We start from the raw sequence: 57,671 nt of genomic DNA, 5'->3' as shown, positions 1-57,671 counted from the left end.
TTTTAGCTTGTCTAGTATAAAAACTGCACCATCAGCTGGAGCAAGTAATTTAGGAGTTTCAGATGGTGAAATTACTGTTAATTCGTTGTCAGAAGTTGGTACACATGATACGGCTGACATTAAAAGCATCGCTATTGCGCTTAATTTAAATATATTTTTCATTGTTCTTTAGTGTTAAATTAAAAACCTGGGTTTTGAGTTAAGTTTGAATTTGCTTGTAAAGCAGATGTAGGAATTGGATATAATTTATAGGTATCAGGAATAGAAGTACCTCCTTTAGTACCACCTTTCCATGGCCATAAATATGAACCGCCTGTGAATTTACCAAAACGAATCAAATCCGTTCTTCTTTGTCCTTCAAAATTCAATTCTCTTGCTCTTTCGTCGATTAAAAAATTCAAGTTTAATTGTGAAGCAGTTATTGCATCTCCTTTAGACCTAGTGATTATTGCATTAACATAAGTTAATGCTTGTGAAGCATTTCCAGCAGTTGCACCTCTTAATACACATTCTGCATACATTAAATAAGCATCAGCCAATCTAAATAAAGGGAAATCTGTACCCGAGAAGCTTGTAGAAATAGAAGTTCCGCTAAAGTTTGAATTTCTAAATTTAACACTTGGATATCCATCTGTCCATGTTTTATAATTATTCATTTCATAAGAATGACCTGTAGTCCAGAATAATTTTGATCTTACATCATTTGAGCCCAATAAATCACCACCATTAAATAAACCATACCATGCTTTAGTAGCTCTATGACCTCCCCATCCATCTTTTGCTCCAAATAAGTTTGGATCTACTGTTTCGTTACTTAAACTTCCGTTTACAATATAAGTAGTATTACCATAACTTTGACTAACTACAGCATCAGCAATTAATGTATAAATAATTTCAGGACTAGTATTGTTATCTCCTGAAAATATGCTTACATAATTCGGCGCTAATGAATATTGACTATCTGCTAGTACTTTATTTACATAAGTAAGGGCATCATTATATCTTGCAGTTCCAGTATAAACTTCCGCATTAAGATATAGTTTTGCAAGTAACATTTGAACTGCTGCTTTATTTGCTTTACCATACGATTTTGTAGACGTGATAGTTTGTTCTGCTTCCAACAAATCTTTTTCAACAAAATCAAATAATTCTTTTCTTGTTGATTCTTTTTTAGGTGTTGTTGAATTGATATCAGCGTCAGTTACTAGAGGACCTTTTCCAAAGCAATCAATCACATAATAATAAGCTAAACATCTTAGAAAACGTAATTCAGCAATATGATTTTCTTTATCTGGAATTGCAGTCTTAGTTTCTTTTAGGATTTTTATCAAATTATTACTTTGGGGAATAGTATAATAAGCTCTATCGAATAAGTATCTAAAGAATTTATTACCTGGATTCCATCCAGTTGTTGTAGTAAGTTGATCTAGTCCATCATCACCCCAGCGGTTTTTTACTCCGTCTGCAGAAAAATCTTCAAGATTAATAATTCCTCTTAAAAATGCTGCTTCACCAGCATCTTTGGTCACAACATCTGTAGAACCTGGCCCATCAGGCCCTGAAAGTGCAAATGTTCCATAAATTTTAGAAACCATCCCCTCAACAGCTTGCGGGTCTTTTGCTAACAATTTATCTAATGTTAGTTCTACTTTTGGCTCAGTATTCAAATCATCAACGCATGAAGCGAAAAAGACAAGCATAACGGCTGCTCCTATAATTTTAAATTTGTTCATTTTTCTTTTTTTTTGTATTAAAAATCTAGATTCATACCGAAACTAAATACTCTTGGTCTAGGATAGAAATTATTGTCAATTGCATTGAAATTTTCTGGATCGGTTCCAGTATAATCAGATACAAGAAATAAGTTATTTACAGATGTATATAATCTTAAAGAAGCACCTTTTATAGCATTATCCATTTTAAAACCAATTGTTACATTTTGACAACGTAGGAAACTCGCATCTTCTAAGTAATAATCTGAGAAAGGAACGTTACCATTAATAGTTGTAAATACATATTCTGTATCTAACATATTTGTTAATGCATTTGAATTTACAGGTAAAGAATGGTCAATAAAACCAGATTGTAATTTTCTAGCATTGTAAACTTTACCGCCTATTTGACCATTGAATGTAGTAGATAGATCAAATTGTTTATAGGAAGCCGTTAGACCAAAACCATATGTCCAATTTGGTCTCAATGCTACATAATGACGATCTAAGTCTGTAATTTGACCATCTCCGTTTTTATCAACAAAAGCATTTTGAATAGGTTTTAAATTTGAATCGTAAATTTGTTCAAAAACCCAAGCAGAATAAGGTTGCTCACCCACAGTATTGTATGCGATTTTTTGTCCTGTTCCTACTGGGATACCAGAATTATTATCAACATTTGTAGTTCTATTGTTTAAGTCTGTAATTTTACCAAGGTTAAAAGCCATATTACCATTAACAGATAAATTGAAATCTTGACTATTAATAACTTTAACATTTAAACTAGCTTCCATACCTTTGTTTTCCATTTTACCTACATTTGAAACAAATTCATTAGTTAAAGCTTGACCAGGAGCAGCAGATACCATAGATAGTAAATCAGTTGTAAAACGTTTATAAGCATCAAAACTACCTGTTACAATTCCATTTGTAAATAAACTAAAATCTATACCTACGTTGTAAGTAGCTGTTTGTTCCCATGTTAAATCTGGATTATAAGGTAATGCATAATAGCCGTTTACACCCGGAATATAGGTACTTGAAGCACTTGTTGGTGCAAAAAGAGGAATGTATGGATACGAATTAGATACACCAGAAATGTCTTGTTGTCCAGTAATACCGTATCCTAATCTTAGTTTTAAATCGTTAAATGTGCTTGAATCTTTTAAGAAAGATTCATCTTTCATTTTCCAAGCAAAACCTACAGCAGGAAAATAACCCCATCTTTTACTTTCTTCAAATAGTGAAGAACCATCTGCTCTTAAAGTAAATGTAAATAGATATTTATTTAATAAATCAACATTTGCTCTTCCAAAAAATGATTGTAAGTTTCTTTCGTTGTAGTATCTGTTATTACCATTTGATGGGTTTGGAGTTTCTTCTCTTAAACCAGTGTCAGTATTGTATCTATAAATCTCTTTATTACCGTCAACTTTAAAGTTTTGATAGTTATATCCTGCTTGAGCATCAAATTTAGTTACAAAGCCAGTCAAGTCTTTGGTATACTGTAAATAAGCATCAAAAGTTTGATTGTTTATTGTTTGGTTCTCACCATAATTTTTACCTGGGTTGAATACATATGTAGGAGGATTTGTTCCTGCAGAGTTGTTTAACTGATAAGTTGATAAAGAATTATTAGAGTAAAACTCTTCAATTTTAGACTTTGAAGATTCTATACCAAAATTTGTTACAGCTCTTAACTCTTCTAAAAATGGCATTTTATAATCCAATTGAATATTTGCTAAAACTTTTTGTACTTCTTCTGGACGAGTTCTTTGATTCAAAAGAGCTAATGGATTGTATTGACCATTTATAGAATTATTCGCATTTAAAGATTGATAATAACCGCCAAATATATTTTTTGATGAGTTGTCATAAACTGGTTTAGTAGGATCCATTCCTAATGCTCCACCAATTACACCACCCTCGTCAATTGCATTTTTCTTAGAAGAAATTCCTTTAGCATTAATGTCAATTTTCAAATGATTATCAAGTAATACTGGTGTAAATTTAACAGAAGCTGTATATCTGTCTAAATCATTAGTTCTTACAACACCCTCACTTTTTGTGTATCCAACTGAAGCTCTAAAAGGAACTTTTCCAAATAAGTTAGCTCTGGCACTAAATGAGTTGTCAGTTGAGAATGATTCTCTGTAAATTAAATCTTGCCAGTTAGTGTCTGATAGAATTCTACCTTCAATTTGAGGTGTAGTTAAATCATCTACTTTTCCAGAACCATCACTTACACCTAAAAGATTTGTGTATCCTGGGTGGTATTTCTGAATAAAAGAAGCAAATTCTTTACCGCTTAACATGTCAACTGGATTATTAACCGTACCAACAGAAATGTTAGATGAAAAATTAAATTGAGGTTTTCCAGAAGACCCTTTTTTAGTTGTAATAATTATAACACCATTTGATGCTCTAGAACCATAGATAGCTGTTGCTGATGCATCCTTTAAAATTGTAAAGGAATCGATATCATTTGGATTTATTAAAGTTAATGGATTGGCAACTCCTGCAGGATTTACATTATCCAATGGTACACCATCTACTATTATTAAAGGACTATTACTGCCTGATAATGAAGCACCACCTCTAATTCTAATATTAGGGTTAGAATCTGGTTGACCTCCATCAGAAGTGATTCTTACTCCAGGAGCTCTACCAACTAATAATTGATCAGCAGAAGCAATTGGGCCTTTGTTGAAATCTTTTGTCGATATGACCGTTACAGCTCCAGTCGCATCTTTTTTCTTAACTGAACCGTATCCCACTTGTACTACAACTTCTTTCAATTGATTAGAATCTTCTTGAAGTTTAATAATTAAGGAGGTTTGGTTTCCAACTATAACTGTCCTATTGGAATAACCCATATAGGAGATGTTAAGTACATCCGATGGCTTAACATTGGATAATTGAAATTTACCGTCAAAACCTGTTGAAGTACCTGATGCACTTCCTTCTATTCTTACATTTACTCCCGGAATGGGTTGGCCTGACGCATTATCAACCACCGTTCCTTCAACTTTGTTCTGGGCTATTGCGCAAAACGGAAGTAGGAGTAATAAAAATAACAACTTTCTATAAATTGTTTTCATACTTTTTGTTTAAATTAATTGTTTTTTTGGTTAAGTTTTGTTTAAGTTTTTTTACTTCGAATTTCAAAATTAAGAATTAATTAACACGCTCGACATGACAAAAATCAAACACGGTTACGAAAACGTGATAGTGTTGAAAACTTTGCTTTTTATATTTTTTTTTATGCGAATATTTACAATAAATAAAAAATTATGTTATCTTTATTAAGAATTGAATAGTTAGTATTAAGTAAACCCCCTATGAAGAAGAAAATTACACTTAAGCAAATCGCTAAAGAACTAGATGTTTCTATTTCCACAGTTTCTAAATCTCTAAGGAATAGCCCCGAAATCGGTGAAGAAACAAGGTTGAAAGTTCAAGCTTTTGCTAAATTTTATCATTATAAGCCAAATAATATAGCACTAAGCCTTAAGAATCGGAAAACCAAAACAATAGGGATTATCATTCCGGAAATTGTTCATCATTTTTTCTCTACAGTAATTAATGGTATTGAACAAGTTGCCAATGAAAAAGGGTATAGTGTCGTAATATGTTTGTCTGACGATTCATTTGATAAAGAAGTTTTAAACATGGAACTTTTGGCCAATGGAAGTATAGATGGTTTTATTATGTCTTTGTCTAAAGAAACACAATATAAAGGAGATTTTCATCATATCACTGAGGTCATAAGTCAAGGAATGCCCGTAGTAATGTTTGACCGTATTACTAATGAAGTTTTATGTGATAAAGTGATTATTGATGATAAACAAGCTGCTTATGAAGCGGTTCAATCATTAATAGACAAAGGTAGACGTAAAATTGCCTTGGTTACTACTGTGGATTATGTAAGTGTTGGTAAATTAAGAACGGACGGGTACATCAAAGCATTGTTGGATAATAATATCCCTTTTGATGAGCATTTGATTATTAAAATTGAAGACATAGATACTTGTGAAATTATTATTGGTAAATTATTAGAGGATGAAGCCATTGATGCTGTTTTTGCTGTAAATGAGATTTTTGCAGTAACCTGTATCAAAACGGCAAATAAAATTGGATTGAATGTACCAACAGACCTAGCAGTAATAGCATTTACCGATGGTATGATATCAAAATATTCTACTCCAACAATAACAACTGTTAGTCAAAGTGGACTTAAAATGGGTAATAGAGCTGCCAAAATAATAATAGACAGATTGGAAGCAGATGACGATTCTGAAGAAGTGAATTACATAACAGAAGTAATTGAAACATATTTGGTAGAAAGAGAGTCTACAGATTAAAGTTTAAAGCCTATTTTTATTAGACATATAAGTAAAGCGGAACTTTTTATAGAAATATAGTTCTTGGATTGTTTTAAAGGATTCTTAGGTATTTTTTGTCAGTGATTTAAAATTAATTGAAAGGTTGTGAAATCTATTTAGATAAATATAATTTCTAATATTAGATTTAGGTCTATGGGAAAGGCTTTTTTTGTAAATCAGAAAGTTTAACAGATATTAACTTAAAATTTTTTTTAGTTTTTTTAAAAATGAAAATCGAATGGAATAATATTCATTCGATTTTTTTATGCTGTATTGTCAATTCCGAAATTAATTGCAATTAAAACTCGTATTTTATTCAATACTATAACCTTGTAGTTGCGAAAAATGATTTTTTTTGAATTTAATTCAATTAAATCTGAAAAGAATTTTATACATTTACTCCACGTTTATAGCTTCTCTTTTACTTCGAAAAATAAGATGAGTTTTTTTAAAGCGAAGATTTTGTAGAATATTTTTTAATCTCTACGGTAAAAATCTTAAAAGAAAATCATAAATAGTTTAATGATTTAATGAATTTTTAAAAATGGTATAGTATTGGTTTTAAAGATTATCACCTTGAAAATAGGTTGAGTTTCTTCAATTTTATTCCTTAATTTCAATCAGAACACACTATTGTAGAATTAATTTAGTGCTTAAAAATGAATTTTCAATAAATTCATATTTAAGTTATTGAATGCTATATCTAAAAATAAGCGTGTTTTTTGAACACGAAAATAAGTTATGTGAATGAATTATAGGATTTGAAATTCAAATTTTGTGAAATAGTGATGTTACAAAATCAATAACTATAAGGTAGACATTGTGTTTGCCTATATAAATAAGTAAATTTTTAATTATGGAAAAACCGAAATTAAGTTTTTGGCAAATATGGAATTTAAGTTTTGGGTTCTTAGGAGTTCAGATTGGTTATTCTTTACAAAATGGGAATACAAGTAGAATTTTAGAAGCATTAGGCGCTGATGTGCATAGTATAGGCTATTTTTGGTTAGCAGCCCCTTTAGCAGGGTTAGTAGTTCAACCAATTATTGGTCTATCAAGTGATAAAACATGGACAAAATTAGGGAGACGTATTCCGTTTATATTTTTTGGAGCAATAGTATCTGCTTTAGCAATGTTTTTTATGCCTAATGCAGAATATTTTACCTTTTTATTACCGCCCTTGGTTTTTGGTGCAGTAATGTTGTTATTAATGGACACTTCCTTCAATGTAACTATGCAACCTTTTAGAGCATTAGTAGGGGATATGGTAAATGATGAACAGCGGAATTTAGGCTATTCTCTTCAAAGTGCGTTGATTAATTTTGGTGCTGTTTTTGGATCATTATTGCCTTGGATTCTTGTTAAAATAGGGATGTCAAATGTTCCTGCAGCTGGAGAGAAAGTAGCCGAATCTGTTATTTGGTCTTTTTATATTGGGGGAGGAATATTATTGGCAACTGTACTTTGGACCGTTTTTAGAACCAAAGAATATGCGCCAAAGGAGCATGCTGAGTATAATAAAATTGACCTAAATGCCCCTGAAAATAAGGAAAAGACAAGTATTTTTAAATTAATAGGAAATGCTCCAAAAATCTTTTGGCAACTAGGAATTGTTCAATTTTTCTCATGGTTTGCATTGTTTTTAATGTGGGTTTACACAACAAGAGCTATTGCTGATCAAGTTTGGGGACATGGAGAGGCATTAGATGCAAAGTCAATTGGTTTTAATGAAGCTGGAGATTGGACTGGTGTAATGTTTGCTTTCTATAGTGGAGTGGCGGCTTTATTTTCATTATTTATCCCTTCAATTGCAAAATCTATTGGAAGGAAAAAAACATATAGTTTTTCACTAGTATTAGGAGGTATAGGATTGATTTCTATGTTTTTTGTTGAAGATAAAAATATTTTGTTACTTTCTATATCTGGAGTAGGTCTTGCATGGGCTGCAATTTTGGCGATGCCTTATGCAATGTTATCAGGATCTTTACCGGCAGATAAAATGGGTGTATATATGGGGCTTTTTAATGCAACAATCACAATACCTCAAATAGCTGCTGGAGTTTTAGGTAGTACTTTGATAGCTCTTTTTGGAGGTAATCCAATGGCGATAATCGTAATTGCAGGAGCATCAATGTTAATTGCCGGTACAGCAGTATTTTTTGTAAAAGAAAAAGTAAAAACGAATTAATAAGAAGAGTATAATGGAAAAGAAAAAAGGATTTATTTTTGATTTGGATGGTGTGATTGTAGACACTGCCAAATACCATTTTTTAGCATGGAAAAAAATAGCCAATGGACTAGGAATTGACTTCACTTTAGAACATAATGAATTGTTAAAAGGAGTGAGTCGAGTTCGTTCTTTAGACATAATTTTAGAATTAGGAAATGTCAAAGCGTCACAAGAAGATAAAAACAAATGGTTAGTTCAGAAAAATGAAGATTATCTTTCGTATCTCGTGGATATGAATGAGACTGAGATTTTGCCAGGAGTAATGAAAGTTTTAAAGTTTTTAAAAGCTAATAATCAGCCAATTGCATTGGGTTCTGCAAGTAAAAATGCTAAGCCAATCCTTGAAAAAACAGGTACCTTGTCTTATTTTGATGTTATTGTTGACGGTAATGATGTTGCCAATGCAAAACCAGATCCAGAAGTTTTTCTTCAAGCAGCACGATTATTGAATGTAGCTAATGAAGATGCAATTGTTTTTGAGGATTCTGTTGCAGGTATACAAGCTGCCAATATTGCAAAAATGTTAAGCATCGGTATTGGGGAAGAAGAAACGCTTCATGAAGCAGAATATATTTTTAAAGATTTTACGCAAATAAGTTCCACTTTTTTGGAATTATTAATAAACAATTAAAACAAAAAGATAAGGTTAAAAGAGGAATGAAGCAAATAGGTGTTTTATTCTTAGACTTCAAACCCTACCCCTTAAATTGAAAATAAAAATGAATCAAGATTATATTAAACCAGACAATTGGTCTATCATTGAAGAAGGATTTGATAGAGAGAGTGTAAAATCATCAGAAAGTCTTTTTAGCATTGGTAATGGAGCTATGGGACAAAGAGCAAATTTTGAAGAAAATTATACAGGTGAAACGTTTCAAGGTAGTTACATCGCAGGAATTTATTATCCTGACAAAACTAAAGTAGGATGGTGGAAAAATGGATACCCAAAATATTTCGCCAAAGTATTAAATGCTCCAAATTGGATAGGTATCAATATCGAAATAAACGGAGAGGATTTTGATCTAAATACGTGTACTGAAGTTAAAGATTTTCGTCGTGAATTGAATATGAAAGAGGGGTGGTACCATCGTTCTTTTCAAGCTACTTTAAAAAATGGAACTGAAATAGCTGTTGATATTCGTCGTTTTTTATCTTTGAACTTAGATGAAGTAGGAGTTATTAATTATGAAATTACACCTTTAAATAAAGATGCTAAAATTATATACAAGCCTTACATTGATGCAGGGGTAACAAATGAAGATGCCAACTGGGAAGAAAAATTTTGGGAACCTTTGGATGTGAAAAAGTCTGGAAATGAAGCTTATGTAACGGCACAAACTTTTAAAACACATTTTAAAGTTACTACTTTTATGCAAAACACAATTTTTGCTAAAGGGGAAAAACAAAATCTATCACCAACTTCTGTTGATACAATTTCCGATAAGATTTTATTTTATTATGATGTTATTGTTGCTAAAGGAGAAAAATCAGCTATCCAAAAAATTGGAGGCTATACCGTTTCTTTAAATCATTCAGATACGATTTCCGCAGCAGAGAATGTTGTACAGGCAGCTTTAGCTAAAGGATATGATCAGTTATTGCAAGATCAAATTGATGCTTGGTCAAAAATTTGGGAAATGTCAGATATTACCATTGATGGTGATGTTAAAGCACAACAGGGAATCCGATTTAATATTTTTCAATTGAATCAAACTTATTTAGGTAAAGATTCACGTTTGAATATTGGACCAAAAGGTTTCACTGGAGAGAAATATGGTGGATCAACATATTGGGACACTGAAGCATATTGTATACCATTTTATATGGCAACAAAAGACCAACAAGTGGCCCGTAATTTATTGACCTACCGTTACAATCAATTGGATAAAGCCATTGAAAATGCCGAGCAAAATTTAGGTTTTAAAGACGGTGCAGCCTTGTATCCAATGGTTACGATGAATGGTGAGGAATGCCATAACGAATGGGAAATCACACATGAGGAAATTCATAGAAATGGAGCAATAGCATTTGCTATTTATAATTATTATCGTTTTACTGGTGATTACAGTTATATTCCAGAAAAAGGATTAGAAGTTTTAATCGGAATTGCTCGTTTTTGGCATCAAAGAGCTTCTTTTTCTAAAAACAAAAATCAATATATGATTTTGGGTGTAACAGGTCCAAATGAATATGAAAATAACATTAATAATAATTTCTATACCAATTATATTGCTAAATGGTGTATTGATTATGCATATGAGCAAATTCAAAAAGTTTCTTTAGAATATCCTTCAGACCATAAACGTATTATGGAAAAAGTAAAACTTTCTGATACAGAATTGAAGGAATGGAATAAAGTTGCTGGGAATATGTATTTTCCAAGATCTGAAGAAATAGGTATTTATTTGCAACAAGATGGTTTCTTAGACAAAGATTTAGTTCCAGTAAAAGATTTGGACCGTTCACAAAGACCAATCAATCAAAAATGGTCTTGGGATCGTGTTTTACGTTCTCCATATATCAAACAAGCTGACGTTTTGCAATGTTTTTACTTCTTTGAAGAACATTTTTCTAAAGAAGAATTGGAGCGAAATTTCGACTTCTACGAGTCATTCACAGTACACGAAAGTTCTCTTTCTCCTTGTGTTCACTCTATTCAAGCGGCATTGTTAGACAAAATGGATATGGCTTATGCTTTTTATTTAAGAACATCACGTTTGGATTTGGATGATTATAATAAAGAAGTAGAAGAAGGGTGTCATATTACTTCTATGGCAGGAACTTGGATGAGTATCGTTGAAGGATTTGGAGGAATGAGAGTAAAAAATGATGCACTTCATTTTTCACCAAAAATCCCTAAAGAATGGGGAGGTTATTCGTTTAAAATCAACTTTAGAAACCAGATCTTAAAAATTGCGGTAGATCACAATGAAACAAAACTATCCTTAGAGGGATCAAAAGAGCTCACTGTTTATGTAAACGGGGTTCCAGTTTTAGTTCAACCAAACAACTAGTATTAAATCTAATAATAAACCCTTTCTTAGTTTTACTTCGAAAGGGTTTTTAAATTTAAGACAAAATGAAAAAGTTTCTTTTTTTATTAATTTTCATTTCTACTTCTGTTTTTTCTCAAATTAACCGAGTGGAACCTCCATTTTGGTATGCAGGAATGAAGAATACGGAGTTGCAAATTATGTTCTATGGCAAAAATATTTCAGAAAATGAAGTTGCCGTATCAAATGGTATTTTTATAAAAGAAGTCAAAAAGACAGAGAATCCAAATTATGTATTTGTAACTATTGACACAAAAGATGTTACGGCACAAGATTTTGTTTTTTCATTTTCGAAAGATAAAAAGGTTGTATTCTCAAAAAAATATAGTTTAAAACAAAGAAGAGTAAATTCTGCAGACAGAAAGAGTTATGATGCATCCGATTTGATTTACCTTGTAATGTCAGATCGTTTTGCCAATGGTAACCCTAAAAACGACAGTGATAAATCAGTTTTTGAAAAAGGGAATAGAGCACTTCCAGGGGGCAGACATGGAGGCGATATTGCGGGGATGATTCAGCATTTGGATTATATTAAAGAATTAGGAGCAACAGCACTTTGGCCTACACCACTTTGTGAAGATAATGATAAAGCCTATTCTTATCATACTTATGGTCAATCGGATGTTTATAAAATAGATCCACGATTTGGAACCAATGATGAGTATGTACAACTTTCGGCAGAATTGCATAAACGCGACATGAAACTTATCATGGATTATGTAACCAATCATTGGGGAGCTGAACATTGGATGATGAATGATTTACCTACCTATGAATGGATACATCAATTCCCAAGTTATGCGCAAACAAATTACAGAATGACCACTCAGTTTGACACCAACGCGTCTCAAATTGACGCCAAAATGTGTATGGATGGATGGTTTGTAAAATCAATGCCCGATCTGAATCAATCGAATCCATTGGTGAATACCTATTTGAAACAAAACGCTATTTGGTGGATTGAATATGCTAATCTAGATGGTTTCCGTGTTGATACTTATTCTTATTGCGATAAGAAAGGAATTGCAGAATGGACAAAAGCAATCACTGATGAATACCCTAATTTTAATATCGTAGGGGAAGTTTGGATGCATGCCCAAGCCCAAATGGCTTATTGGCAAAAAGACAGTAAAATTGCTGCTATCGAAAATTATAATTCGTATTTGCCATCTGTTATGGACTTTACATTAACAGAGACTTTAGGAAAAGTATTCAATGAAGACAATGGTAAGTGGAATGAGGGTATGATTAATGTTTATGAAAATTTCGCCAACGATTTTTTATATCCGAATATCAATAGCATTATGACTTTTGTGGAGAATCATGATACAAATCGTTTCAATGAAATTTACCAAAAAGACTTTTCAAAATATAAAATGGCCATGACTTTGTTGGCAACAGTTCGAGGAATTCCTCAAATCTATTATGGTTCAGAGATTGGAATGGCTGGTAAAAAAGATAAAGAGGGGGATGCTGCTATCCGACAAGATTTTCCAGGCGGTTGGGAAGGTGATAAGAATAATGCTTTCGCTAAAGCAGGAAGAACTTCCGAACAACAGAAGTATTTCGATTTTTCATCTCAATTATTTACTTGGAGAAAATCAAATGATGCGGTACATTTTGGAAAAATGAAACATTATATACCAGAAAACAACGTGTATGTGTATTTCAGATATACAGACTCCAAATCTGTTATGGTGGTCATCAATAATAATAAAGATTCTAAAACTTTTCCAACGAATCGTTTTCAAGAAAGTATTTTAAATTATAAAACAGGAAACGACGTGCTTTCTGGGAAAACTATTGATTTGAAAAATGACATTACTATCGAAGGAAAATCGGTTCTACTTTTGGAATTGAAGTGAAAAAATAAAAAATTTAAACCATTAAGGAATTAAGTTTATTAAGAAAAATTGTAAATTGATAAACTTAATTTTTAATGATTTAATAAAAATAAAATGACCAAAAAAGAAGTGACTCAATTGTCTTATGAAATTACTGGGTATGCAATAAAAGTGCATAAAGAACTAGGACCAGGATTATTGGAAAGTGTTTATGAAAAATGCTTGAAATATGAGTTAGAAACTAATGGTTATTCTGTAAGACAGCAATTATCTGTTCCAATTCAGTATTATGATTTAGAAATTGATGCAGATTTAAGACTAGACTTGATGGTAAATGACACAATAATTGTAGAGTTGAAAGCAGTTGAAGCAATTTTACCAATTCACGAGGCGCAATTACTAACTTATATGAAGTTATTAGAGATTCCTCAAGGTTTATTAATCAATTTTTACACTTTAAATATTTCTAAATCATTAAAACCGTTTGTTAACGAATTTTTCGCCAGGCTAGATTAAAAATCAGCTATTGAATTTCAAAATAATTGAATAAACCTTTAAGTCATTAAGTTTAATTAAGAAAAACTTTGCCCTTTTATGTATCAAATTATAAACAAAGCTTAATAAACTTAATGCCTTAATGGTCCAAAAAATAAAATAGGTTTAAAAAAATTTACCATGATTAGTCATCAAATTACAAGCAAAGCTTAATAATCTTAATGTCTTAATGGTTCAAAAAAAAAAACAGTCATGAAAAAAATAATTCTATTTCTTTTAATTTCAAGTATTTCATTTGCACAAAATGCAAACAGAAAATTCGAAAGTTATAAAGTAGTCAAAAACACCTTGGAAATTAAAACTTCCGATGGAGTTTATTATATCAAACCTTATTCGAATAAAATAATTGAAACCACTTTTTTGCCAACTGGAGAAAACTTAATTTCCAATTCGCATGCAGTTATTTTAACTCCTGAAAAAGTAGCTTTTAAAATAAAGCAAACTCAAAACGAATTAGTATTTTCCTCTAATGGGATTTCGGTTTCTATTGTAAAAAGTCCTTTTCAAATTTCGTATTTGTATAAAAACAAGGAATTAATTTCGGAGAAAAACGGATATGTGCAACGAGAGAAAGCTACCATTAGCAAAGAACAGCCAAAAGAAACATTAGAGTTTAATTTGGATGCTTCCGAAGCCTTATATGGAGCTGGAGCACGAGCCTTGGGAATGAATCGTCGTGGAAACCGTTTGGAACTATACAACCAAGCCGATTATGGATATGGAACGCATTCGAAAAAAATGAATTTCTCGATTCCGTTAATAATGTCTTCCAAAATTTATGCCGTTCATTTTGATAACGGAGCCATAGGTTGGTTGGATTTGGACAGTAAAAAAGATAATACTTTGGTTTATGAAACCATCACAGGCAGAAAAACATATCAAGTAATTGCTGGTGATACTTGGGCTGATTTGACTTCGAATTATACTTCATTGACTGGTAAACAACCTCTTGTTCCTCGTTGGGCTTTGGGAAATTTCTCCAGTCGATTTGGATACCATTCTCAAGATGAAGTAACCAAAACAATTGACAAATACATCAAAGACGAAATACCTGTAGATGCCATAATTCTGGATTTGTATTGGTTTGGAAAAACAGTGCAGGGAACGATGGGGAATTTAGAATGGGACAAAGACAATTTCTCGGATCCTAAGAAAATGATAACCGATTTGAACAGCAAAGGAGTTAAAACCATTCTAATCACGGAACCTTTTATACTTACCACTTCAAGCAAATGGCAAGAAGCAGTGGACAAAAAAGTATTGGCTACAGATCAAGCAGGAAATCCGTTTAAATATGATTTTTATTTTGGAAATACAGGATTGGTAGATGTTTTTAAACCCGAAGGAAAAACCTGGTTTTGGAATATTTACAAAAACTTAATCAACCAAGGAGTTGGTGGATGGTGGGGCGATTTGGGTGAACCAGAAGTATTCCCTTCCGCCGCATTTACAGCCCAAGGACCAGCTGATGAAGTGCATAATATTTATGGTCATAATTGGGCCAAAATGATTCGTGATGGTTACAAAACTGATTTTCCAACGGTACGCCCATTTATTCTAATGCGTGCTGGATATTCAGGATCTCAAAACTACGGAATGATTCCGTGGTCTGGTGATGTGAGCCGTTCTTGGGAAGGATTACAATCACAACCCGAAATTGCATTGCAAATGGGAATGCAGGGAATGGCCTATATGCACTCCGATTTAGGGGGTTTTGCAGGCGATTATTTTGATAACGAATTGTATGTGCGTTGGCTGCAGTATGGAGTTTTTCAACCTGTTTATCGTCCGCATGCACAGGAAGATGTGCCTTCGGAGCCTGTTTATAAAGACATCGTGACTAAAGCTAAAGTAAAAAAACAAATCGAGTTGCGCTATCAAATGTTGCCATACAACTATACTTTGGCTTTTGAAAACAACAACAAAGGTTTACCATTAATGCGTCCCTTATTTTTTGAAGAACCAACCAACGAAAAGTTGTTGAATTCTTGTGATTCGTATTTGTGGGGGAATGATTTTCTCGTGACTCCAATTACAAAAGCAGGTGTTACGAGTACATCGATTTATTTTCCAAAAAATAGTAATTGGTATGATTTTTATACTGGAGCAAAACAAGAGGCAGGAACAACAGCAAACATAGCTGTTTCGGCAGACAATATTCCAGTTTTTGTGCGTGGTGGCGCTTTTATTCCGATGATAAAAACGATTCAGAATACAACAAAATATTCTTTGGCTAATTTTGATTTGCATTTTTATTACGACGAAAAAGCAACTTCAAGTACTGGAAAATTATACAATGACGATGGTGTTACTCCAAATGATTTTGAAAAAGGAGCTTATGAAATACTCAATTTTTCGTGTAATTCAACCAATAAATTGATTACGGTTAAAATTAATACGGTTACAGGTAAATCTTTTATAAGCGAAGATAAAAACATTACTTTTTTAGTTCATAATATCGCAGGAAAACCAAGTAAAGTGACTGTAAACGGTGTAAATGTAGATTTTAAAACAAATGGAAACATTCTTGAAATTCCCGTTGTATTGAAAAAAGGATTGGATAACGAAATTAAAATACAATTATAAAATGAAAAGTAGAAATATAGTATTAGCCCTATTTTTATTAGCAGTAACCACTTTTGTTAGTGCTCAAGATAAAAAAGAATCTAAAGCAAAAACCGAAAAAACACCTTTCATTTGGGAAGGTGCTAACTTGTATTTTTTGATGACCGATCGTTTTGCTAATGGCGATAAATCGAATGATTTAAATTATAACAGAACCAAAACTACTGGAAAATTAAGAGGTTTTGAAGGTGGAGACATCAAAGGGATCACTCAAAAAGTAGATGAAGGTTATTTTACCAAATTAGGAATCAATGTGATTTGGTTTACGCCTGTTGTCGAACAAATCCACGATGGTGTTGATGAAGGAACTGGATTGAGTTATGGATTTCACGGCTATTGGGCAAGAGATTGGACGGCATTGGATAAAAACTTTGGAACCAAAAAAGACTTGGCTGAGTTGGTAAAAAAAGCACATGCCAAAGGAATCCGAATTATGCTTGACGGTGTAATCAACCATACGGGACCAGTTACAGAGGTTGATACAGTTTGGCCAGAAGGTTGGGTTCGTACAGAGCCTAAATGCCAATACAGCAATTTCGAAAACACAACCGCTTGTACATTGGTGGCGAATTTGCCTGATGTAAAAACTGAAAGTAAAGTTGAAGTATCTTTACCTCCTTTTTTGATCGAAAAATGGAAAGCTGAAGGAAGATATGAAAAAGAAGTGGCTTCATTGGATGCTTTTTTTAAGAGAACTGGTTATCCAAGAACTCCAAAATATTACATCATAAAATGGCTAACAGATTATATCACAGAGTTTGGAATTGACGGTTATAGAGCCGATACCGTAAAACATACAGATGAAAGTGTTTGGGCCGATTTTAAAACACAATGTGATTATACTTTTGCAGATTGGAAAAAAAACAATCCAACCAAAGTATTAGACAACAATCCATTTTACACCATTGCCGAAGTCTACAATTACAACATCAGTAACGGACAGCTATTTGATTTTGGAGACAGAAAAGTAAATTATTACGAAAATGGTTTTACAGGAATGATCAATTTTGAATTCAAAAGTGATGCTCAAAAAGACTATGCTTTTATGTTTCAAAAATATTCGGATTTGTTGAATAATCAATTGAAAGGATATAGTGTTTTAAATTATTTATCATCGCATGATGATGGAGGTCCTTTTGATGCCAAGAGAGAAAAAAGCATCGAAAGTGGTACTAAACTACTTTTGACTCCAGGAATTGCACAAGTGTATTACGGAGATGAATCTGCACGATCATTGGTGGTTGAAGGAACTCAAGGTGATGCCACATTGCGTTCGTTTATGAATTGGGATGCTGTAAAAACCGATGCAAAGACTCAAAAAGTGCTTTTGCATTGGCAAAAATTAGGTCAATTTAGAAAAAACCATCCTGCAGTGGGAGCTGGTGTAAATGTAGCCATTTCGGCAAAACCGTATGTGTGTTCCAGAACTTTTACAAGAGGGAATTACACAGATACCGTTGTAATAGGCTTGGATTTAGCCAAAGGAAAAAAGGAAATTCCTGTAGGTACTGCATTCAAAAATGGAACCAAAGTAAAAGATACCTATTCTGGTAAAATGGCCACTGTTTTGAATGGTAAAGTTACCGTTGAAAGTGAATTTGATATTGTTTTGTTGGAATTAAAGAAATAATTTTTGAAGCAGAAAGACTAGGCTTATTTGGAAATATCGTCCCGCTTTCCGTTACAATCTTTTGTGCCGAACACCGGCACAAAAGGATTTTCACTTCAATCGGGGCTAAAGGGAAAGATTTTGCTTTTTTGCCTTCATACTAACAGGTTTTAAAAACCTTTTAGACTAATTAAAATAGCATCAATTTGCATTAGCAATTGACTTTTGAATAGAAACGCCTTCCGCAATGAAGGCGTTTTTTTATATTTGTAGCACTATGAACAAAATACTCAAAATAGGACATCGCGGAGCCAAAGGATACGAACCCGAAAACACCTTGGTTTCTTTTGAAAAAGCACTACAAATGGGTGCTGACGGAATCGAACTGGATGTGCATCTAAGTGTAGACGGTCATTTGATAGTAATTCACGATGAAACTGTAGACAGAACAACCAACGGTAAAGGTGTTGTGAACCAATTGACATTACAAGAATTAAAGGCATTTCGAATCAACGATACCTATGAAATTCCAACATTAGAGGAAGTTCTGGATTTGGTCAATCAAAGGTGTTTTGTCAATATTGAATTAAAAAATCAAGATGCAGCCGAGAAAGTGGTTCAATTGATTGAGCATTATATTACTGTCAAAAATTGGACTCACGCCCATTTTATAGTGTCTAGTTTTGATTGGAATGCGTTGCAACAAGTTCGATTTTTAAACGATGAAATTCAGATTGGAGTTCTAACCGAAACCGATTTGGACTTAGCCATTTCTTTTGCCCGGTTCATGAAAGCCGAAGCCTTGCATCCCGATTTTCAATTATTGACCAATGAATATACTGCTAAAATTCAAGAGAAAGGAATTCTGGTTTTCCCTTGGACAGTAAATGAAACGGATGATATTCAAAAAATGAAATCGTTCAAAGTTGATGGCATAATCACTGATTTTTTGGATAGGGTTTAATGTATTAAACTGAAATAGGTAGTAGAAAATTATTTCACGGAGATTCGCGAAGAAGGCTCCAAGATTCGCAAAGAAAATATTTATTTTTTAAATTTTAAAAAGACTTCGTGGCTCTTTGGGTTTTCTCTGCGTAGCTTTGCGAAACAAATCATTATTGCACATAATTCTGTTCTTTATCAAAATATAATCTGCAAATCTGCGGTTATCCCTTCAATAACTTACCTTTGCATTCCAATTTATTTCCTTTTCCAATCATGAATCAAAACTTTGACATAATAATAGTCGGCGGTGGTGCTGCAGGTTTTTTTACAGCCATCAATATTGTGGAGAAAAATCCAAAAATGAAAGTTGCCATACTCGAAAGAGGAGCCGAAGTGTTAGGGAAAGTTCGTGTTTCTGGAGGCGGACGCTGTAATGTAACCCATGCGTGTTTTGAACCCAATGAACTGGTAAAATTTTACCCTCGAGGAGAAAAAGAATTGCGAGGTCCTTTTCATCAATTTTGTTCGGGAGATACTATCGAATGGTTTGAGAAGCATGGCGTAGAACTCAAAATTGAAGAGGATGGACGAATGTTTCCTGTTTCAAATTCTTCGCAGACTATTATTGATTGTTTTTTAAAAGCCACTCAAAAACTTGGAATTGCAGTTCTAACTGGACAAAGTGTGCAATCGATATTCAAAAAAGACAATTTCTGGAAAGTGGAAACGCAAAACGAAAACTACATTGTAGAAAAATTAGTTCTTGCTACAGGAAGTAACCCCAAAATTTGGGAAATGCTGCAACAGCAAGGTCATGCGATTGTAAGTCCTGTACCGTCATTGTTTACCTTTAACATAAAAGATTCTCGAATCAAAGAATTGCCTGGCGTAGCGGCTCAAGTTACGGTAAAAGTCAAAGACACGAAGCTAACCTCAACAGGACCATTGTTAATCACGCATTGGGGAATGAGTGGTCCAGCCATTTTGAAATTATCGGCTTGGGGAGCGCGAACTTTATTTGATAAAAACTATCAGTTTACCATTTTTGTCAATTGGCTAAACGATATGGATACCGAAGATACTGAAAAAGTGCTAAAAACGGTAAAACAAGAACACGCCAAAAAAGGGGTTTCGAAAAAATCTCCTTTTGACTTTCCAAACCGATTATGGGAAAGTTTAGTTTTGGCTTCGAATATTACAGAGGAAACCAAATGGGCAGATTTGTCTAAAGTTCAATTGCAAAATTTAGTGAATCAATTGACTAATTGTACGTTTCAAGTCAATGGAAAAAGCACTTTCAAAGAAGAGTTTGTAACTGCTGGAGGTATTGATTTAAAAGAAATCAACTTCAAAACCATGGAAAGCAAACTGCATGAAAACCTCTATTTTGCTGGCGAAATCGTGAATATTGATGCTATTACAGGAGGTTTTAATTTCCAGAATGCTTGGACTAGCGGTTTTATTGTGGCGAATGCTGTTTAGTCAATGAATTAATTAACAAAAATTTACATCTATTCTAAGTTTTTATTAAGGACGATTAGAATAGATTTACTTTCAATAAATTCTTACTTATGAAGGTAAATTTACTTGTTGTATTATTCTTGTTTTTCTTTCAATTTAGTTTTTCACAAAAAGAAGAAATGCTAAAAGGAAAAGTTTTCAATCAAAATCTTCCCATTAAAGGCGTTGCTATTATTAATTTTAATACTAAAGCTCAAACAAGCACTGATCAGTTTGGTAATTTTTCTATTCCTGCAAAAACAGATGATTTACTCGTTTTTATTTCAAAAGAGTATCAATTGAAAAAGTTGCTTGTAAACGAAAAACTGTATGATGAAAAAGAATTGACTGTTTATTTGAACCTAAAACCAGAAGAGTTAGAAGAAGTAGTGATTACAAAAATGCCTTCGCTGAAATTGAGCGGAACTAAAGGCTACGAACAAGGGAAAGTGGACGAAATAACTTTGGATAAAGCTGCAAGTAAACCAAGAACTGGAGTTTACGATGGCTCTATAGAAAACGGTGCCGATATCAATCGAATATTTGGAATGGTTTTGGGACTGTTCATAAAAGACAAAGAACCGCCCAAAGAAAAAGGGCCAGAAATTGAATTTGCAGTATTGGCAAAAAACACCTGCAATCAAAAATTCTACCTTGAAACTTTAAAATTAAAACCCGAAGAAATAGATCTTTTTCTACAGTTTTGTGATACTGATCCCAAATCCAAAAAACTAATTAAAAACAGTAATGTTCTTAGCATGATGGATTTTCTATCGGCTAAAAACATTGAATTTCAAAAGATAAAAAATTAAAAAGAGAGGACAATGTAAACTGTCCTCTCTTTTAACTAACCAAATATAACGGAACTTAATACCCTGGATTTTGTTTCATTTTTGTTCCTTGCATTTCATTAAACGGAATTGGAAAAATTTCATCGACACCAGCGTCAAATCCTCTGTTTGCAAGTTTGGTTGCCGCATCTCCCCATCTTACTAAATCGAAAAAACGATGTCCTTCGCCAGCAAGTTCCATTCTTCTTTCATTTTTAATCGCCGAAAGTGATACGGGAATAGAAGGCATGCCTACTCTAGCTCTTACAGCATCCAAAAGTGCTTGTGCTCTTGTTCCTGTTCCACCCAAAGCTTCGGCTTCTAGTAGATACGTGTCAGCCAATCTGATAATATATGAGTTTTGTTGAAAATTCAAATCGACTTCTCCTGGTCCTTGATTGCGATCTTTGGATCTAGGCAGAAATTTATTTAAAAAATACCCTGTTCCTTGATATCCGGCATCATAGGTAACTGCACCGTTTTCTTTCAGTTCTTTCAGTTCTAATATAGTAGCATGGAAACGGTTGTCGTTTTGCATAGCATCATACAAATCTTGAGTCACGACATTAAATCCCCAACCTGGTGATAAATCCAATTCGGTATCTGTTGTGGTGCCTTTGTCATATTCTCTAACACCTATCATTTGATTAGCAAGATTACCTTCGGCGGCACCTCCATAAGACTCCGCATCCGATCCCCATTGCGTTTGTGAATTATTGGTGTGTGATACCTCAATTAAGGATTCTGCATTAAATTTATACTCATTTTCAAATTTCCATAAATCTTCAAAATGTTCCAACAGATGATTCCCATATTGATTGGTTCCTCCTGGCGTACCATTTACTTCGGCCAAAACAGTAGCCGCTTCTGTATTTTTGGCATCGTACAAATATACTTTTCCGAGCATTGCTTGGGCACCCACTTTGGTAATGCGTCCTAATTCATCATCTGGTAAAGAAGCTGGCAAAACAGCAATGGCTTCCACTAAATCTTTTTCGATTTGAGTATAAACCGCTTTGGGATCTGCTTGAACAACAGTTCTCATATTGTCAAGTGTCAATGGTTCAAGTAATAAAGGGATGTTCTTGAACATTCGCACCAAATTGAAATAATAAATAGCTCGTAAGGCTTTGGATTCGGCCGCATATCTGACTTTTAGATTGTTATCCATCGGAATGCTTGGGAGTTTTTGAAGCAACTTGTTGGCTCTGTAAATGCCTTGATAATGATCATTCCATAAACTGGCATAAATATAGGTTGGTGTCAATGCATGTTTCGAAAAATACTGATGTCCCAAACCATCCGAATCATTGGCGCCACCAGCATAAAAATCATCAGAACCTGAGTTCATTACGGTTAAAATATTTTCAAACCCACCTGTGTTTTTTCGTAAGATGTCATACACACCTACAAGCGCACTAGTAGCTTGCTTTTCATTGGTATAATAATCAGATTCTTGAAAAGCACCTTTTGGAGTTACAGTTACAAATTCTTCATCACAAGAACCTAAAGTAACTACTGCAATTGTAATAAATATATATTTGGATAATATAGTTTTCATAAGTTTAGATTTTATTAAAATTGTAAATTAGCACCAAACAAGAATGATCTTGCTTGCGGATAAGTTCCTTTGTCTATTCCAAAAACACCACCTCCAATTTCTGGGTCATATCCTGTATATTTTGTAAAAGTCATTAGATTTTCTCCTGAAACGTAAAAACGTAATTTAGTAGCACCAATTATTGAAATAGCATTTGTGGGTAATGAGTATCCTATTTGAATCAATTTTAATCGCAAATAAGCTCCGTCTTCCAAGAAAAAGTTTGACATTTTTGTAAAGTTCCCATTATCATCATTGTAAGTCAATCGAGCATAATCGTTCGACGTCCCTTCTCCAGTCCAACGATCCAAAACACTGGTTTGATAATTGGCGTCTTTGGCATCCAAATTGCGCAATCCTTGAAATATTTTATTCCCAGCTGCGCCTTGTGTAAAGACCATGAAGTCAAAATTTTTGTAGTCTAAATTTAAAGTTAAACCAAAGGTATATTTTGGGATACTGCTTCCTAAGAACTGTTTGTCATTAACATCTATCGTTCCATTTCCATCGGTGTCTGCCCAGCGGTAATCACCTGGTTTTGCATCTGGTTGGATAATTATTCCTTTGCTGTTTTTATAAGCCGCAATTTCGGCATCATTTTGAAAAACACCAGCGGTTTTAAAACCATAGAATTCATTATAAGAATGTCCAACTTGTGTTCTAGTTACCTCATCCATCGATTGAAATTTAACATCACCCGGAATGAAATTGGTATTCGAATCAATTTGAGTGATTTCATTTTTTAAATAGGCAAAATTTGCATTGGCCGAAAAATTGAAATCTTCAAATTGTTTTTTGTAACCCAACTCCACTTCAATTCCTTTATTGTCCATATTGGCAACATTGCCAGTTGGGTATTCCGGAACACCAACATATCCAGGAATACTCACTGGTCGCAATATTCCTTCGGTAGATTTTTTGTACAAATCAATAGTCAGACTAAGAGAATTGAAAAAACGAGTTTCAAAACCAAGAGTTGCTTGAGAGGTTTGTTCCCATCTTAGATCAGGATTATTTAGTGTTCCATTTCCGTAGCCTGTTTGAATGATTCCATCTTTCCCAAAAGCATAATTGTATCCACCAGAAACTAATGATAAATATCTAAAATCAGGTATCGCATCATTTCCTACAACACCATATCCTCCACGAATTTTCAATACATTAATTATATCATTGGTTGTCCAAAAATCTTCTTTGGAGGCAATCCATCCCAAATTGAATGAAGGGAATACACCGAATTTATTATTTTCCCCAAAACGAGAAGATCCATCGCGACGGATAATTCCAGTAAAAATATATTTCTCTTTGTAGTCGTAATTGACTCTGGAGAATAAGGAAGTCAATTTATGCTCCGTCATATCATAAGCCGTTACATATCGGTCTGAAGCTGGAACATCAAAGTTGAAAGAAGCATCTCGATAATTGGTAATTGGCAAATTAGAATACGTCACGGCAGATCCTCCGCCATTATTACTGGAATAGGATCCTTGTCCCAATAAAACAGTTAAGTTATGATCCCCAAATTTGTTCGAATAAGTCAAAATGTTTTCAATGTTCCAAGCAAAATCCTTGTACTCACTTTTGTTGTAACTGTTGATCGGATTGGTAACGTTTGGATTCAAATAAAATACGGGTATAAAAGCTACACTTCCTCCATTAGATTGCTTGGCACCAAAAGTGGATCTAATTTTAATGTTTTTAGAAATAGTTGCTTCCAAATAAACATTCCCTACCAAGTCATAAAACGACTGATTGTTTCCCAATCTAGTTTTGGCATAAGCAACAGGATTGGTAAAATCTTGCGAAAGATATTCGGATATACCATATGGATTGCCATTTGCATCACGCACTACGGGATTTGTACTATATGGTGGTGCATTTGCCAAAACAGGATCTGTTTCTACAATTGGGGTAATTGGATCAAGATGAATGGCTGACCCAAGAACTCCTCCATATTCTGTATTTGTTTCTCCAATTCCAACTGTTTTTTGAGTAGTAAATCCAAGAGTTTGCCCCAATGTAAATACTTTTGAAATTTTGTGAGTAGAATTTAAACGAAAATTCCTTTTACTATAATTTGAAATTTCGGTTGAGACAATTCCTTCTTGATCTAATAGTCCAAAAGAAGTATAAAAATTGGAAACATCATTTCCGCCACTGATGCTTAATTCGTGTGAGTAACGAAAAGCACCTGTATTGAAAATAGCTTTTTGCCAATCTGTCCCCGCTCCTAATGTGGCTGGATTAGAAAATTTTTCTGGCAGTCCTGATGCGCTATATTTTTCGTTCATTATTTCTCCATATTGACTGGCGTTTAATAAGTTTAATGTTTTTTCTGGTGCCGAAAACCCAGCAAATCCATTATAATTAACTGTAAATTTCCCTGATTTTCCTTTTTTGGTTGTCACCAAAATAACGCCTGTTGCTGCACGAGTTCCATAGATCGCCGCCGAAGCTGCATCTTTAAGAACTTCCATAGATTCTATATCAGATTGGTTCAGGAATCCTATTCCGCCGGCATCTACAACCACACCGTCAATTACCCAAAGTGGATCGTTTCCTCCTTCTCCAAAAGTAGTTATACCTCTAATTCTGATGGTAGAAGCAGAACCAGGTGAACCTGAATTGGAAGCAACTGTAACTCCCGAAACCCTTCCTTGTAAAGCTTGCTCAATACGTCCATTGGGTACTTTTTCTAGATCTTTGGCTTTGACACTCGAAATAGCTCCAGTAACAACACTTTTCTTTTGAGTGCCGTATCCAACAACCACAATTTCATTGAGTTGGTTTTGTTCTACTGTCATAATTACTTTGAGAGTATTTTTGCCGGCCACATTTATTTCTTGGGTTTTAAAACCAATATATTTGAAGATCAAAACAGTATTTTCTCCTGTGTTTTTTATAGTAAAGCTCCCGTCAAAATCAGTTTGAGCTTCTGTATTGCTGCCTTTTATTTGTATAGAAACACCAGGAAGAGGTCCATTAGAATCCGTCACTATTCCCGTTATATTTTGGGAATAGATCAAACTAGTGCAGATCAGAGTTATAAAAACTAAAAAGCCTTTTTGCAGACTATTTTTCATACGTGATAATTTAATTGGTTAGTAATAGGTTAGATAATATATAGGTGGTTTAATTTTAATTCGAGAATTTATGATTCTAAAATAGTTTCGGTTTTAAAATTATAAACCAATGCTGCAGCTCCTAAAACAGCACTATTTTTAAGTTTTGATTTTTCAATTTTTAGGGTTTTCAATGCTATTGGATACATATAATCTCCCAAACCTTTCCAAACCGCTTCAATAAAAAATTCAAAAGCATTGCTAATGGATCCTCCAAGAATGATTACTTCCGGATCATAAGCATATAAAATAATTTTTACCACTTCAGAAAAGTTTTTTCCGTACTCTGTAAAAACAGCTAAGGCTTTTGGGTCTCCATTTTTGGCGGCTGTATAAAGTTCTTCTCCATCCAAACCTTTAGAAGTAAAAAATTCACTTGCAGTATATTGTTCAATAATCCCATCTTTATAGGATATACTGCCAATTTCACCCGCGCCTGTGTTGGCTCCATGGTACAATTTGTTTTCTATGATGATGCCACTTCCCAATCCTGTTCCTATAGTTACACCAACAAAATTGGATGTTTCAATTCCTTTTCCAAAAAATTTCTCTCCTAAAGCAAAACAATTGGAATCATTATTTACATACACTGGTATTTTAAAATGGTTTTCGAGTATTTCTTTTAAGTGTACTTCTTTCCAAGAGGGTATGGCAACTACATCATAAACAATTCCTTTTTCTGAATCAACAACACTTGGAACACCAATTCCAATTCCTTCACAATCCGATTGAAATACTTGCTCAATGGCTTCAATTAATCGGTCTAATACTGCTTTTTCAGATTCTTTTGCAGGCGTGTCTAAAGTACATTCGGAAATTATTTCTTTACCTGAAATTAGACTTGCATGGATTTTTGTTCCTCCCATATCAACGCCTATAATTTTTCTTTCCAACATTTTATATTTTTATATAATGATTAATTTTCTTTTACTTTTTTTAAATTTATTGTAGCATTTGTAATTAAAGGTTTAGCCCAAAAACCCATACTTAGGATGTATCCAAGGGTTATAAAGAGTAGGGTCATCGCAAAACGCAACCCAATGATGTCTCCCAATTTTCCAATGATTAAAGACATTACCGCACCACCAACAATGCCTGTACATAAAATTCCGGAAAAAGCACCGTGATTGCTTTCAAGAGAATTCAAAGCGAGAGAAAATACAATAGACCACATTACCGATAGCGCAAAACCAGAAAGAGGAAAAGCATAAAGCGACATTTTTGCAGAACCAAATAATGCAATAGTTAAGCATACAATGGCGCCTGTAGTAAACAAAATAAGCACTTTACGGCTATCCATAAATTTAAGCAACAGTAAACCCAGCAAACATCCAGCGGTCAATAATCCCCAAAAATAAGCAACGGCTTCAGCTCCTATAGTCTGAGGATCGTAACCGTGATAATCACTTAGAAATTTGGACATCCAGTTGGCGATTCCTTGTTCGGTTCCCACATAAGCAAATGTTCCGAAGAAGAATAAAAGCACGGTTTTGTTCTTTAGTAAATTTTTGTAAACACTCCAGGTTCCTGCTTTTTCGGTTTCCTCTAATTCAAATTTTGGGAATTTAAAAAGTAGAATAATTACCACCATTGCAAGTGCCGTGATGGCAAAAATCCAATATAGTGAAACCCAGTTCAGGTTTTCTGGAACCAATTTTGAAAGGATTTCCAAAAAAGCATTTGAATTTGTACCGTCGTGTTTGATATTAGTAACCAAATAACTGTAAACCAAGGGACTTAAAAAAGAGGCCAATCCAAAAAACAATTGTGCCATTACAGAATTAAAAGCAAAATGTTTTTCGCCACCAGAAATTCGGAGCAAAGGATTAATTGCAACCTGTAAAGCAGCCATTCCAATTCCTATTAAAAATAAAGAAACCAGTGCCATGGAATAATAAGGGAATAATCCAAACAATAAAGAACCCAATGCTGCCATTAGAAACGAAAAAGCCATTACTTTTTTCTCTCTGTATTTTTCGAGCAAAACTCCTGCCGATGTTGACATCACTCCGTAAGCTGCAAAAAAAGAAAAGGGAAGAAACCCAACCATCCCGAGAGATAATTTGTAGCTGTTAATAATATCGGGGATTAACGGCCCCATAATATTGGTCAAAAAAGAGATGACAAAAAAGGTCAGGAATACTAATCCTACGGTTAAATTATTGTTTTTCATTGGTTTGTGATTTTTAAAGAGGTTCAGATTTTGGCATAGGTTTTCCCTTTCGGTTATGACGTCTTTATTTTTAGACTCATAACCACTCTGTTTTTGAATAATGAAAAGCCATTATTCAGTTGATATTGGAAGTGATTTTTTTATTCTACATTCCAGCCTTTGTATTTGAAAACAGGTTTCTCTCCTTTCAAAGCCGAGGCAGGAAAAGTGACTTTGATTGTCCTGCTTTCTTTTGGAACTAAAGAAATATAATTGTCGTCCCATAAAACTGGAACTATCGATTTTCCTGATGTTTCTCCCATTATACTCAACTCAATCAAAAAGGCAATTTTGTCTGATGGATTGCTAAGTTTTACAGTGACTTCATATTCCTCATTTTGCTTTTTAATACTATTTTCAGTTTCGATTTTAACTTTAGGTAATTTGTCTAAATCTTTAAAATCAGCATATTCTACCAATGGCGTATTGATCCAATCTGATTTTTTGAAATCGAAAACATCTTTTTTGGTCGACAGCCAATAAAAATTATCAGCAATTGCCTTTCCGTTCTCGTCTGTTAATTTTAGTTTCAAAAAATATACTTTGGAATAATTCTGGTCATTCGGCAAGTCAATTATTTTATGCGAAGCATTTCCGTTCACAGCAATTTTGTCGTTTTTTTCGAAAATCAATTTTCCATTAAAATCAAAAATTTGAATTTTTGCCTGTAGATTGTTGGCAGTCTGCGGATTCAAATTGCTTGCATAAACTGCATTATCTCCATAATTGTAAGCGATGTTTACAGGACGTGCACCAGACCTTGCCCCATAAAAAGCAGCATTGGGCAATAAATTATAATCCCAGAACTGCCAGATCAATTTGGGCCAAGGCGAATTGTACATCCATTGAATGATTCCTGTTGTTTTGCTTCTGTTGATCGCAAATGCTTCATACATAGCGCGCATGGATTCCAAGTTGGATGCTTGACTTTTAAAAGTGAAATCTTCCACATTATTTTGTTCGCCATATCTGTTGTTGAAAGCCTTCACATACCGATTAAGCGTGTTAAATTCATTTCTTCCACAGTGAAACTCCCAAGTTGCGTTTATGGGCCATAATTTATCTTCGGGAATCATACTTTTCAGTACTTCAAGCGAAGGAACTTGTGGTCCTGGTCCTGTTTCGGTATTAAATCCAAAAGCGCCTCCATTTTCTGTATCGATAAACCAATAGTTGGGTGCTACATATTCGTATGGGCCTCTCATTTTTACAGCCGTTTTACCCGAAATCTCACTATCCATTTCCTTGCAAGACATTAAAAGAGGTCTTGAAGAATCAATTTCATTAAATAATACATGGTATTTTTTCTCCAATTCCGGGCGAGGTAATTTATCACTTCCCATAACCCAAACAAAAATACTAGGGTGGTTTCGCAACCAATTGACATGATCTCTAGTATAGTTTACAATCAAATTCATATCTTCTGGCGTTTTGATAGACATATAATCATCCTCGGGTTTATCAAGATAGGCGTTCCATTCCCATTGACAACTCCAGCCGACCATCATTAAGAGACCCATTTCGTCGGCCATTTCATATATTCTTTCACTATTTCCCCAAAAACCTTCCATACGAACGGTGTTCATGTGGGTTTGTTTTACATATTGCAATTGTGCTTTTACTTTTTCTTCGGTGTCGTTTAAGAACATTCCGTCAACCCATCCGCCTCCTTTTATTAAAATTTCAACACCGTTTAGTTTGTATCCTCGATAACCTTCTGCAGTCATATAATCTTCGACTTCACGAATTCCAAAAGGGATTGTTTTTGAAAAAGAAACAGTATTATTTGTTTCTATCCTCATATTCAAATTGTACAAATTTGGTTTCCCCAATTCATACGTCCACCACAAACGTGGGTTTTTGATTTTTAATTGCGTAAAATCGGAAGCATTAAAAAGAACCAATTTTTTCTCGAAAGGCTGCAGCGTAACTTTCCTTTCGAAATTGATGTTCGCAATTCGGCCTTTTACAATGGCTTCGACCACTACTGAAGTATTATTCACCGCCTCGGCAGTTATTTGCAGTTCGGCACTTTTGTATTCTTTTTTGTCAATTTTTGAGGTTATAAAAATGTTGTTCAAGCTGGTTTTGTCCGAAATCTTAAGTTTTACAGGTCTCCACAATCCCAATTCTCGGTCTGGAGCCATAGGTGCCCAATCGACAAAACCAATCGAAGGTTCATTCTTTTTTTGGTTGAAAACTTCTACAGCAAGTGTGTTTTTACCTTTTACTACGCTTTTTGAAATGTTTAAAGAAAAAATTCTAAAACCACCAAAAAGACTATCTGCAGCTGCTATTTTTTTGCCATTCAACCAAATATTGGCGCGATAATTGATTCCTTCAAAAATCAGCTCTGTGTTTTTGGAAGAATCCTCGATAGTAAACTCGTTTCTGTACCACCACGGAGTTCTAAATCTAGTGGTGTCTACTTTGTCGAGATTGTCTCCCATAAAAATATCCCGATATTCATTATTGGCAATTAAAGACGCCATAACGGTTGATGGAACAGTAGTTTTATACCATTTTGAATCATCAAACCCTTTTTGTGAAATTTTATCTCCTGTAGTATTTACTTTCGTTGAAGATTCTATACTCCATCCTTCTTTTAGTTGATGTTCAAATTTTAAATTTTGAGCATTTAAAGTTTCCATTTTGCACAACAGCAATAAAAGGAATGCAATAAATAAACGAATTGTATGGTTTAGATTTTTCATAATTTATACTTCTATAAGGTATTCATTTCCAATTTTTCTAGCGCGTACCGGCTTATCCAAATCAATGTCTAAATGTAATCCGCATTCAACCAAAAGATTCCAACCAGCGGCCATTTGTAAATAGGTATCATAATACTCAATTTCATGAATTAAAATAGTAGGAAACAGTGTTTGACGATTTGAAATTGCAATAATATTAATACCAACTCCTTCTTCCAAATGAGTTTTGAATTTGTGTTCTTCCTCTTCAATAGGATCAATAATCACCATAACATCATTTGGAGTCATAACTTCTTCGGCTCCGTGAAGGGCGTATGTTCCTTCTAAATAAACCGCTTTTTTTCGAATAATTTCTTGCGTTTTGAGCGTCAATTCTTCGGCCACACCGTTGTTTCTACCAGCAAAATAAATGGTGTCAGCATTTAGTATTTTGATTATAATATCCTCGGGAACAGCAATGGACAACGCATTTAAAAATTTGAGTGACAATTCATCCAAACTAGGTGTTTTTACATCTTGTAATTTACAAAATAATGTGTCAAAAAACAAAGCTTGCTCAATTACACTGATAGTTGCTGCTACAGATTTTTCGAGGCCACATTTTAAGACGTTAGTCTGTTGGGCTAAATTTTCCAAGGGTGTTGCAGTATTAGCGGTAACGGCAAATAGTTGGGTGTGATTCGAATTTTGCAATTGGGTAAATAAACCAATAAGTTCACTTGTTTTGCCAGAATTGGAAGCACCAAATACAATAAAATGGGTTAAATCATATTCTTTTGCTTGACTTGCCCCTTCCGTTTTTATGTCAAAATCAGTTGCATAACGTAACGAATTGCTGATCATATTCTTTGCAGGAAATATTCGGCTGCTTCCTTCTCCAGTGATAAAAAACTTTTTATTATTTTCTATCCTATTTACAAATGGGATAACATCTTTTGAATTAAAATTCCGAATTAATTCGGCTGTATGCATCATATCAGTACACAATCCGAATTTTTTATATTTTGTATCTAATCTATTCATTGCTATTTGAAAATTATGTAATGTTGTTAAATCGCATTAGGCCGTTTAAAAGGGTATAATTATTTTTTTTAGTTTAAACCCTTAATTTAATTGATGAAATGAAATTTTTAATTTTGTGTAAAACAACCGAGAACGATTGAAATATTTTCTAAAAAAAGATTCCTGTATTTAAATTGAAAATCCTTTAAGGATATCTAGGAGACAAAAATAGGTTCGTAATTTGATTCTTAATGGTATATTTGCGGTAATTAATCTTCATTTTGCGAACAATTAATTTAAGAAATTTGATTAGCCAATAAAGCATTGTTTTAAATATCACATCAAAAATGACACCGAAAATTCTGTTGTTAGTTAATTTTTCTGAAGAATATGGACGAGGACTTCTCAATGGAATCGCCAAATATTCGAGATTATTTGGGCCTCTTAATTTTTGTCGCATTCCTTTGATAAATGGCAGTAAGAAAGATTTAAAGAATGTTATTGCATGGGCAAAAGCATGGGGAGCAGATGGAATTATTGCGCAAATTGAAACGGAACGATCGTTTGAAAAATTACTTCAACTTGAAATCCCTATAATTGCTCAAGATACTAAAGAACGGTTTTTAGAAATTCCGAATATTACCGGTTTGTATAAGGAAACAGGGCAAATGGCCGCCACTTATTTTGTAGAAAAAGGATTTACCAATTTTGCTTTTTATGGTTTCGACAATATGGTTTGGTCTAGAGAAAGGTGTGAAGGTTTTTCTAACAAAGTCAAAGAATATGGTTTTGATGTCTATGTATATCAACATCAAAAAGAGGAAATGCCTCCCATGTGGAGCTACAAAGAATCCAGTCTCTCGGATTGGCTGAAGGCTTTGCCAAAACCAATTGCAATAATGACTTGCGATGACAATCAAGGACAGCATGTGACCGAAGCGTGCAAAGCAGTTGGAATCAATGTACCTGAGCAAGTGTCGGTTCTTGGAGTGGACAATGATTTGAGTATTTGTAACTTATCCGATCCTCCTTTGTCGAGCATCTCTTTGAATACCGAAAAAGCTGGTTTTGAAACGGCACAACTGCTTAGTAAAATGATTGCAAATAAAGATTTTAAATTCACTGATATTTATGTTGAACCCCTTCATATTATTACCCGAAGGTCAACTGATTTTTTAGCAGTAGATGACAAAGAGGTGAGTAAGGCACTCCATTTTATTTATTATAATTTTAAAGAGTTAATTTCAGTTGACGATGTTGTTAATGCAACAGCCTTGTCCAGAAGAGTATTGGAAAAAAGATTTCAGTCCGTTTTAAAACGAAGTATTTTGGACGAAATTAATACATTGCGAATCAAGCAAGTAAAACAACTTTTGATAGAAACCGATTTGTCTGTAACTGAAATATCCTATTTTTGTGGCTATACCGATATCAAGAATCTTTCAAGGTATTTTCGAAGACACGAAGGTGTTAGTCCTTTAGAATATAGAAAACTGAAACAAACAAAATTGATATCGTTGTAAATCAAATCACTATCGATTCAACCACCAAATACTTCCATTCAAAACAGCGGCAAAACTAACCCAAAGCAAATAAGGAATAAACAAATAACCTGAAATTTTGTTGATTTTGGCAAATTGTACATAAGTTTCGTAAATCATAAGCCACAATATAATAATTTCAAGACCGGCCAACATTGGGTTTTTTAATCCAAAAAACAAATACGACCACAAGGCATTTAATGCCAATTGAATAGCAAAAAACAGCAAAGCTTTTTTTACGATTTCTTTCTCAAAATCAATTCTGTTCCAAACCAATCCTGCAGCAATTCCCATCATGATATAAAGAGTACTCCAAACTGGCGCAAAAATCCAATTGGGTGGATTGAAACTCGGTTTAATCAAAGTAGGATACCAAGTTGTTATTGCCGAACGGGTAACCATTCCAGAAAAATAACCAATAACTAGACAAGTTGCAACAATTGCTAAAATTCGAGTAATCTTATTCATTTCATATTTTTAAGAAGAGTCAAAAGTAATTAAAAAACTTTCTAAAGATTATACAAAATAGGAAAACCTCATTTTCGTTAAAAAAAGTATCTTTGCTCAAATTTTTCATTTATGATTGCAGCTACCGATTTTATACCTAAGCCTTATACAAATAGTTTAAACCAAGGAAGTTTTACTTGGAGTGCACCCAGTAACATTGCTTTGGTAAAATATTGGGGCAAAAAAAACAACCAAATTCCAGCCAATCCATCAGTTAGTTTTACGTTGAACAATTGCAAAACGATTACAACTTTGGCTTTCGCCAAAAAACAAAAGGATGGTAATTTATCTTTCGATTTGCTTTTTGAAGGAAAACCCAAAGAAGATTTTAAACCAAAAATTCAAAAATTCTTGGAAAGGATTGAAGTTTACTTGCCTTTTTTGAAAGAGTACCATTTTACGATTGATACGCAAAATACATTTCCACACAGCTCTGGAATAGCTTCTTCGGCATCGGGAATGGCAGCTTTGGCAATGAATTTTATGAGTTTGGAAAAAGCGTTACATCCTGAAATGACCGAAGAATATTTCTTTAACAAAGCTTCTTTTCTAGCCCGATTAGGTTCTGGGAGCGCTTGCAGAAGCGTAAAGGGACAAGCAGTAGTTTGGGGAAATCAAGCCAATATAAAAGGAAGCACAGATCTGTATGGAGTTGAATATCCGTATGCAATTCATGATACTTTCAGAAATTTTCAAGACACCATTTTGCTCGTTGACAAAGGAGAAAAACAGGTTTCGAGTACGGTGGGACACGATTTGATGCACGATCACCCTTTTGCCGAAAGGCGATTTGCTCAAGCTCATGAAAACTTAGACAAACTGATTCCTGTTTTTGAAAACGGAAATCTCGATGAATTTATAACCATTGTAGAAAGTGAAGCTTTGACTTTGCACGCGATGATGATGACTTCTTTACCTTATTTTATTTTGATGAAACCGAATACTTTACAAATTATTAATGCGATTTGGAAATTCAGAAATGAAACTAAAATACCGGTTTGTTTTACTTTAGATGCCGGTGCGAATGTGCATGTTTTGTATCCAAATGCGGTTAAAGAAAAAGTGTTGCAATTTATTAAAGCAGAATTAGTTGGCTATTGCCAAAATGGTCAGTACCTTTGCGACGAAATTGGAAATGGCGCATTGTTGAGTTAATTTATTTTTTTCTTATCTTTATTTTCTAAATGCTACAGTCATGGATTTGAATGCGGAGAAATTAAAATTAATTAAGAAGATTTTGAAAACCAAAGATGTTTTGATTTTGAAAAAAATACGCTTGGTTTTTGAAAATAATGACAGAGAGCTTTGGAAGGAATTAACTCCCGAACAGCAAGAAGAAATAAACATAGGAATACAAAATGAAAATCGGTCTGATGTAGTCGATTTTTAAAATAGAATCATCATGGACATACAATTTGAAAAATCGGAATTGATGAAAAAGTTGGAAGAAACCAATGATTTATCTATAATTGAAGCGATAAAAAAGATTTTTCAATCGGAGAAAAAAGATTTTTGGGAAGAATTGACTCCAGAACAAAAATTTGAAATCGAAGAAGGAAATAGACAAATTGAAAGAGGTGAGTTTGTGGATTTTGAAGAATTCATTAAGAAGTACATTGAGTAAAAATGAGAGAAATTAAAATTTCAATTAATGCTCAAAAAAAGACAAACATAATTTTAGAATATCTTGAGGCGAAATGGTCTGAAAGAGTTAGAATTAAATTTGCAAAGAAATTGTACGACTCACTAAAAATAATTAGAGCGAATCCTGAGATCTTTCCTAAATCAGTAACGAATAAAAAATTTCATAAATGCGTAGTTACAAAACAAACAACTTTGTTTTATACCTTCACAAGCGAACGAATATATGTGGTTGCGCTTTTTGACACAAGACAAAACCCATCGAAAATAAAAAAAATAGAATAATTACCAACCCCAAATTGATAATTTATAAAATATGAAAGGACCTTTATTTTACTCAAAAATATTACTTTTTGGAGAATACGGAATTATTCGTGACTCCAAAGGATTATCAATTCCTTATAACTTTTACAATGGCGCACTTAAGAAAGAATTAAATCCTTCTGAAGAAGCCATAAAATCCAACGGTCATTTGAAACGTTTTGTAGTCTATTTGGAAACCCTTCAAAAAGAACAACCTGATTTGGTAATGTTTGATTTAGAGACTTTAAAGAATGATGTTGAAACAGGGATGTATTTTGATTCCAGTATTCCTCAAGGATACGGAGTAGGCAGTAGCGGAGCATTGGTAGCTGCTATTTATGATAAATATGCGCAAAATAAAATCACCGTTTTAGAAAATCTAACCCGAGAAAAACTATTGACTTTAAAAACAATTTTTTCTCAAATGGAAAGTTTTTTTCACGGAAAAAGCTCAGGATTGGATCCCTTAAATAGTTATTTGAGCATCCCGATTTTAATTAATTCCAAAGACAATATTGAAGCAACTGGTATTCCTACTCAAAGTTTTGATGGAAAAGGAGCTGTATTTTTATTAGATTCAGGCATTGTGGGTGAAACCGCTCCAATGGTGAATATTTTTATGGAAAATTTGAAAGACAAAGGGTTTCGTACGATGTTGAAAACTCAATTTGTAAAATATACAGATGCTTGTGTAGAAAATTTCTTAGGAGGCGACATGAAGTCTTTGTTTGAAAACACGAAACACTTGTCAAAAGTAGTTTTGAATAACTTTAAACCAATGATTCCAGAACAATTTCATGGTATTTGGCAAGCAGGTTTAGATTCAAATGATTATTATTTAAAATTGTGTGGATCTGGTGGAGGTGGTTATATTTTAGGATTTACAGAAGATCTTGAAAAAGCCAAAGCATCTTTGAAAGATTTCAAACTTGAGGTGGTTTATCAATTTTAATTTACTTTTTTTAAATACAAAATCACAACTCATAAACCTTAAACCTACTCCATGTTAAGCAGGCAGAATAAACTTTTTCTATTAAAAATGTTCAGTTTGTTCTCTGTAGTAAGAGGTTATAATATTCCTATTATTGCTTTAGCGCAGTATCTTTCGGCAATATTTATTTTGGCTCCAGAAAAAAGGGCCTTGGCAGTGCTTTTAGACTTCCACCTTTTTATAATAGTCTTGGCCTCTAGTTTAACCATTGCGTCAGGATACATTATCAACAGCTTTTATGACAGTAAAAAAGACTTAATTAATCGACCGAATAAATCACATTTGGATCGTTTGGTAAGTCAGAGAACAAAACTTCGAGTCTATTTTAGTCTTAATTTTTTTGTAGCGGTGATTGCTTTTTTTGTCTCATTTAGGGCAGTTTTATTTTTTTCTGTTTATATTTTCTTGATTTGGTTTTATTCGCATAAAATAAAAAAATACCCTCTTATTGGAAATTTAATGGCTGCTTTTTTGGCTGTTTTACCTTTTTTTGGAATTCTACTTTACTATTATTTAAAAATGCCTTTGTATGAAATAGAAAACAATAGTGGTAAACTTGCCGTTATTCTTTCTCATGCTACATTCTTGTTCCTTTTGATTTTAATTCGGGAAATGATTAAAGATCTTGAGAATATAAAAGGTGATTTGGCCAATGATTACAAAACCATTCCTATTATTTATGGAGAAGAATTTTCAAAAAGAATAATAACGATTTTAACTATAATGACCATCTTCCCAGTATATTTCTTAATCGATGTATACGATGTTGGGTATATGGATATTTATTTTTACTGTTGTTTTATTGTTCTCATTTTCTTCTTACTCTATTTATGGAAATGGAACACCAAAGAACAATATGTTGTGCTTCACAACGTTTTGAAATTCATAATTGTAGCAGGTGTTTTTTGTATAGTCTTAATAAATCCAAGTGTTTTGTGGCATGGTAAAAAAGTATTGATGGCTATATAATAAGGATTCTTAAAAGCAAACCACCCTATTTTATTTTTACTCACTAAATTAAAACGCATTTAATTAGATAGTTAGCTTTTTCTAATTGCCAAAAATCGTTTCTCAATGATATAAATAGTATCTTTGCACAAATTATAGAATATTATGAACAATAAGGACGGCAATAATAGAGGAAGTGGACCAAGAGCAAACAGCTCTAGACCTAGTTCAAATAAGCCAAAACCTGCGATGCAAAAAAGGGCACAAGGGCCAAAAAAAGTAAAAACAATTGTTAAAGTTGCCGATACTACTGATAAAGTAGAGAAAAAACCGAATCAAGCGCCTAAAAGACCTAAAGCAAAAGACGAAATTCGTTTGAATAAATACATCTCAAATTCTGGGACTTGTTCAAGACGTGATGCCGATATTTACATTCAATCCGGAAATGTAAAAGTAAATGGAATTCCAGTTGTAGAAATGGGATATATGGTAAAACCTGGAGATGTTGTGAATTTTGACGGAGTGGTTTTGACTCCAGAGAAAAAAGTTTACATCTTATTAAACAAGCCCAAAAATTTTACTACTGCACTTGATGAAGGTCAAGAATACAGAAATGTTTTAGAACTTGTAAAAGGTTCTACCACTTCAAAAATTGCTCCAATAGGCAGAATGGACAAAAACACAACGGGACTTTTGTTGTTTACAAATGATACCGATATGATTCGTAAATTTACTTTGCCGAGTCAAAAATCATCCAAAATATATCAAGTTTCTTTAGACAAAAATTTGAAGTTTGAAGATTTAGAAAAAATAAACAAAGGACTTGTTCTTGATGGACATAGAGTTTATGTTGAAGATGTTAGCTATATTGATGGTGAAGCAAAAAGCGAAATCGGAATTCAATTAAGATCGGCAAACGTAAAAGTGGTTCGTGCTATTTTTGAAAATTTCAGTTATGACGTTTTAAGAATTGACCGTGTAGCTTTTGCAGGTTTAACCAAGAAGAATTTACCAAGAGGAAATTGGAGGCTGCTCACAGATCAAGAAATTATTAATCTGAAGAACGTATAAAACTTTTTTCTAATAAAAATCTCAAATCCCTTTCACTTCAAATGTAAAGGGATTTTTTAATTAAAAAATAACCAGAATGACACCAGAAAAATTACAATCTATCGCCTTTAAATGGTTTGACGCTTTTAACAATCATAACTTAGAACAGTTACTTTCATTATACGATGACGAGGCAGCCCATTTTAGTCCAAAATTAAAAATTCGTCAACCTGAAACCCAAGGATTGGTTACTGGCAAAGAAGCTTTACGGGCTTGGTGGCAAGATGCTTTTGATCGTTTGCCAACATTACATTATAAAGTAACTTCGCTTACGGCCAATGCAGATCGTGTTTTTATGGAATATGTTCGTACCGTCGAAAATGAAGAAGACATGCTGGTTGCCGAAGTGCTTGTTGTTAAAGAAAATAAGATCATGGCTTCCAGAGTCTATCACGGATAGTTTAAGATTTAATTAACACCCCAAAAAATCACTTTTAGTTAGATTTACAACCTATTAATAAAACCCAATTATGAGAAAAACCTACATTTTTTTGTTTGCAATTGTTGTGTCAATTGTATTGACAAATTGTAAATCGAATGAAAATAAGCAAGATTTCACGGCTTTGACTAAAAGTTATTTTGACGATAAAAACGCTTTGGATCCTTTGGGAGCTACTCAAAATGGCCAATCAGCATACAATGATCAGTTGCAATTTGAAATGACCGATTCTTATAGAAAAACACAAGCAACTTTTTTTAATAAGTACGAAACAGCATTGGACAAAATAGACCAAACGACTCTTTCAAAAGAAGAGAAAAATAGTTTCGAAATTATGAAATGGGAAATTCAAGTTGGGAAACTAGTATTGAAACAACCTTCAAACTTAATGCCTATCCATCAATTCTGGGGAACTCAAGTTACGATGGGGCAATACGCAGGAGGGACCTCTGCTCAACCTTTTAAAACTGAAAAAGATTATGCCAATTTCTTAAAAAGAATGGACAAGTATGCTGTTTGGATTGATTCGGCAATGGTGTATATGAAAAAAGGAATGAAAGAAGGTGCCGTTTTGCCAAAAGCTTTAACCCTAAAAGTAATTCCACTATTTGCAGACATGCCAACGGCAAAAATAGAAGACAATTTATTTTATTCTTCTATAAAATTAATGCCAACTTCTTTTAGTGACGCTGTGAAAAAAGATTTGACTGCAAAATATACTACAGCAATTAATGAAAAGTTAATTCCTCAGTATAAAAAAATGACTGACTTCTTAAAAAATGAATACCTTCCTGCTTCTAGATCAACCAGTGGAATAGGCAGTTTGTCTTTTGGAAAAGAACTTTATAAAGCATATGTAAAACAATGGACTACTACTGAAATGACCCCTGAAGAAATTCACGAACTTGGTCTGAAAGAAGTAGCGCGTTTGACAATAGAAATGGAAAAAGTCAAAAAGCAAGTTGGCTTTAAAGGGACTTTATTGGCCTTTTTTGATGAAGTAAGAAATAAAAAAGAGTTAAAACCATTTCATAAACCAGAAGAAGTAATTGCAAATTTTGAAAGGATTTATACCAAAATAAAACCAAACGTTGACAAGCTTTTTTCTTTGCAGCCACAATCCAAATTTGAAATTAGAAGAACAGAAGCTTTTAGAGAAAAAACAGCAAGTGCTGAATACAATCAAGGATCTGCAGATGGAACCCGACCAGGTATTTTTTATGTTCCTGTTCCAAATGTAACAGAGTATAATGTTTATGGCGACGAAGATTTATTCTTGCATGAAGCTATTCCTGGGCATCATTTTCAGATTTCCTTACAACAAGAAAATGCAGCTTTACCTGATTTTAGAAAGTTCGCTTGGTTTGGCGCCTATGGTGAAGGCTGGGCATTATATACAGAGAGTTTAGGAAAAGAATTAGGATTGTATCAAGATCCATATCAATATTTTGGAATGTTGGGCAATGAAATGCACAGAGCTGTTCGATTGGTGGTAGATACAGGAATGCACAACAAAGGATGGACTAGAGAACAAGCCATAGCGTATTCACTAGCTCATGAAGCTGAAAGTAGAGAAAGTATCACTACAGAAATTGAAAGATATATGGCAATTCCAGGTCAAGCTTTGTCATATAAAATTGGGCAATTGAAAATTATGGAATTGCGTAAAAAAGCAGAAACAAAAATGGGAGCTCAATTTGACATCAAAAAATTCCATGAAAAAGTATTAGAATCAGGTGTTTTGCCGTTGGCGTTATTAGAAAATAAAATTAATGAATGGATACAAGAAAAATAATTTTTAATTTGAATTAACCTCTTTTAAAAAAGCAAAAAGGTATAGTGTTTATTGAGATACTATACTTTTTTTTGTTTATAATAGTTTATCCAAAATCCACATTTGACTATATAACGAAACTGAATTATTCAATAAAAAAAAGAGCTCACGTACTGTTTTTGAAGAAGAATTCAGATGTAGTAGATTTTTAATTCGGATTCTAGGTTTAAGGAACTATAAGTTAAAAATTTTGCTTAAAAATTTGTTTTTATATTTAGATTGTAATAATGGATTTGTTGTGTTTAAAATTTCTTCCTCACATTTAAAATTCGAATAACCAAGCATAATTCGAATGCCTTCAGGTAAAGTACTTATTATACTTGTTTTTTCTGCGTGTAGAGAAAATTGAATGTTTTTTTCTTTTTGCTTTTCATTTTTAAAATGGCATAAAATAAGCATAACTGCAAAATTTAAAATAGAAATAGCAGTCTCGCTTTTAATTCCTATTTCGTTAGAAATCATTTCTGAGATTCTTCCTTTTTTGATTGAAAAAATTAAATTTAGAGGTATGTTACCTTCGTGTTCAAAGGAGTAATTTATGGATGATAGTTTGCCGTTTTCATATTCAATAGAATTATAGAATTCGGAGTTTGAAATGGAGTCAATAATTTTGAGAAACAAAGAATTGGTTTTAATGACGTTGTCAAGTCCTATTAACACAGTACATATACTAGTGTCAATCGATTTTCTAAGCAATGTTTCATTCTCTTCAAACTTTTTACAAAAAATTGAAATCAATGGTGAAGTGATAGAACTTCTAAGCTGATTAAGTAAAATGGGGGTCATATTTTATCTTTTATCAAGCAAATATCTTTATTTGCATTAATCACAAATAATCGTCAAAATGCTGCATTTTATCGATTATCGGATAAATATATAAAAATTTTAACAAATACCAATTAAATCAAACATTTTTTTGTAACTAAAATTTCAACAGAATTGATTCACTTATGTGAAAATTTGGATGGTGTAACAGACTAGTATGGTGATGCCTGAAAACAAAGTATTTTTTGTTTCGTTAATTAATGGAATTAATAAATAGTAATGTAAATAATTTTGAAATTACTAATTCCTTGTTAAAATGACAATGACTGTTTTTTAAATATTTTTTCAAAACAAAAGGATATGGTGTTTTTTGTCTTTTTGAATAGTTTCTTGGGTTGGAGTAATTTTAGGTAAAAAATCTTATTTTTTACCTGTCTTCCTTTTTGAAATCAACCCAATTAGAAGATGAATAATAATGTGTACAAAACAAAAAACCCACTCGTTTGAGTGGGTTTCGTGGTACCTCCAGGGATCGAACCAGGGACACATGGATTTTCAGTCCATTGCTCTACCATCTGAGCTAAGGTACCGTGCTTATTGCGGGTGCAAATATAATATCTTTTTTAAATTAAACAATACATTTTTTTAAAAAAATCTATTCGTACCTTAGCATTTTTAAAAAAATAACTATGATATTAACCATCGATGTTGGAAATACAAGAATAAAAGCAGCTGTTTTTGAGGACTATAAGGCTTTGGAGAGTTTTGTTTTTTCTAATAATGAAATACTTAAAAAAATTACATTTATTTTAGAAAAATACAAGGCAATTACACATTTGGTAGTAGCTTCTGTTGGAAAAATGGGAAAAGAAATGTTTTTAGACTTCGAAAAAGAACTAATTGTATGGTTCGTTACGCACGAAGATGTTTTTCCATTTGCAAATAATTATGCTACACCAAAAACTTTAGGGATAGACAGAATGGTTTTGGCAGCTGGAGCAACTTTACAGTTTCAAGGGAAAAATAGATTGATTATTGATGCAGGTACCTGTATTACTTATGATTTTGTAGATCAAAACGATGTATATCATGGTGGAGCGATCTCTCCTGGTTTGCGATTACGGTATGAATCATTACATAATTTTACTGAAAAACTCCCGTTGTTAACATTCGTAGAACCAAAAGATATGATTGGAAATTCTACAGCAGAATCTATTCATTCTGGAGTTGTAAATGGATTGGTCTATGAAATTAATGGTTTTGTCGATGAATATAGTGCTCGATACTCAAATTTTATAATAATTTTAACGGGTGGAGACACAGAATTTTTGGCTAAACGATTAAAAAATACCATATTTGCCAATTCAAATTTCCTATTAGAGAGTTTGAACCAAATTTTTCAATATAAAATCAAAAATGATTAAAAAAATTATAGTTGCAGCCTGTTTCTTTATCTCACTAGTATCTAACGCTCAAACTGGTTCTGCTTCTCCTTATTCTTTTTTCGGAATTGGAGAATCTAGATTTAAAGGAAATCTTGAGAATCGTTCTATGGCAGGGCTTAGTGTTGAGCAAGATAGTCTCCATATAAATATTTTGAATCCTGCGAGTTTTGCAAGTTTAAAATTTACAACTTTCACGATAGGTGGTAACTACACTTCTACGGGGTTAAAAACAGATACCAAAACGGAGAAAGCGCAAAGAACAGCTCTTGATTATATTGCAGTTTCAGTGCCTTTAGGTAAAATGGGAGTAGGATTTGGATTGTTACCATATACTTCAGTTGGTTATAATATTCAATCAATAAACTCAAGTCCTGATGGTGTTAATAACGTGCTAAAAGGAACTGGTGGTTTGAATAAGGCATTCTTTTCATTAGGATATACCGTTATTCCTAACTTAGTAGTGGGAGCGGATATTCAATATAATTTTGGAAGAATAAGTAATACTAATTTAGAATTCATAACAGGTGTATTTATTGGTACTCAAGAAAAAAATGAAGCGGATTTAAAAGGTTTTGCGTCAAATTTTGGTGTTATGTACAAACACAAAATTTATAAGAATATAAATTTACATAGTAGTTTTACTTTCTCCCCTCAAAGTAGATTGGCTTCAACAAATACTCAAACTAAGTCTACAGTAAATTTTAATTCAAATTTTGATGTAACTATTATTGATCCTGCCGATCCAAAAGAAATCAGAACTGATTTAACCATTCCTGAAAAAATATCTTTTGGTTTAGGTGTTGGTAAAACAAAAAAATGGTTGCTAGGCTCTCAAATAGTTTTTCAAAATGCAGGGAAACTTACAGATGAATTTAATTCTGCAAGTAATGTTACTTATGGTACATATTCTAGCTACAGTTTAGGAGGGTTTTATGTTCCAAATTACAACGTATTTTCTAAATATTATCAAAAGATTGTTTACAGAGCTGGATTAAAATATACAAAAACTGGATTGACTGTTAAATCTGAAGATATTGATGAAAAAGCAATGACTTTAGGTTTTGGCTTGCCAATATCGGGAGGTTTTTCTAATATCAATATTGGGTTAGAATACGGGAAAAGAGGAACTACAGCAAAAGGCTTAATTCAAGAAAATTATTTTGTTCTTGCTATGAGCTTCTCTCTAAGTGAAAAATGGTTTAGACAGGCTAAAATAGATTAATTTTTCCGCACAAAATAAGATTTCCTTTTTAATAGTATATGATGAATTTTTTCAATAAAAGTATTTTGCACTTTTTGCTGATGTCACTCTTTTTTAGTGTGCTTTTGAGTTGTGAAAGTAATTTTAAAGAAGTTCAAAAAAATGATTATTCAGAATTTGTACCTAGCGGAGATGCTGATTTTGTAAACTTAAAATATACAGATTCAGGAGTCATAAAATCGGTATTGATCAGTCCAAAAATGTTTGATTATGCTAATGTTGATTTTGCTTTTACTGAATTTCCAAAAGGTGTAGATGTTACAATTTATGATAACAAAGGAAAAAAAACATTTATCAGATCCAATTACGCAGTTTCTTATAAACAAACTAATATAATTGATTTACAGGGAAAAGTAAAAATTACTTCAGAAGCTGGTCAAATGCTCGAAACCGAACAGTTGTATTTTGATCAAAAAAATCAATGGTTTTATACCGAGAAAAAATTTAAATTGACAGATATTAAAGGCGGTTCGACAGGGCAAGGAATTGATTTTAGCAAAGATTTTAAAATAGTCAATTCGCAACGAATAGAAGGCGAAATCGAGTCTTCAGAATAATAAAAATAAAAAATAATACCATGAATTTCTTAAAATATACCTCTTACCTTTATTTAGCATTTGGAATCTATTTTCTATACGATGGATTTACAAAATGGAATACTACTGAAAACCCTTGGATGAGTTTTATAATTGCAGGACTCGCTATTTTTATGTTTTTCTTTAGAAGGAAGTTTGCCAAGAAATTTGAAGATCGAAATAAACAATCATAGATAATGGAAATTAGTATTATCATATTGTGTTTAATACTATGTGCTTTTTTTTCAGGAATGGAGATAGCATTCATATCTTCGAATAAAATATATTTAGAATTAGAAAAAAAACAAGACAACTTTCTTTCTAAAATTTTAATCAAACTTACTGAGAAGCCTTCAAAATTCATTGCAGCCATGCTTATTGGAAACAATATAGCGCTTGTGGTTTACGGGTTTTTTATGGGCAATTTGTTAATGAGTTGGTTGCTTCTTCTGCAATGGCATTTTTCTGATTTTACAAGTTTATTAATTCAGATTGTAATTTCTACATTTATTGTTTTAATAACTGCCGAATTTCTTCCCAAGGTTTTCTTTCAGATTTACGCCAATTCCTTGATGAAATTTTTTGCCATTCCGGCTTATTTTTTTTATAGGTTATTCTATTTTGTTTCCACTTTTTTGATTTGGATTTCAGATTTTTTATTGAAAAAATTTTTTAAAACAGAAGGAGATCAGGTACAACTTTATTTTAGTAAAATAGAACTCGGTAATTACATTACGGAACAAATGAGTACAGTGGAAGATCATGAAGAGGTAGATTCTGAAATACAAATATTTCGTAATGCACTAGATTTTTCTGGAGTAAAAGCAAGAGATGTAATGACGCCTAGGACTGAGATTTCTGCTATAGATGTTTCGGAATCCTTAAATGAACTTAGAGAATTATTTATAGAGACAGGTTATTCAAAAATGCTTGTTTATCAAAATTCACTCGACGATATTATAGGATATGTGCATTCTTTTGATTTATTTAAAAAACCATCCAGCATCAAAGAGATCGTGATTCCTGTAGAATTTATCCCTGAAGCGATTTATGTGAAAGATGCAATGAGTCTGTTAACCAAAAAAAGAAAAAGTGTTGCGGTTGTCCTGGATGAATATGGGGGTACTTCCGGAATTTTGACCATTGAAGATATTGTTGAAGAATTATTTGGTGAAATAGAAGATGAACATGATTCTGATGAAGAATTGGTTGAAAAAGAACTTGAAAATGGTGTTTATCTGTTTTCAGCACGTTTTGATGTAGAGTATTTGAATCAGACTTATAAATTAGTGATACCCGAAAGTGAATCTTATGGTACGCTTGGAGGATTTATTGTTGATTTTACTAAGGAAATTCCTCAAAAAGGAGATAATATTACGATCGAAAATTATCATTTCACCATTGAAGAAGCAACAAATAAGAAGATTGAATTGGTTAAAATGACGATCAAAGACTAAGATTCTTTTTTTAATTTAAAAAAAAACAAAAAAAAAACAGTAGTTCTATAATTATTAATTAGATAATTGTATTTTCGCAAACAAAATTTTAAAATAAACAATAATATACAATGGCAGTTTTATCAAAAATTAGACAACATTCCGCTATAATGATTGGAGTTATTGCTCTAGCATTATTCTCATTTATAATTCAAGATCTTTTTACGAAAGGAAATTTTGGTAAAAGCTCTAAGGATGTTGGAAGCATCAATGGAAAGGATATCGCATTTGAAGACTTTAGAATAAAAGTAAGCAATGTTGAAAAAAGTGGGCAAGGAATAACTTCAACTGAAGCGTCTAGAAGAGTATGGGATCAAGAGGTGACTATCGCTTTGTTATCTGCAGAATTTGATAAACTAGGCCTAAGAGTTGGAGAGAAACACATCATGGACGTTCTTAAAGCGGATCAAAATATTGGTAAAAACCCAATGTTCTTAAATGCTGCCGGTATGTTTGATGTTGCAAAATTCAAAGAATATTTCAAATCTAATCCAGAACAAGCTCAATATTTAAAAGACAGAGAGAAAGATGCTGAATTAAATGCTAAATATCAAATTTATAGCACTTTAGTAAAATCTGGAATTTATACAACAGAAAGTGAAGGGAAATTTAATTACGAAACAGCTTCCAATAAAGTAAACTTCTCTTATGTTGCGGCTTTGTTTTCTACAATTAAAGATAGTGAAGTTAAAGTTACAGATGCAGAAATAGTGGATTACATGAAAGCGAGTCCTAAAAAATTCAAGTCTGATGAAACTCGTAAAATCGAATATGTTTTAATTGAAGATAAAGCATCTCCAGCTGATGTAAACGAAGTAAAAACTAAAGTTAATTCTTTATTGACTGGAAGCGTAGTTTACAATCAAGCAACGGGTAAAAATGATACTTTGGCAGGATTTAAAAATACTAAAAATGTGATTGAGTTTGTAAATTCAAACTCTGATGTTCCTTACGATTCTTCGTATGTTGCCAAAAAAGATTTGCCAGCGGTTGATGCGGATGCACTATACAACTTGGCTCCTGGAGCAGTTTATGGACCTTATGTTTTTGGAAAATACTACTGTATTTCAAAATCTTTAGGTAGAAAAGCGGGTGTAAATGCAAAAGCAAGTCATATATTAATTGGTTATGAGGGTTCTCAGACACCAAACACTAAAGAAAAAAGAACCAAAGAAGAAGCTAAAGAAAAAGCAGAAAGTATTTTGGCTCAAGTTAATGCTAATCCAGAAAGTTTCTTAATGTTAGCATTTACCAATTCTGATGATTCTTCTGCTCAGCAAGGTGGTGATTTAGGATATTTTGGACCAAATCAAATGGTAAAACCGTTTAATGATTTTGTTTTCAATAATGGTATTGGAAAAGTAGGACTTGTTGAAACTCAATTTGGTTTTCATATCATTAAAATTACAGATAAGCAAGACGGAATTCGTTTGGCAACAGTAGCTCAAAAAATCGAAGCTTCAGAAGCTACTTCAGATAAAGTATTTACTCAAGCGACTAAATTTGAGATGGATGTTGCTGAAAAAGACTTTGATAAAACAGCCAAAGAAATGGGACTAGTTGTTGCGCCAGAAGCTACAGTTAAAGCAATGGATGAAAATTTTGGTTCATTAGGAAATCAAAGAACTATCGTTAGATGGGCTTTTGAAAAAGATTCTAAAGAAGGAGCTACAAAAAGATTTGAAGTAGCCAATTTAGGTCACGTAATCGCAAAAGTAAAATCTATTGATAATTCAGGATTGGTTCCTGTAGATCAGGCAAGACCTTACGTTGAGTCTATTCTTAAAAACAAGAAAAAAGCAGAGATTTTAAAAGCTAAAATGAGTGGAAGTTCATTGGAAGCGATTGCGAAAGCAACAGGATCTTCTGTGCAACAAGCGAATAATGTAACATTAGAAAATCCAGTATTAACGGGTGGTGTTGGTCAAGAACCAAGAGTTGTAGGGAATGCTTTTGCATTAGCTGCCAATAAACTTTCGGCTCCAATTGAAGGAGTAACTGGGGTATATGTAGTGAAAAACACTAGTACTGTGAAAGCTCCAGCGTTGAAAAGTTATGCTGATAATGTTGCTAAATTGAAAGCTCAAAGCGCATCAGATGCTAATAGAGTATTGCCTGCTTTAAAAGAAGGTGCTGATATTAAAGATAACAGAAAAGAGTTTAATTACTAAACAGTAATATTCCCAAATAAAAAACCCGATACTTATAAACTGCAAGTATCGGGTTTTTTGTTTTTAGATTTTATTTATAATATCATTTCTTCGTATGGAATAATGGTTTCAAATCCTTTATCAAAAAAATAAGAACTAGGGTTTTCTTTAGAAATAACCATCACGAAATCTCCTCCCCATGCTCCAAGACTTTTTATAGTTCCTGTAAAATCTGGAAATAAAGATTCTTTGACCGTTTTTGTTTCTAGAACAGAACTCAATTCTTTTTCGTGTCTTTCTAACGCTTCTGCAAAAATATTTTCGTTTTTTGTATTTAAAATTGTTTCGGTTATTTGATTAATAGTTTTTTTTTGAGATTCTAAATTGTTTTTTTTCTCTTTATAAGAAGCAATAGCGCTTTTGCTGTTTTGCTTTTGATTGAGATAAATAAAGTAAATATTTTTTGTGAAACTTGGATTGAATATTACTTTTTTGACAACTGGTTTTTCTTGTACAAGTTGATATACAATAGGAAAGTCGTTTTGAGCGCAAGCAATATCATATCCGCTACCTCCAAAACTGTTTTTAAGCAGCGTGAAGGCATTTATTTTAAACCATTGAGCTATATTATTTATAAGTGTAGATGAGGTTCCTAAACCCCATTTTCTTGGAAAGCTTAATGTTGTAGAAACACAAAACCCATCTGAATTGGAAATTGTATTTGGATTTAATAAGTGAGCTTCACTCAAAATTGAAATTAATGTGTTTTTGATAGATTCTTTTTCGGTACGAATTGATGATGTGATTTCTGAAAAGGATATTTTTTCTTCAAACCAAATACTTCCGTCTGCGTCATAGCTTGTCCAGGAAATTTCTTGACTTGAATTTTCTTCAATAATTAAGTCTTGTCCAAATTTTGTTGGAAGTGCAAAGGCTTTTGCACCATCAAGAACCAAATATTCTCCTGTTATCAAAAGTTTACCATTGCTATAAAATCTTTTTTTCATCTTTTATATTTTGCCTCGTTCCAGGTTTTTTTATCCAAATAAAGGCTAACTTTTATTTATGTGTTTTTCCTCAAATTTTCAATATAATCGACAACTGCACTATGGGAAACAACATGGTGTTTGAAATGTTTTTTGATAAAAATGCGTTCGGTATCAGTAGCTTCAAATTGATTTAAGATGTTGTTTAAATGCATTTTCATATGTCCATCTTGAATTCCCGTGGTAGTCAAGGAACGCAAGGCGGCAAAGTTTTGGGCTAAACCTGCTACGGCTACAATTTGCATTAATTCTTTGGCTGAAGGTTTTTCGAGCATTTCTAAAGACAATTTAACCAAAGGATGCAGAGAAGTTAATCCACCAACGGTTCCTAAAGCCAAGGGAACTTCCAACCAAAAACTAAAAATACCATTTTCTATTTTGGCATGCGATAAACTAGAATAGCTTCCATTTCTTGAAGCATAAGCGTGTATTCCAGCTTCAACTGCTCTAAAATCGTTTCCTGTAGCAAGAACAACGGCATCAATTCCGTTCATGATTCCTTTATTATGCGTGACTGCACGATAGGGTTCTACTTCGGCAATTTGAACAGCTTGAATAAATTTTTCGGCGAATTCTTGTGGGTTTTCAATGTGTTTTTCGGCTAATTCTGCAACAGGGCAAGAAACTTCGGCTCTTACTATACAATTTGGAACATAATTGGAAAGGATGCTCATAACCACTTGTATGTTTTTCTCTTCCTCCGAAAACAATTCGAAAGTCAAAGCTTCTTCTTTTAATGTTTTGGCAAATTGCTCCAAGCAAGAATTAATGAAGTTTGCACCCATGCTATCTTTAGTTTCAAAAGTAGCATGCAGTTGGAAGTAATTTGGAATTAAATTGGTTTTGTCTTTTAGTACAATGTCTAAAATTCCGCCACCTCTTTTCTGCATATTTTTAGTTATATTTTCTGTGGCTTCAAAAAATTTCTGTTTGAATTGAATGAAGAACAATTCCAATTTGGACTTGTCTCCTTGATAAATAAAATGCACTTGACCAATTTTCTCTGTATTTAAAACGGTTGTTTTGAAGCCGCCTCGAGTGGACCAAAATTTTGCTGCTTTTGAAGCTGCAGCCACTACCGAACTTTCTTCAATGGCCATTGGAATCGTACTGTATTTTCCATTAATTAGAAAATTTGGCGCAACACCTAAGGGGATGTAAAAATTTGAAATTGTGTTTTCGATGAATTCGTCATGTAGTTTTTGAATTTTTTCATCTAAATTCCAATAATTTTTTAGCAATGCTATAGCCTCACTTGGAGTTGAAAAATAGTTTTTGGCAATCCAGTTTATTTTTTCTTCTTTGGATAATTTTGAAAATCCAGCAATAGCGTCTATCATATAGTAATTGTTATAACTTTAATGAGACAAAGATAAGCAATCCATGGTATTGCTTTTTTAATACAATTGGATTTTTAAAGTTGTGTTTTTTAGATTTTTGTATTTAAATTGGGATATTTAATTTCTAGTTATAATATTTAATTTCTATCAGAATATATTAAAAATAGCTTATTTTATAAGAAGTATGTGTGTAGTATATTCAAAAGATGATAAACTTTCATTTAGAATGTTAAAAATATTTAATTATAACATTTAACAGTGCAAAAGTGTATTATTTCTAAAAATTTCACTAAAATTGTGACTTTTATAACTTAATCTATATTGTGAATTGTATATGTCTTTAAATTTATTCTTAGAACAAGTTTAAAATATGTGATTTACTTATTCCTAAAGGAAAATAAACATTATCTCTATATGAATTCGAATACGATTACTGCGTTACTTCTTTTTTTATGTTTTACTGTTTTTGGTCAACAAAAAGTTACTGTTGAAGAAATATTTACGGGTTCTTTTCGCTCCAAAGGAATGGATGAACTTCAATCGATGAAAAATACAAATCAATACACTGTGTTGAATTTTGATAGATCGTCAAAGAGTATGCAAATAGACCTATATGATTTTGCTACGCTCAAAAAGGTGTCGAACCTAATCGATACAAAAGGATATAAAGAACTAGCAGATGGAATAGACAGTTATACTTTTGATGCTTCTGAAAAAAAGATTTTAATTGCTTCTAATTCAAAACAAATTTTTCGTCATTCTTTTACAGCAGATTATTTTTTATATGATATTACTGCCAAAAAATTAGTAAAGTTGTTTGATTTTCAGGTACAAGAGCCAACTTTTTCTCCAGATGGTGCAAAAATAGCTTATGCTAAAGAAAATAATTTATATGTTTATGATTTGGCTTCAAAAAAATCAACTTCAATTACTGCTGATGGAAAAAAGAATGCAATCATTAATGGTATCACGGATTGGGTTTATGAAGAAGAATATGCTTTTGTAAGAGCTTTTGATTGGAGTAAAGACAGCCAAAAATTAGCCTATATTCGTTTTGACGAAAGTGAAGTGCCTGAATTTTCCATGTCGGTTTTTCAAAAAAGTTTATACCCAACGATTGAAACTTTTAAATATCCAAAAGCAGGAGAAAAAAATTCTTTAGTTTCATTGCATATATACGATGTTGCAAAAAGCACTACTAAAAAAGTTGACCTGAATAACTATACTGATTTTTATATTGCAAGGTTAAAATGGACAAATGAGTCTAATGTTTTGTCCGTTCAAGTTTTGAACCGCCACCAAGATAATTTGGATCTCTTATTTGTTGATGGTACAACCGCTACAAAAAAAGTAGTTATGAATGAAAAAGACAAAGCATACATTGATGTTACAGATAATTTAACATTTTTAGAAGACAATAGCTTTATCTGGACCAGCGAAAAAGATGGATTTAATCATATTTATGTATATGATAAAACTGGAAAACTTAAAAATCAAGTAACAAAAGGAAACTGGGAGGTGACTTCATACTATGGTTTCGACGAAAAAACAAAAACGGTTTTTTACCAATCTACAGAAAATGGTTCTATCAACAGAGATGTATATAAAATAGGATTAAACGGGAAAAACAAAGTGCGTTTGTCTAAAAATATCGGTGGAAATTCAGCAACTTTTAGTCCTAATTTTCAATATTACATTAATACATTTTCTAGCGCTTCCCAACCAACAATTTATACTTTAAATGACTCAAAGGCAGGTAAAGAAATCCAAGTTATCGAAAATAATCAGGATCTGATTGCAAAATTGAAAGGATATAATTTGCCATCTAAAGAGTTTTTTGTTTTAAAAACTGAAAAAGGGAATGAGCTTAATGCTTGGATCATGAAGCCAAAAGATTTTGATGCTTCAAAGAAATATCCTGTATTTATGTTTCAGTATTCAGGGCCAGGTTCACAACAAGTGGTTAATCAATGGGGTAGTTCAAATGAGTATTGGTTCATGATGTTGGCACAGCAGGGGTACATTGTTGCTTGTGTTGACGGTCGTGGAACTGGTTTTAAAGGAGCAGATTTCAAGAAAGTAACCCAAAAAGAATTAGGAAAGTACGAAGTCGAAGACCAAATTGATGCTGCAAAAGTAATCGGTAATTATCCTTATGTTGATAAATCAAGAATTGGTATTTTTGGTTGGTCTTATGGAGGTTTTATGGCATCCAACTGTATTTTTCAAGGAGCTGACGTATTTAAAATGGCAATTGCTGTTGCACCTGTTACCAACTGGCGTTTTTATGATAGTATTTATACGGAACGATACATGCAAACTCCACAAGAGAATGCAAGTGGATATGATATGAATTCACCAATAAACCATGTTGATAAATTAAAAGGAAAGTTCTTATTGATACACGGATCTGCTGACGATAATGTACACGTTCAAAATTCAATGCAAATGATGGAAGCGTTGATTCAAGCCAATAAACAATTTGATTCTCAGATATATCCAGATAAAAATCATGGTATATATGGTGGAAAAACAAGGATTCAATTGTATAATAAAATGACTAATTTTATTAAAGAGAATTTATAATTCAACTCAAATACCAAATCAAAACCAAAACAAAAAAATGACAGAAACTCAATCGAAAACAGCACATCCAAAAGGACTTTGGGTATTATTTGGAACCGAAATGTGGGAACGGTTCAACTTTTATGGAATGCGAACTTTATTGGTTCTTTTTCTTGTAAATTCCTTAATGATGAAAGAAGAGGATGCTTCTTTGATTTATGGAGGTTTTCTGGGACTTTGCTATTTGACACCAATGTTGGGTGGATTTATTTCAGATCGTTTTTTCGGAAATAGAAATTGTATTATGCTTGGTGGTTTGATGATGGCTGTTGGGCAATTATTATTGTTTGCAAGTGCCAGTGTTTTTGGTGAAAATTTAGGTTTAGCAACCACTATAATGTATTCTGGATTAGGAATAATTATTTTTGGTAACGGTTTTTTTAAACCAAACATTTCAAGTATGGTGGGGAGTTTGTATCCAAAACAAGAAAAAAGCAAATTGGATACTGCTTTTACTATTTTCTATATGGGAATCAACTTAGGAGCATTTTTGGGTCAATTTATTTGTCCATTAGTAGGAGATGTGAAAAGTTCAGGAGGTATTAGAGACATTCATGCTTTCAAATGGGGATTCCTTGCGGCAGCAATTGCAATGCTTATCGGAACATTAGTGTTTTATTTCTTAAAAAATAAATATGTAGTTACTCCCGAAGGAAAACCATTAGGAGGATTGCCGTCTAAAAATGAATCTTCAGATTATGAAGAAGGTGAGGCCCAGAATGCAGTATTTACACCAACGGCTTTAATTTTATCAGTTGTTGCTTTTATTGGTATGTTTTTATTATTTCATTTTTCAGTAGATGGAACTAATGTTGTAAAAACTATTATTTATCCAATTATATATGCAAGTGGTATTACACTAGCAGGTTTAATTCTTTCAGATAGTTCTTTGACAAAAGTTGAGCGAGATCGAATTATAGTAATATATATTATTTCATTCTTTATCATTTTCTTCTGGGCAGCTTTTGAACAAGCTGGTTCATCCTTGACATTTATTGCAGATAATCAAACGGATAGAAACTTTTTTGGATGGGCAATGCCCGCTTCAATGGTGCAAATTTTCAACGGATTATTCGTTGTTGCTTTAGCGGTTCCATTCAGTATGTTGTGGGATAAATTGAGAGCAAATGACAAAGAACCTATTTCTCCTGTAAAATTAGCTTTGGGATTATTATTGATTGCAGTAAGTTTCTATATGATTGCTACTCAAGTAAAAGATTTAGGAACTTCCGGATTATTAGCCATTAAATGGTTAATTCTTTTGTATTTATTGAATACTTGTGCGGAGTTGTGCTTGTCTCCAATTGGTTTATCTTTAGTTGGGAAATTATCTCCAAAACGTTTTTCATCATTATTGTATGGGGTGTTTTTCTTGTCGAATGCCTCTGGATATGCATTGGCAGGAACTTTAGGTTCAATATTACCAGCTACAGGTGATAAATTTAATAAAGCAAAGGAATTAGGAATCGATTTGCAAGCAGTATTAGATAAAAAAGTAACACTTACTCCAGAACAAGTCCAGTTATTAGATACAAATCAAATTATGAATCATAATCCAATTTTTGCTGGTTTTGAAATTCATAACTTATTTGAATTTTTTATGGTATTTGTAATCTTAACAGGTATTGCTGCATTGATTTTATTTGCCTTGACACCATTTTTGAAAAAAATGATGCACGGTGTTCGATAATTTCTTAAAATAAAATATTAAAAAAAACATCATCTATTTGATTCAATCAAGAAGATGATGTTTTTTATTTATCTACTAAAAAAATTAGAATGGAACAAAATTTAAGTTTAGAACAAATTCAAAATTTCAAAGGAAAGTATCCAAAACAATTGTGGTATTTGTTTTTTAGTGAAATGTGGGAGCGTTTTTGTTTTTACGGAATGCGGGGGATGTTGGTGGTGTTTATGGTTGGTCAATTGGGCATGAACGATAGAGTTGCCAATTTACAATATGGCGCAACTCAAGCTTGGGTATATGCTTTTACTTTTATCGGTGGTTTGTTTGCCGATAAAATTCTGGGTTTGCGAAAATCACTTTTTTGGGGTGGTATTTTAATGATTATTGGAAGCGTAATTCTTTCTATTGATCCCAAAAATTATTTTTTCATAGGTATTGGATTTACTATTGTTGGTACTGGTTTTTTTAAGCCTAATATTTCTTCTATGGTTGGTCAATTGTACAAAGAAGGAGACCCTAGAAGAGATGCTGGATTTTCATTCTTTTATATGGGTGTGAATCTGGGCGCTTTAATTGGTGGCTATATTTGTATCGCTGTTGCCGAAGGTTCTATGTGGCAATCAATAGTTCCAGAACATCTTCGTTGGAATGTTGGTTTTGGATTTGCTGCAATTGTAATGATTATTAGTCTTTTGACATTTACACAAACACAAAAATCACTAGGCACAATTGGACTATCTCCTTTGGCAGATGTTGAAACTTCGAAAAGAAAACGTTTTGAAATTATAACTTATCTAGGTTCATTATTGATCATTCCTGTAATTATTATCATGGTTGCCAATACTGTTTACACCGATTATTTTATGATGTTTATTGGGCCAGCGTCTATTTTGTATTTGCTATATGAAATGAAAAATTTCTCAGCTGCCGAAAATAAAAAATTATTTGCCGCCTTGATTTTTATAATATTCTCTATTTTCTTTTGGGCATTTTTCGAACAAAGTGGCGGTTCTTTAAGTCTTTTTGCAGTAAATAATTTAAACAACACAATCCTTGGAGTGCCATTGAGTCCAAATGGAGTAAATAATTCAGCCAATTCTTTCTTTGTCATAGGATTTGCGGCTTTGGTTGGACTAGTATGGTTATGGATGGCTAAGAGAAAAATTGAACCCAATACCGTTATTAAATTCGGATTAGCCTTTTTATTTCTAGCGGGTGGTTTTTGGATATTTTATTATACTAAATTCTTTGCTGGAGCTGATGGAAGAACTTCCTTGGGGTTGTTTACTTTTGGGTGGTTTATTATCACTTTTGGAGAACTTTGTTTATCGCCAATTGGGATGTCTGCCATGACAAAACTTTCGCCTCTGAAAACTCAAGCTGTAATCATGGGAATGTGGTTTCTGGCAAGTGCTTATGGACAGTATTTTGCAGGATTGCTTGGAGCGAATATTGCCGAGGCATCAGAGCATGCTACTAATCTTGAAAAATTAAATGTATATGCAGACGGATACAAACAATTGGGTATTTATGCATTGATAGCAGGAGTAGTTTTGATAGTAATTTCCCCATTGGTAAAAAAATTAATGCAAGAAGTAAAGTAGCCGACAATTTTTGGTATTATTTTTGTTTAGTTTTGTAAATGAAAAAGGCAGATAAGTTTTTGAAATATATGATTTATTTATTTTGCCTATTTTGATCTCGTTAAATAATCAATAAAATAACAAATGAAAAAAATATTTTTAATAACATTATTCTTTTTTGGTTTAAGTGTAACACAAGCTCAGGAATTAAAATGGTACACAGATGTGAAAGAAGCTATCCAAGTTTCGGGTAAAGAAAAAAAACCATTAATGCTATTTTTTACGGGTAGTGATTGGTGTGGTTGGTGTATTCGATTGCAAAACGAAGTGCTCAAAACACCCGAGTTTAGCAAATGGGCTAAAGAAAGTGTTATTCTGGTAGAATTAGATTATCCTAGAAGAACGACTCAAACGGATGAGATTAAGAAGCAAAATGGCGAGCTGCA

The 57,671-nt window shown here is 32.9% G+C and carries 44 protein-coding genes and 1 tRNA gene (2 of these 45 only partly in view); 31 read left to right on the top strand and 14 right to left on the bottom strand.

Annotated features, from left to right (window positions below; genetic code table 11):
• The 3 genes in view from OZP06_RS05615 to OZP06_RS05605 are tightly spaced (at most 17 nt apart) and all read right to left on the bottom strand, a layout consistent with a single transcriptional unit that may run on beyond the window.
• A protein-coding gene (locus OZP06_RS05615) for a SusE domain-containing protein (protein ID WP_269224019.1) crosses the window boundary here: on the bottom strand, positions 1-162 show its beginning. The gene continues 591 nt to the left of window position 1, outside the view; only the first 162 of its 753 coding nucleotides appear in the window; the start codon lies at positions 160-162; the stop codon falls past the left edge of the window.
• Positions 163-179: 17 nt separating this feature from the next.
• Positions 180-1,733 (bottom strand): RagB/SusD family nutrient uptake outer membrane protein, encoded by a 1,554-nt coding sequence (locus tag OZP06_RS05610; RefSeq protein ID WP_269224018.1) that lies wholly within the window; start codon positions 1,731-1,733, stop codon positions 180-182.
• A gap of 17 nt (positions 1,734-1,750) precedes the next feature.
• Positions 1,751-4,813, bottom strand: coding sequence for a SusC/RagA family TonB-linked outer membrane protein (locus tag OZP06_RS05605; RefSeq protein WP_281324336.1), 3,063 nt, complete (start codon positions 4,811-4,813; stop codon positions 1,751-1,753).
• A 240-nt stretch (positions 4,814-5,053) separates the two neighbouring features.
• On the opposite strand from OZP06_RS05605, the gene OZP06_RS05600 reads away from it, so the two are divergent.
• From OZP06_RS05600 to OZP06_RS05550, 11 genes are all read left to right on the top strand, one after another.
• Positions 5,054-6,076 (top strand): LacI family DNA-binding transcriptional regulator, encoded by a 1,023-nt coding sequence (locus OZP06_RS05600; protein ID WP_269224016.1) that lies wholly within the window; start codon positions 5,054-5,056, stop codon positions 6,074-6,076.
• Positions 6,077-6,953: 877 nt separating this feature from the next.
• Positions 6,954-8,285, top strand: coding sequence for an MFS transporter (locus OZP06_RS05595; RefSeq protein WP_269224015.1), 1,332 nt, complete (start codon positions 6,954-6,956; stop codon positions 8,283-8,285).
• A 13-nt stretch (positions 8,286-8,298) separates the two neighbouring features.
• Entirely contained in the window at positions 8,299-8,958 is a 660-nt protein-coding gene (pgmB, locus tag OZP06_RS05590) for a beta-phosphoglucomutase (protein ID WP_269224014.1), read from the top strand.
• A gap of 88 nt (positions 8,959-9,046) precedes the next feature.
• Positions 9,047-11,341: a glycoside hydrolase family 65 protein gene (locus tag OZP06_RS05585; RefSeq protein WP_269224013.1), complete on the top strand. Its 2,295-nt coding sequence runs from the start codon at positions 9,047-9,049 to the stop codon at positions 11,339-11,341.
• A 65-nt stretch (positions 11,342-11,406) separates the two neighbouring features.
• Entirely contained in the window at positions 11,407-13,245 is a 1,839-nt protein-coding gene (locus OZP06_RS05580) for a glycoside hydrolase family 13 protein (RefSeq protein WP_269224012.1), read from the top strand.
• Between the two features lie 93 nt (positions 13,246-13,338).
• The gene (locus OZP06_RS05575; RefSeq protein ID WP_269224011.1) at positions 13,339-13,740 is read left to right on the top strand and encodes a GxxExxY protein; all 402 of its coding nucleotides are present in this window, start codon (positions 13,339-13,341) and stop codon (positions 13,738-13,740) included.
• A gap of 231 nt (positions 13,741-13,971) precedes the next feature.
• Positions 13,972-16,365 carry a TIM-barrel domain-containing protein gene (locus OZP06_RS05570; RefSeq protein ID WP_269224010.1) on the top strand — a complete coding sequence of 798 codons (2,394 nt, stop codon included), beginning with the start codon at positions 13,972-13,974 and terminating at the stop codon, positions 16,363-16,365.
• A gap of 1 nt (position 16,366) precedes the next feature.
• Positions 16,367-18,034: an alpha-amylase family glycosyl hydrolase gene (locus tag OZP06_RS05565; RefSeq protein ID WP_281324335.1), complete on the top strand. Its 1,668-nt coding sequence runs from the start codon at positions 16,367-16,369 to the stop codon at positions 18,032-18,034.
• Between the two features lie 256 nt (positions 18,035-18,290).
• A complete protein-coding gene (locus OZP06_RS05560) occupies positions 18,291-18,977 on the top strand; it encodes a glycerophosphodiester phosphodiesterase family protein (RefSeq protein WP_269224009.1) in 687 nt (228 codons plus the stop codon).
• Positions 18,978-19,231: 254 nt separating this feature from the next.
• A complete protein-coding gene (locus OZP06_RS05555) occupies positions 19,232-20,440 on the top strand; it encodes an NAD(P)/FAD-dependent oxidoreductase (RefSeq protein WP_269224556.1) in 1,209 nt (402 codons plus the stop codon).
• Between the two features lie 89 nt (positions 20,441-20,529).
• On the top strand, positions 20,530-21,270 hold the full coding sequence (locus OZP06_RS05550; RefSeq protein ID WP_269224008.1) for a hypothetical protein: 741 nt from the start codon (positions 20,530-20,532) through the stop codon (positions 21,268-21,270).
• Between the two features lie 55 nt (positions 21,271-21,325).
• Here OZP06_RS05550 and OZP06_RS05545 read toward each other — a convergent pair whose 3' ends face one another.
• The 6 genes from OZP06_RS05545 to OZP06_RS05520 form a co-directional block, all read right to left on the bottom strand.
• Entirely contained in the window at positions 21,326-22,849 is a 1,524-nt protein-coding gene (locus OZP06_RS05545; RefSeq protein WP_269224007.1) for a RagB/SusD family nutrient uptake outer membrane protein, read from the bottom strand.
• Positions 22,850-22,863: 14 nt separating this feature from the next.
• A complete protein-coding gene (locus OZP06_RS05540) occupies positions 22,864-25,971 on the bottom strand; it encodes a TonB-dependent receptor (RefSeq protein ID WP_281324334.1) in 3,108 nt (1,035 codons plus the stop codon).
• Positions 25,972-26,039: 68 nt separating this feature from the next.
• Entirely contained in the window at positions 26,040-26,906 is an 867-nt protein-coding gene (locus tag OZP06_RS05535; protein ID WP_269224003.1) for an ROK family protein, read from the bottom strand.
• A gap of 20 nt (positions 26,907-26,926) precedes the next feature.
• On the bottom strand, positions 26,927-28,183 hold the full coding sequence (locus OZP06_RS05530; RefSeq protein ID WP_281324333.1) for an MFS transporter: 1,257 nt from the start codon (positions 28,181-28,183) through the stop codon (positions 26,927-26,929).
• Positions 28,184-28,323: 140 nt separating this feature from the next.
• Complete coding sequence (locus OZP06_RS05525) at positions 28,324-30,936, bottom strand: sugar-binding domain-containing protein (RefSeq protein ID WP_281324332.1); 2,613 nt, start codon at positions 30,934-30,936, stop codon at positions 28,324-28,326.
• A gap of 3 nt (positions 30,937-30,939) precedes the next feature.
• A complete protein-coding gene (locus OZP06_RS05520) occupies positions 30,940-31,959 on the bottom strand; it encodes a hypothetical protein (RefSeq protein ID WP_269223997.1) in 1,020 nt (339 codons plus the stop codon).
• Positions 31,960-32,285: 326 nt separating this feature from the next.
• Here OZP06_RS05520 and OZP06_RS05515 point away from each other — a divergent pair, with 326 nt between their 5' ends.
• On the top strand, positions 32,286-33,461 hold the full coding sequence (locus tag OZP06_RS05515; protein ID WP_269223996.1) for a XylR family transcriptional regulator: 1,176 nt from the start codon (positions 32,286-32,288) through the stop codon (positions 33,459-33,461).
• A gap of 9 nt (positions 33,462-33,470) precedes the next feature.
• Here OZP06_RS05515 and OZP06_RS05510 read toward each other — a convergent pair whose 3' ends face one another.
• Positions 33,471-33,947, bottom strand: a complete 477-nt coding sequence (locus tag OZP06_RS05510; RefSeq protein ID WP_269223995.1) for a TspO/MBR family protein — start codon at positions 33,945-33,947, stop codon at positions 33,471-33,473.
• A 111-nt stretch (positions 33,948-34,058) separates the two neighbouring features.
• Between OZP06_RS05510 and OZP06_RS05505 the strand changes: the two genes are divergently transcribed.
• The 9 genes from OZP06_RS05505 (at position 34,059) to OZP06_RS05465 (ending at position 41,213) form a co-directional block, all read left to right on the top strand.
• A complete protein-coding gene (locus OZP06_RS05505) occupies positions 34,059-35,141 on the top strand; it encodes a diphosphomevalonate decarboxylase (protein WP_281324331.1) in 1,083 nt (360 codons plus the stop codon).
• 40 nt (positions 35,142-35,181) lie between these two features.
• Entirely contained in the window at positions 35,182-35,376 is a 195-nt protein-coding gene (locus OZP06_RS05500) for a hypothetical protein (protein ID WP_269223994.1), read from the top strand.
• 12 nt (positions 35,377-35,388) lie between these two features.
• Complete coding sequence (locus tag OZP06_RS05495) at positions 35,389-35,610, top strand: hypothetical protein (protein ID WP_269223993.1); 222 nt, start codon at positions 35,389-35,391, stop codon at positions 35,608-35,610.
• Between the two features lie 2 nt (positions 35,611-35,612).
• Positions 35,613-35,912: a type II toxin-antitoxin system RelE/ParE family toxin gene (locus tag OZP06_RS05490; protein ID WP_281324330.1), complete on the top strand. Its 300-nt coding sequence runs from the start codon at positions 35,613-35,615 to the stop codon at positions 35,910-35,912.
• Between the two features lie 31 nt (positions 35,913-35,943).
• Positions 35,944-36,882 (top strand): mevalonate kinase, encoded by a 939-nt coding sequence (locus tag OZP06_RS05485; protein WP_269223991.1) that lies wholly within the window; start codon positions 35,944-35,946, stop codon positions 36,880-36,882.
• A gap of 51 nt (positions 36,883-36,933) precedes the next feature.
• On the top strand, positions 36,934-37,890 hold the full coding sequence (locus tag OZP06_RS05480; RefSeq protein WP_269223990.1) for a geranylgeranylglycerol-phosphate geranylgeranyltransferase: 957 nt from the start codon (positions 36,934-36,936) through the stop codon (positions 37,888-37,890).
• Between the two features lie 144 nt (positions 37,891-38,034).
• Positions 38,035-38,940: a pseudouridine synthase gene (locus tag OZP06_RS05475; RefSeq protein ID WP_269223989.1), complete on the top strand. Its 906-nt coding sequence runs from the start codon at positions 38,035-38,037 to the stop codon at positions 38,938-38,940.
• A 76-nt stretch (positions 38,941-39,016) separates the two neighbouring features.
• The gene (locus tag OZP06_RS05470; RefSeq protein ID WP_269223988.1) at positions 39,017-39,379 is read left to right on the top strand and encodes a nuclear transport factor 2 family protein; all 363 of its coding nucleotides are present in this window, start codon (positions 39,017-39,019) and stop codon (positions 39,377-39,379) included.
• 70 nt (positions 39,380-39,449) lie between these two features.
• A complete protein-coding gene (locus tag OZP06_RS05465; RefSeq protein WP_269223987.1) occupies positions 39,450-41,213 on the top strand; it encodes a DUF885 domain-containing protein in 1,764 nt (587 codons plus the stop codon).
• A gap of 213 nt (positions 41,214-41,426) precedes the next feature.
• Here the strand turns inward: OZP06_RS05465 and OZP06_RS05460 are convergent, their stop codons facing one another.
• Both OZP06_RS05460 and OZP06_RS05455 read right to left on the bottom strand, forming a co-directional pair.
• Complete coding sequence (locus tag OZP06_RS05460; RefSeq protein WP_281238686.1) at positions 41,427-42,038, bottom strand: hypothetical protein; 612 nt, start codon at positions 42,036-42,038, stop codon at positions 41,427-41,429.
• Between the two features lie 496 nt (positions 42,039-42,534).
• A tRNA-Phe gene (locus OZP06_RS05455) sits at positions 42,535-42,607 on the bottom strand.
• A 99-nt stretch (positions 42,608-42,706) separates the two neighbouring features.
• On the opposite strand from OZP06_RS05455, the gene OZP06_RS05450 reads away from it, so the two are divergent.
• The 6 genes from OZP06_RS05450 (at position 42,707) to OZP06_RS05425 (ending at position 48,965) form a co-directional block, all read left to right on the top strand.
• Complete coding sequence (locus OZP06_RS05450; RefSeq protein ID WP_269223985.1) at positions 42,707-43,441, top strand: type III pantothenate kinase; 735 nt, start codon at positions 42,707-42,709, stop codon at positions 43,439-43,441.
• Complete coding sequence (locus OZP06_RS05445; RefSeq protein ID WP_269223984.1) at positions 43,434-44,684, top strand: hypothetical protein; 1,251 nt, start codon at positions 43,434-43,436, stop codon at positions 44,682-44,684. Before OZP06_RS05450 ends, OZP06_RS05445 begins: the two co-directional genes overlap by 8 nt.
• Positions 44,685-44,722: 38 nt before the next feature.
• Positions 44,723-45,280: an LPS export ABC transporter periplasmic protein LptC gene (gene lptC, locus OZP06_RS05440; RefSeq protein ID WP_281324329.1), complete on the top strand. Its 558-nt coding sequence runs from the start codon at positions 44,723-44,725 to the stop codon at positions 45,278-45,280.
• A gap of 20 nt (positions 45,281-45,300) precedes the next feature.
• Positions 45,301-45,492, top strand: a complete 192-nt coding sequence (locus OZP06_RS05435; RefSeq protein WP_269223983.1) for a hypothetical protein — start codon at positions 45,301-45,303, stop codon at positions 45,490-45,492.
• Positions 45,493-45,495: 3 nt separating this feature from the next.
• Positions 45,496-46,755 carry a hemolysin family protein gene (locus tag OZP06_RS05430; protein WP_281324328.1) on the top strand — a complete coding sequence of 420 codons (1,260 nt, stop codon included), beginning with the start codon at positions 45,496-45,498 and terminating at the stop codon, positions 46,753-46,755.
• 110 nt (positions 46,756-46,865) lie between these two features.
• Positions 46,866-48,965 (top strand): peptidylprolyl isomerase, encoded by a 2,100-nt coding sequence (locus OZP06_RS05425; RefSeq protein ID WP_269223982.1) that lies wholly within the window; start codon positions 46,866-46,868, stop codon positions 48,963-48,965.
• Positions 48,966-49,039: 74 nt separating this feature from the next.
• Here OZP06_RS05425 and OZP06_RS05420 read toward each other — a convergent pair whose 3' ends face one another.
• Positions 49,040-49,951 (bottom strand): GYDIA family GHMP kinase, encoded by a 912-nt coding sequence (locus OZP06_RS05420; protein WP_281324327.1) that lies wholly within the window; start codon positions 49,949-49,951, stop codon positions 49,040-49,042.
• A 56-nt stretch (positions 49,952-50,007) separates the two neighbouring features.
• Positions 50,008-51,330 (bottom strand): hydroxymethylglutaryl-CoA reductase, degradative, encoded by a 1,323-nt coding sequence (locus tag OZP06_RS05415; RefSeq protein ID WP_281238692.1) that lies wholly within the window; start codon positions 51,328-51,330, stop codon positions 50,008-50,010.
• A gap of 414 nt (positions 51,331-51,744) precedes the next feature.
• Here OZP06_RS05415 and OZP06_RS05410 point away from each other — a divergent pair, with 414 nt between their 5' ends.
• The 4 genes from OZP06_RS05410 to OZP06_RS05395 form a co-directional block, all read left to right on the top strand.
• Positions 51,745-53,916, top strand: a complete 2,172-nt coding sequence (locus OZP06_RS05410; protein WP_281324326.1) for a S9 family peptidase — start codon at positions 51,745-51,747, stop codon at positions 53,914-53,916.
• A 37-nt stretch (positions 53,917-53,953) separates the two neighbouring features.
• Entirely contained in the window at positions 53,954-55,645 is a 1,692-nt protein-coding gene (locus tag OZP06_RS05405; RefSeq protein WP_269223980.1) for a peptide MFS transporter, read from the top strand.
• A gap of 89 nt (positions 55,646-55,734) precedes the next feature.
• Positions 55,735-57,246 carry a peptide MFS transporter gene (locus OZP06_RS05400; RefSeq protein ID WP_269223979.1) on the top strand — a complete coding sequence of 504 codons (1,512 nt, stop codon included), beginning with the start codon at positions 55,735-55,737 and terminating at the stop codon, positions 57,244-57,246.
• 123 nt (positions 57,247-57,369) lie between these two features.
• Positions 57,370-57,671 carry the 5' portion of a thioredoxin family protein gene (locus OZP06_RS05395; RefSeq protein WP_281238694.1) on the top strand. The gene runs 205 nt beyond the window's last position, so 302 of the gene's 507 nt are visible here — the first part of the coding sequence; it begins with the start codon at positions 57,370-57,372; its stop codon lies beyond the right edge, outside the window.

This window comes from Flavobacterium sp. IMCC34518 (genome assembly GCF_027111095.2).
GTDB classification, from domain to species: Bacteria; Bacteroidota; Bacteroidia; order Flavobacteriales; family Flavobacteriaceae; genus Flavobacterium; species Flavobacterium praedii.
Note: the sequence above shows the minus strand (reverse complement) of the source record. Positions and strands in the feature narration are given on the sequence as shown.

Bases quoted from the DNA above. Each gene is read 5' to 3' on its own strand.
- OZP06_RS05495 (WP_269223993.1), top strand. From the start codon at position 35,389: ATGGACATACAATTTGAAAAATCGGAATTGATGAAAAAGTTGGAAGAA.
- OZP06_RS05580 (WP_269224012.1), top strand. From the start codon at position 11,407: ATGAAAAAGTTTCTTTTTTTATTAATTTTCATTTCTACTTCTGTTTTT.
- OZP06_RS05430 (WP_281324328.1), top strand. From the start codon at position 45,496: ATGGAAATTAGTATTATCATATTGTGTTTAATACTATGTGCTTTTTTT.
- OZP06_RS05565 (WP_281324335.1), top strand. From the start codon at position 16,367: ATGAAAAGTAGAAATATAGTATTAGCCCTATTTTTATTAGCAGTAACC.
- OZP06_RS05570 (WP_269224010.1), top strand. From the start codon at position 13,972: ATGAAAAAAATAATTCTATTTCTTTTAATTTCAAGTATTTCATTTGCA.
- OZP06_RS05530 (WP_281324333.1), bottom strand. From the start codon at position 28,183: ATGAAAAACAATAATTTAACCGTAGGATTAGTATTCCTGACCTTTTTT.
- OZP06_RS05435 (WP_269223983.1), top strand. From the start codon at position 45,301: ATGAATTTCTTAAAATATACCTCTTACCTTTATTTAGCATTTGGAATC.
- OZP06_RS05550 (WP_269224008.1), top strand. From the start codon at position 20,530: ATGAAGGTAAATTTACTTGTTGTATTATTCTTGTTTTTCTTTCAATTT.
- OZP06_RS05465 (WP_269223987.1), top strand. From the start codon at position 39,450: ATGAGAAAAACCTACATTTTTTTGTTTGCAATTGTTGTGTCAATTGTA.
- OZP06_RS05610 (WP_269224018.1), bottom strand. From the start codon at position 1,733: ATGAACAAATTTAAAATTATAGGAGCAGCCGTTATGCTTGTCTTTTTC.
- OZP06_RS05415 (WP_281238692.1), bottom strand. From the start codon at position 51,330: ATGATAGACGCTATTGCTGGATTTTCAAAATTATCCAAAGAAGAAAAA.
- OZP06_RS05535 (WP_269224003.1), bottom strand. From the start codon at position 26,906: ATGTTGGAAAGAAAAATTATAGGCGTTGATATGGGAGGAACAAAAATC.
- OZP06_RS05555 (WP_269224556.1), top strand. From the start codon at position 19,232: ATGAATCAAAACTTTGACATAATAATAGTCGGCGGTGGTGCTGCAGGT.
- OZP06_RS05525 (WP_281324332.1), bottom strand. From the start codon at position 30,936: ATGAAAAATCTAAACCATACAATTCGTTTATTTATTGCATTCCTTTTA.
- OZP06_RS05400 (WP_269223979.1), top strand. From the start codon at position 55,735: ATGGAACAAAATTTAAGTTTAGAACAAATTCAAAATTTCAAAGGAAAG.
- OZP06_RS05560 (WP_269224009.1), top strand. From the start codon at position 18,291: ATGAACAAAATACTCAAAATAGGACATCGCGGAGCCAAAGGATACGAA.
- OZP06_RS05505 (WP_281324331.1), top strand. From the start codon at position 34,059: ATGATTGCAGCTACCGATTTTATACCTAAGCCTTATACAAATAGTTTA.
- OZP06_RS05595 (WP_269224015.1), top strand. From the start codon at position 6,954: ATGGAAAAACCGAAATTAAGTTTTTGGCAAATATGGAATTTAAGTTTT.
- pgmB (WP_269224014.1), top strand. From the start codon at position 8,299: ATGGAAAAGAAAAAAGGATTTATTTTTGATTTGGATGGTGTGATTGTA.
- OZP06_RS05515 (WP_269223996.1), top strand. From the start codon at position 32,286: ATGACACCGAAAATTCTGTTGTTAGTTAATTTTTCTGAAGAATATGGA.
- OZP06_RS05410 (WP_281324326.1), top strand. From the start codon at position 51,745: ATGAATTCGAATACGATTACTGCGTTACTTCTTTTTTTATGTTTTACT.
- OZP06_RS05425 (WP_269223982.1), top strand. From the start codon at position 46,866: ATGGCAGTTTTATCAAAAATTAGACAACATTCCGCTATAATGATTGGA.
- OZP06_RS05600 (WP_269224016.1), top strand. From the start codon at position 5,054: ATGAAGAAGAAAATTACACTTAAGCAAATCGCTAAAGAACTAGATGTT.
- OZP06_RS05450 (WP_269223985.1), top strand. From the start codon at position 42,707: ATGATATTAACCATCGATGTTGGAAATACAAGAATAAAAGCAGCTGTT.
- OZP06_RS05585 (WP_269224013.1), top strand. From the start codon at position 9,047: ATGAATCAAGATTATATTAAACCAGACAATTGGTCTATCATTGAAGAA.
- OZP06_RS05520 (WP_269223997.1), bottom strand. From the start codon at position 31,959: ATGAATAGATTAGATACAAAATATAAAAAATTCGGATTGTGTACTGAT.
- OZP06_RS05500 (WP_269223994.1), top strand. From the start codon at position 35,182: ATGGATTTGAATGCGGAGAAATTAAAATTAATTAAGAAGATTTTGAAA.
- OZP06_RS05605 (WP_281324336.1), bottom strand. From the start codon at position 4,813: ATGAAAACAATTTATAGAAAGTTGTTATTTTTATTACTCCTACTTCCG.
- OZP06_RS05540 (WP_281324334.1), bottom strand. From the start codon at position 25,971: ATGAAAAATAGTCTGCAAAAAGGCTTTTTAGTTTTTATAACTCTGATC.
- lptC (WP_281324329.1), top strand. From the start codon at position 44,723: ATGATGAATTTTTTCAATAAAAGTATTTTGCACTTTTTGCTGATGTCA.
- OZP06_RS05510 (WP_269223995.1), bottom strand. From the start codon at position 33,947: ATGAATAAGATTACTCGAATTTTAGCAATTGTTGCAACTTGTCTAGTT.
- OZP06_RS05545 (WP_269224007.1), bottom strand. From the start codon at position 22,849: ATGAAAACTATATTATCCAAATATATATTTATTACAATTGCAGTAGTT.
- OZP06_RS05575 (WP_269224011.1), top strand. From the start codon at position 13,339: ATGACCAAAAAAGAAGTGACTCAATTGTCTTATGAAATTACTGGGTAT.
- OZP06_RS05445 (WP_269223984.1), top strand. From the start codon at position 43,434: ATGATTAAAAAAATTATAGTTGCAGCCTGTTTCTTTATCTCACTAGTA.
- OZP06_RS05470 (WP_269223988.1), top strand. From the start codon at position 39,017: ATGACACCAGAAAAATTACAATCTATCGCCTTTAAATGGTTTGACGCT.
- OZP06_RS05490 (WP_281324330.1), top strand. From the start codon at position 35,613: ATGAGAGAAATTAAAATTTCAATTAATGCTCAAAAAAAGACAAACATA.
- OZP06_RS05460 (WP_281238686.1), bottom strand. From the start codon at position 42,038: ATGACCCCCATTTTACTTAATCAGCTTAGAAGTTCTATCACTTCACCA.
- OZP06_RS05420 (WP_281324327.1), bottom strand. From the start codon at position 49,951: ATGAAAAAAAGATTTTATAGCAATGGTAAACTTTTGATAACAGGAGAA.
- OZP06_RS05475 (WP_269223989.1), top strand. From the start codon at position 38,035: ATGAACAATAAGGACGGCAATAATAGAGGAAGTGGACCAAGAGCAAAC.
- OZP06_RS05405 (WP_269223980.1), top strand. From the start codon at position 53,954: ATGACAGAAACTCAATCGAAAACAGCACATCCAAAAGGACTTTGGGTA.
- OZP06_RS05485 (WP_269223991.1), top strand. From the start codon at position 35,944: ATGAAAGGACCTTTATTTTACTCAAAAATATTACTTTTTGGAGAATAC.
- OZP06_RS05480 (WP_269223990.1), top strand. From the start codon at position 36,934: ATGTTAAGCAGGCAGAATAAACTTTTTCTATTAAAAATGTTCAGTTTG.